Annotated in this window: 48 protein-coding genes and 1 pseudogene (1 of these 49 running past the window's edge); 11 read left to right on the top strand and 38 right to left on the bottom strand. The window is 68.5% G+C overall.

Translation table 11 applies throughout. The features are described from left to right. The 5 genes from trpA to ACIRRA_RS21665 all read right to left on the bottom strand — a co-directional run. On the bottom strand, positions 1-311 hold the 5' portion of the coding sequence (gene trpA, locus ACIRRA_RS21645; RefSeq protein WP_402770730.1) for a tryptophan synthase subunit alpha. Its footprint begins 490 nt before the window's first position; the window shows 311 of its 801 coding nt (coding positions 1-311); its start codon is at positions 309-311; the stop codon falls past the left edge of the window. After that, positions 308-1,588: a tryptophan synthase subunit beta gene (gene trpB / locus ACIRRA_RS21650; RefSeq protein WP_402770733.1), complete on the bottom strand. Its 1,281-nt coding sequence runs from the start codon at positions 1,586-1,588 to the stop codon at positions 308-310. Before trpB ends, trpA begins: the two co-directional genes overlap by 4 nt. A 38-nt stretch (positions 1,589-1,626) precedes the next feature. Further along, the gene (trpC, locus tag ACIRRA_RS21655) at positions 1,627-2,445 is read right to left on the bottom strand and encodes an indole-3-glycerol phosphate synthase TrpC (protein WP_357003005.1); all 819 of its coding nucleotides are present in this window, start codon (positions 2,443-2,445) and stop codon (positions 1,627-1,629) included. A gap of 149 nt (positions 2,446-2,594) precedes the next feature. Continuing rightward, a complete protein-coding gene (locus tag ACIRRA_RS21660; protein ID WP_402770736.1) occupies positions 2,595-3,575 on the bottom strand; it encodes a TIGR02234 family membrane protein in 981 nt (326 codons plus the stop codon). Further along, the gene (locus ACIRRA_RS21665) at positions 3,572-5,107 is read right to left on the bottom strand and encodes an anthranilate synthase component I (protein ID WP_402770739.1); all 1,536 of its coding nucleotides are present in this window, start codon (positions 5,105-5,107) and stop codon (positions 3,572-3,574) included. The genes ACIRRA_RS21660 and ACIRRA_RS21665 overlap by 4 nt, the downstream gene beginning before the upstream one ends. A gap of 231 nt (positions 5,108-5,338) precedes the next feature. Here ACIRRA_RS21665 and ACIRRA_RS21670 point away from each other — a divergent pair, with 231 nt between their 5' ends. From ACIRRA_RS21670 to ACIRRA_RS21680, 3 genes are all read left to right on the top strand, one after another. After that, positions 5,339-5,794 carry a peroxiredoxin gene (locus tag ACIRRA_RS21670; protein ID WP_364619585.1) on the top strand — a complete coding sequence of 152 codons (456 nt, stop codon included), beginning with the start codon at positions 5,339-5,341 and terminating at the stop codon, positions 5,792-5,794. A 77-nt stretch (positions 5,795-5,871) separates the two neighbouring features. Then, on the top strand, positions 5,872-6,465 hold the full coding sequence (locus tag ACIRRA_RS21675) for a permease (protein WP_402770742.1): 594 nt from the start codon (positions 5,872-5,874) through the stop codon (positions 6,463-6,465). 189 nt (positions 6,466-6,654) lie between these two features. Next, positions 6,655-7,152, top strand: a complete 498-nt coding sequence (locus ACIRRA_RS21680) for a MarR family winged helix-turn-helix transcriptional regulator (protein WP_402770892.1) — start codon at positions 6,655-6,657, stop codon at positions 7,150-7,152. Positions 7,153-7,191: 39 nt separating this feature from the next. On the opposite strand, the gene hisI is transcribed toward ACIRRA_RS21680, so the two are convergent. From hisI to ACIRRA_RS21705, 5 genes are read right to left on the bottom strand one after another with little or no spacing between them, the layout of a single operon-like run. Then, on the bottom strand, positions 7,192-7,563 hold the full coding sequence (gene hisI / locus ACIRRA_RS21685) for a phosphoribosyl-AMP cyclohydrolase (protein WP_402770745.1): 372 nt from the start codon (positions 7,561-7,563) through the stop codon (positions 7,192-7,194). Further along, a complete protein-coding gene (gene hisF, locus ACIRRA_RS21690; protein ID WP_402770748.1) occupies positions 7,560-8,333 on the bottom strand; it encodes an imidazole glycerol phosphate synthase subunit HisF in 774 nt (257 codons plus the stop codon). Before hisF ends, hisI begins: the two co-directional genes overlap by 4 nt. A gap of 25 nt (positions 8,334-8,358) precedes the next feature. Continuing rightward, positions 8,359-9,171: an inositol monophosphatase family protein gene (locus ACIRRA_RS21695; RefSeq protein WP_402770751.1), complete on the bottom strand. Its 813-nt coding sequence runs from the start codon at positions 9,169-9,171 to the stop codon at positions 8,359-8,361. Positions 9,172-9,175: 4 nt separating this feature from the next. Beyond that, positions 9,176-9,907 (bottom strand): bifunctional 1-(5-phosphoribosyl)-5-((5-phosphoribosylamino)methylideneamino)imidazole-4-carboxamide isomerase/phosphoribosylanthranilate isomerase PriA, encoded by a 732-nt coding sequence (gene priA / locus ACIRRA_RS21700; protein ID WP_354846023.1) that lies wholly within the window; start codon positions 9,905-9,907, stop codon positions 9,176-9,178. A gap of 9 nt (positions 9,908-9,916) precedes the next feature. After that, positions 9,917-10,474: a hypothetical protein gene (locus tag ACIRRA_RS21705; RefSeq protein WP_402770903.1), complete on the bottom strand. Its 558-nt coding sequence runs from the start codon at positions 10,472-10,474 to the stop codon at positions 9,917-9,919. Between ACIRRA_RS21705 and ACIRRA_RS21710 the strand changes: the two genes are divergently transcribed. Further along, complete coding sequence (locus ACIRRA_RS21710) at positions 10,386-10,733, top strand: LppP/LprE family lipoprotein (RefSeq protein ID WP_402770895.1); 348 nt, start codon at positions 10,386-10,388, stop codon at positions 10,731-10,733. The genes ACIRRA_RS21705 and ACIRRA_RS21710 overlap by 89 nt on opposite strands. A gap of 8 nt (positions 10,734-10,741) precedes the next feature. Here the strand turns inward: ACIRRA_RS21710 and ACIRRA_RS21715 are convergent, their stop codons facing one another. Then, the gene (locus tag ACIRRA_RS21715; RefSeq protein WP_402770755.1) at positions 10,742-11,197 is read right to left on the bottom strand and encodes a MarR family winged helix-turn-helix transcriptional regulator; all 456 of its coding nucleotides are present in this window, start codon (positions 11,195-11,197) and stop codon (positions 10,742-10,744) included. A 99-nt stretch (positions 11,198-11,296) separates the two neighbouring features. Between ACIRRA_RS21715 and ACIRRA_RS21720 the strand changes: the two genes are divergently transcribed. Then, complete coding sequence (locus tag ACIRRA_RS21720; RefSeq protein ID WP_402770757.1) at positions 11,297-11,770, top strand: nuclear transport factor 2 family protein; 474 nt, start codon at positions 11,297-11,299, stop codon at positions 11,768-11,770. A 51-nt stretch (positions 11,771-11,821) separates the two neighbouring features. On the opposite strand, the gene hisH is transcribed toward ACIRRA_RS21720, so the two are convergent. The 8 genes and pseudogenes from hisH to ACIRRA_RS21760 form a co-directional block, all read right to left on the bottom strand. After that, positions 11,822-12,460 (bottom strand): imidazole glycerol phosphate synthase subunit HisH, encoded by a 639-nt coding sequence (gene hisH, locus ACIRRA_RS21725; RefSeq protein ID WP_402770760.1) that lies wholly within the window; start codon positions 12,458-12,460, stop codon positions 11,822-11,824. After that, positions 12,457-13,086 (bottom strand): imidazoleglycerol-phosphate dehydratase HisB, encoded by a 630-nt coding sequence (hisB, locus tag ACIRRA_RS21730; RefSeq protein WP_402770763.1) that lies wholly within the window; start codon positions 13,084-13,086, stop codon positions 12,457-12,459. The genes hisH and hisB overlap by 4 nt, the downstream gene beginning before the upstream one ends. After that, positions 13,083-14,204: a histidinol-phosphate transaminase gene (locus tag ACIRRA_RS21735; protein WP_402770766.1), complete on the bottom strand. Its 1,122-nt coding sequence runs from the start codon at positions 14,202-14,204 to the stop codon at positions 13,083-13,085. Before ACIRRA_RS21735 ends, hisB begins: the two co-directional genes overlap by 4 nt. Before the next feature lie 29 nt (positions 14,205-14,233). Then, positions 14,234-15,571, bottom strand: a complete 1,338-nt coding sequence (gene hisD / locus ACIRRA_RS21740) for a histidinol dehydrogenase (protein WP_402770769.1) — start codon at positions 15,569-15,571, stop codon at positions 14,234-14,236. A gap of 308 nt (positions 15,572-15,879) precedes the next feature. After that, entirely contained in the window at positions 15,880-16,656 is a 777-nt protein-coding gene (gene yidC, locus ACIRRA_RS21745; RefSeq protein ID WP_402770772.1) for a membrane protein insertase YidC, read from the bottom strand. Between the two features lie 106 nt (positions 16,657-16,762). Then, positions 16,763-17,059, bottom strand: a complete 297-nt coding sequence (locus ACIRRA_RS21750) for a DUF6412 domain-containing protein (protein ID WP_379389838.1) — start codon at positions 17,057-17,059, stop codon at positions 16,763-16,765. Positions 17,060-17,221: 162 nt separating this feature from the next. Then, positions 17,222-17,509 (bottom strand): putative quinol monooxygenase, encoded by a 288-nt coding sequence (locus ACIRRA_RS21755; protein WP_402770775.1) that lies wholly within the window; start codon positions 17,507-17,509, stop codon positions 17,222-17,224. A 52-nt stretch (positions 17,510-17,561) separates the two neighbouring features. Next, positions 17,562-18,606: pseudogene (locus ACIRRA_RS21760) on the bottom strand (aldo/keto reductase). A 124-nt stretch (positions 18,607-18,730) separates the two neighbouring features. On the opposite strand from ACIRRA_RS21760, the gene ACIRRA_RS21765 reads away from it, so the two are divergent. Then, positions 18,731-19,615: a helix-turn-helix transcriptional regulator gene (locus ACIRRA_RS21765; protein ID WP_402770778.1), complete on the top strand. Its 885-nt coding sequence runs from the start codon at positions 18,731-18,733 to the stop codon at positions 19,613-19,615. A 109-nt stretch (positions 19,616-19,724) separates the two neighbouring features. On the opposite strand, the gene ACIRRA_RS21770 is transcribed toward ACIRRA_RS21765, so the two are convergent. The 4 genes from ACIRRA_RS21770 to ACIRRA_RS21785 form a co-directional block, all read right to left on the bottom strand. Beyond that, entirely contained in the window at positions 19,725-21,308 is a 1,584-nt protein-coding gene (locus ACIRRA_RS21770; protein WP_402770781.1) for a protein kinase, read from the bottom strand. A 267-nt stretch (positions 21,309-21,575) separates the two neighbouring features. Further along, complete coding sequence (locus ACIRRA_RS21775; RefSeq protein WP_402770783.1) at positions 21,576-22,472, bottom strand: arylamine N-acetyltransferase; 897 nt, start codon at positions 22,470-22,472, stop codon at positions 21,576-21,578. An 80-nt stretch (positions 22,473-22,552) separates the two neighbouring features. Beyond that, positions 22,553-23,497, bottom strand: a complete 945-nt coding sequence (locus ACIRRA_RS21780; protein ID WP_402770786.1) for an NAD-dependent epimerase/dehydratase family protein — start codon at positions 23,495-23,497, stop codon at positions 22,553-22,555. Between the two features lie 94 nt (positions 23,498-23,591). Beyond that, on the bottom strand, positions 23,592-24,566 hold the full coding sequence (locus tag ACIRRA_RS21785; RefSeq protein ID WP_402770789.1) for an alpha/beta hydrolase family protein: 975 nt from the start codon (positions 24,564-24,566) through the stop codon (positions 23,592-23,594). Between the two features lie 107 nt (positions 24,567-24,673). Here ACIRRA_RS21785 and ACIRRA_RS21790 point away from each other — a divergent pair, with 107 nt between their 5' ends. The 3 genes from ACIRRA_RS21790 (at position 24,674) to ACIRRA_RS21800 (ending at position 26,897) form a co-directional block, all read left to right on the top strand. Beyond that, on the top strand, positions 24,674-25,852 hold the full coding sequence (locus ACIRRA_RS21790) for a winged helix DNA-binding domain-containing protein (protein ID WP_402770792.1): 1,179 nt from the start codon (positions 24,674-24,676) through the stop codon (positions 25,850-25,852). A 280-nt stretch (positions 25,853-26,132) separates the two neighbouring features. Next, positions 26,133-26,630, top strand: a complete 498-nt coding sequence (locus ACIRRA_RS21795; RefSeq protein WP_402770795.1) for a tellurite resistance TerB family protein — start codon at positions 26,133-26,135, stop codon at positions 26,628-26,630. Between the two features lie 84 nt (positions 26,631-26,714). Beyond that, positions 26,715-26,897, top strand: a complete 183-nt coding sequence (locus ACIRRA_RS21800; protein ID WP_402770798.1) for a hypothetical protein — start codon at positions 26,715-26,717, stop codon at positions 26,895-26,897. A gap of 60 nt (positions 26,898-26,957) precedes the next feature. On the opposite strand, the gene nadC is transcribed toward ACIRRA_RS21800, so the two are convergent. From nadC to nadA, 3 genes are all read right to left on the bottom strand, one after another. Beyond that, a complete protein-coding gene (gene nadC, locus ACIRRA_RS21805) occupies positions 26,958-27,818 on the bottom strand; it encodes a carboxylating nicotinate-nucleotide diphosphorylase (protein ID WP_402770801.1) in 861 nt (286 codons plus the stop codon). Between the two features lie 103 nt (positions 27,819-27,921). After that, positions 27,922-29,772 carry an L-aspartate oxidase gene (locus ACIRRA_RS21810; RefSeq protein WP_402770804.1) on the bottom strand — a complete coding sequence of 617 codons (1,851 nt, stop codon included), beginning with the start codon at positions 29,770-29,772 and terminating at the stop codon, positions 27,922-27,924. A 33-nt stretch (positions 29,773-29,805) separates the two neighbouring features. Then, entirely contained in the window at positions 29,806-30,870 is a 1,065-nt protein-coding gene (gene nadA / locus ACIRRA_RS21815; RefSeq protein ID WP_402770807.1) for a quinolinate synthase NadA, read from the bottom strand. Between the two features lie 77 nt (positions 30,871-30,947). Here nadA and ACIRRA_RS21820 point away from each other — a divergent pair, with 77 nt between their 5' ends. Next, positions 30,948-31,706 carry an NUDIX hydrolase gene (locus ACIRRA_RS21820; RefSeq protein ID WP_402770810.1) on the top strand — a complete coding sequence of 253 codons (759 nt, stop codon included), beginning with the start codon at positions 30,948-30,950 and terminating at the stop codon, positions 31,704-31,706. Here the strand turns inward: ACIRRA_RS21820 and ACIRRA_RS21825 are convergent, their stop codons facing one another. Genes ACIRRA_RS21825 through ACIRRA_RS21875 form a run of 11 tightly spaced genes read right to left on the bottom strand, consistent with a single transcriptional unit; the run spans position 31,707 to position 44,733 of the window. Further along, the gene (locus tag ACIRRA_RS21825; protein WP_402770813.1) at positions 31,707-32,348 is read right to left on the bottom strand and encodes a hypothetical protein; all 642 of its coding nucleotides are present in this window, start codon (positions 32,346-32,348) and stop codon (positions 31,707-31,709) included. 20 nt (positions 32,349-32,368) lie between these two features. Next, entirely contained in the window at positions 32,369-33,832 is a 1,464-nt protein-coding gene (locus ACIRRA_RS21830) for an MFS transporter (protein WP_402770816.1), read from the bottom strand. 9 nt (positions 33,833-33,841) lie between these two features. Further along, positions 33,842-34,612, bottom strand: a complete 771-nt coding sequence (locus ACIRRA_RS21835) for an ABC transporter permease (protein WP_402770898.1) — start codon at positions 34,610-34,612, stop codon at positions 33,842-33,844. Positions 34,613-34,638: 26 nt separating this feature from the next. Continuing rightward, positions 34,639-35,805, bottom strand: a complete 1,167-nt coding sequence (locus ACIRRA_RS21840; RefSeq protein ID WP_402770819.1) for an ABC transporter substrate-binding protein — start codon at positions 35,803-35,805, stop codon at positions 34,639-34,641. Further along, positions 35,802-36,503, bottom strand: a complete 702-nt coding sequence (locus ACIRRA_RS21845) for an ABC transporter ATP-binding protein (RefSeq protein WP_402770901.1) — start codon at positions 36,501-36,503, stop codon at positions 35,802-35,804. Before ACIRRA_RS21845 ends, ACIRRA_RS21840 begins: the two co-directional genes overlap by 4 nt. Positions 36,504-36,519: 16 nt before the next feature. Further along, positions 36,520-37,143 (bottom strand): class I SAM-dependent methyltransferase, encoded by a 624-nt coding sequence (locus ACIRRA_RS21850; protein WP_402770822.1) that lies wholly within the window; start codon positions 37,141-37,143, stop codon positions 36,520-36,522. A 42-nt stretch (positions 37,144-37,185) separates the two neighbouring features. Beyond that, on the bottom strand, positions 37,186-38,610 hold the full coding sequence (locus tag ACIRRA_RS21855; RefSeq protein WP_402770825.1) for a cytochrome P450: 1,425 nt from the start codon (positions 38,608-38,610) through the stop codon (positions 37,186-37,188). 11 nt (positions 38,611-38,621) lie between these two features. Next, on the bottom strand, positions 38,622-39,293 hold the full coding sequence (locus ACIRRA_RS21860; RefSeq protein WP_402770828.1) for a class I SAM-dependent methyltransferase: 672 nt from the start codon (positions 39,291-39,293) through the stop codon (positions 38,622-38,624). A gap of 33 nt (positions 39,294-39,326) precedes the next feature. After that, positions 39,327-42,563, bottom strand: a complete 3,237-nt coding sequence (locus tag ACIRRA_RS21865; RefSeq protein WP_402770831.1) for a thiamine pyrophosphate-dependent enzyme — start codon at positions 42,561-42,563, stop codon at positions 39,327-39,329. Then, on the bottom strand, positions 42,551-43,651 hold the full coding sequence (locus ACIRRA_RS21870) for an aminotransferase class I/II-fold pyridoxal phosphate-dependent enzyme (protein ID WP_402770834.1): 1,101 nt from the start codon (positions 43,649-43,651) through the stop codon (positions 42,551-42,553). The genes ACIRRA_RS21865 and ACIRRA_RS21870 overlap by 13 nt, the downstream gene beginning before the upstream one ends. After that, complete coding sequence (locus tag ACIRRA_RS21875; protein ID WP_402770837.1) at positions 43,651-44,733, bottom strand: UbiA family prenyltransferase; 1,083 nt, start codon at positions 44,731-44,733, stop codon at positions 43,651-43,653. The genes ACIRRA_RS21870 and ACIRRA_RS21875 overlap by 1 nt, the downstream gene beginning before the upstream one ends. Before the next feature lie 265 nt (positions 44,734-44,998). Here ACIRRA_RS21875 and ACIRRA_RS21880 point away from each other — a divergent pair, with 265 nt between their 5' ends. Next, positions 44,999-45,859, top strand: coding sequence for a haloalkane dehalogenase (locus tag ACIRRA_RS21880; RefSeq protein WP_402770840.1), 861 nt, complete (start codon positions 44,999-45,001; stop codon positions 45,857-45,859). Positions 45,860-45,950: 91 nt separating this feature from the next. Here ACIRRA_RS21880 and ACIRRA_RS21885 read toward each other — a convergent pair. Next, the coding region (locus ACIRRA_RS21885; RefSeq protein WP_402770843.1) for a (Fe-S)-binding protein at positions 45,951-47,276 on the bottom strand (1,326 nt) is incomplete at its 5' end.

The following is a 47,276-nucleotide window of genomic DNA, read 5'->3' on the forward strand; positions in this document are numbered from 1 at the left end:
CAGTAGGTCATGACGACGGCCTTGCCGCCCGCCTGGGAGATGGCCTCCACGACCTTGAACACGTCGCGCACCCGGACACCGCCGGCGAGCGCCTGCTCGGCGGCATGCTGGATGGTCGGGCCGTCCATCACGGGATCGGAGTAGGCGACGCCGACTTCGATGATGTCGCAACCGGATTCGACCATGGCCTTGCACACGTCGATGGAACCCTGGAGGTCCGGGTACCCGGCGGGCAGGTAGCCGATGAGCGCGGCGCGGTTCTCCTCGCGGGCGGCTGCGAAGGTGTTCGCGAGGCGGGACTGCTGGCTCACTGCTTCTCCCCTGCGTTCTCTTCGGCCTGGTCGAACAGCCCGAACCATTCGGCGGCGGTGTCCATGTCCTTGTCACCGCGACCGGACAGGTTCACCACGATGATCGCGCCCTCGCCGAGCTCCTTGCCGAGTTTCACCGCGCCGGCGACCGCGTGCGCGGACTCGATGGCCGGAATGATGCCCTCGGCACGGCTCAGCAGCAGCAGCGCGTCCATGGCCTCGGTGTCGGTGATCGGGTAGTACTCCGCCCGGCCGATGTCCTTGAGGTAGGCGTGCTCCGGGCCGACGCCCGGGTAGTCCAGACCGGCCGAAATCGAATGGGATTCGATGGTCTGGCCGTCTTCGTCCTGGAGCAGGTAGGAGTACGCGCCCTGGAACGCACCCGGGGTGCCGCCGGTGAAAGTCGCTGCGTGGCGGCCGGTTTCGACACCGTCGCCCGCAGCCTCGTAGCCGATCAGGCGCACGCCCGGATCGTCGAGGAAGGCGTGGAAGATGCCGATGGCATTGGAACCGCCACCGACACAGGCGGTTACGGCGTCGGGCAGGCGGCCGGTCAGGGCCTGCACCTGCTGGCGCGCCTCCAGGCCGATGATGCGCTGGAAGTCGCGCACCATGAGCGGGAACGGGTGCGGGCCCGCAGCGGTGCCGAAGCAGTAGTAGGTCTGCTCGGCATTGGTGACCCAGTCGCGCAGCGCCTCGTTGATGGCGTCCTTGAGGGTCTGCGAACCCGTTGTCACACTGATGACTTCGGCGCCGAGCAGCCGCATGCGGGCCACGTTCAGCTGCTGGCGCACGGTGTCGACCGCGCCCATGTAGATGACGCACTCGATACCGAGCAGCGCGCACGCGGTGGCGGTGGCAACGCCGTGCTGGCCCGCGCCGGTCTCGGCGATGACGCGGGTCTTGTTCATGCGCTTGGCCAGCAGCACCTGGCCCAGCACATTGTTGATTTTGTGAGAACCGGTGTGGTTCAGGTCTTCCCGCTTCAGCAGGATGCGTGCGCCGCCGGCGTGCTGCGCCAGGTTCTTGCACTCGAACACCGGCGACGGACGCCCGGTGTAGTCGCGCTGCAGGCGATCCAGCTCGTCGAGGAAGTTGGGATCGACGCGGGCCTTGTCGTATTCGGCGGTGACCTCTTCGATCACGGCCATCAGCGCCTCGGGTACGTGCCGCCCGCCGTACACGCCGAAGTGCCCGCCCAGATCGGGTTCGTGGCTCTTGTGCGTGATGCCGTCACTGGCCTGCGGGAGGCCGAGAACATTCTTGCCGGAGGCCATTTCGGAATAAACTCCGTCGAGTTGAGTCATCGGCTCTTTCACCGTCCCCGGCGAACCGGCTTCGGGCACGAGGGGTGGGTTCCGGCGGTCACCAGCTCGGCCACCGCGGCGCGCGGGTCGCCGCTGGTCACCAGGCCCTCACCGACGAGCACGGCGTCCGCACCCGCACCGGCGTAGGCCAGCAGGTCGGCGGTGCCGCGAATGCCGGACTCGGCCACCCGGATCACTTCACTGGGCAGGCCGGGGGCGATGCGCGCGAACACATCCCGGTCCACCTCGAGGGTCTTGAGGTTGCGGGCATTCACGCCGATCACGCTGGCGCCGGCCTCGAGGGCGCGGTCGGCCTCCTCCTCGGTGTGCACCTCGACCAGCGCGGTCATGCCGAGCGATTCGGTGCGGTCGATGAGCGAGGACAGCACGTCCTGCTCCAGGGCGGCCACGATCAGCAGAATCACGTCCGCGCCGTGGGCGCGTGCCTCGTGGATCTGGTACGGGCCGACGATGAAGTCCTTGCGCAGGATCGGAATGTCCACCGCCGCGCGGACCGCGTCGAGATCCGCGAGGGAACCGCCGAAGCGGCGCTGCTCGGTCAGCACGCTGATGATGCGCGCGCCGCCGTCCTCGTAGGCCCGGGCCAGGTCTGCGGGGTTCGCGATGTCCGCGATCGCACCCTTCGAGGGGCTGGCTCGCTTCACCTCGGCGATCACTCCGATCCCCTCCGCGTGCAGGGCGGCCTTGGCGTCACGCGGGGACTTGGCCTGCGCGGCGGCTGCCTTCACCGCCTGGAAATCCAGAAGGGCTTCCCGAGCGGCCACATCCGCGCGGACCCCGTCGAGAATCGAGTCGAGTACCGTCATCTGGCTCGAATCCTTTCTGGGGAGACGGACTTGCTGCCTGAGAATCCCCCCAGGCGCTGTCTCACCGATGCTGATAAAGAGTAAATGGCTATGTTCCCGTGCTTGACAGCGGGGCGGGTACCGGCGGCGCTGCCGGTCCCCCACCCAGCTCAGGGGCGGTTGTCGCGCGCCGCCCCGTTTCCCGGATCATCGTGCGCGGCAGGGTGATTGGTTTCATCGTCGGTCGGGTCCACACCCTCGTCGAGGGCATCCCACAGCACGCGACCCGACAAAGGCTTGTCAGCGGCGGCCGGTGACCCGGATTCCTGGTCCTGGACCCGGGCCTGATGTGCGGCAACCTGCTCGGCCGCCGACAGCTTCCGAGCCGCCGGACTGTCGTATTTGCCGGACATCCGGGTGGTCCCGGACGACTGCCGCACCAGGAGCAAGCCCGCCACGAACGCGGCCACCGCACCGGCCAGGGACACCACGGCCGGCAGCGCCGATGTCGTCAACGCGCCCGCGTGGTCACCCCCGTGCAGTTCGGCCAGTCGCGTGGCGCGATCGGCGGTCCCCTTGTGCATGAGCAGGGCGTACGCGGGCACCGCGGACACCGCGGCCAGGACCGCGACCACCGCGCCGACCCCGCGCCGCCACCAGCCGTGGGTGGCGAACACCGCCGCGATGGTGGCCAGGAAGACCAGCGCCAGTGGCGTCAGGGCCCCGAACCAGACACCGCCGTTGAGATCTCGATGACGCGGCAGGCCGTAGTCGCTGGTGATCTCGAGCCGGGCCCACGTCATGCGCGACGACCCCCAGAGCAGCGCCGCCGCGACCGCCAGCAGCGCCACCGCGGCGATCGGTCGCGACCGCTTCCGCGCCCTCGCGGCGTCCGTGTCGGCTTCCGCCGCAGTGGCATTCGCCTCGGCCTCGGCCAGGTCCGCCGCCTGCGCGCGTTCGGCAGTGCGCATGGCGTCGGTCTCGGCGTGTGGATCGGCAGCGGCGACACCGGAGTTCCCGGCGTCCGCCCCGGCGGGCTTGGAATCGGATTGCGCCGCTTCGCTTTCCCGCTCCGCACTGCGTTCGGGTGTTGCGCTGCCTTCGGGCGTCGATTTCCGCGCCGCGCCTCTGTCCGGGTCCTGATCGCTCATTGATCCGCGCCGTTCGGGCGGTAGGCGCGCACGGTCTCGGCGGCGGCGATGGCCTTGAGGACGGCCATGGCCTTGTTGCGGGATTCGACGTCCTCGTAGTCCGCGTCGGAGTCGGCGACGATGCCGGCGCCGGCCTGGACATAGGCGGTGCCGCCCTTGAGCAGGGCGGTGCGGATGGCGATCGCGGTGTCGGCGTCACCGGCGAAGTCCAGGTAGCCGACCACGCCCGCGTAGACACCGCGGCGGGTGGGCTCGAGCTCCTCGATCAGCTCCATGGCGCGGACCTTGGGCGCGCCGGAGAGGGTACCCGCGGGGAAACAGGCCTGGACCGCGTCGAGGGCGACCTTGCCGGCGCGCAGGCGGCCGGAGACCGTGGAGACCAGGTGCATGACGTGCGAGTAGCGCTCGACGTGGCGGTACTCGGTGACGCGCACGGTACCGGGCTCGCAGACCCGGCCCAGATCGTTGCGGCCCAGATCGACGAGCATGAGGTGCTCGGCGTTCTCCTTCTCGTCGGCGAGCAGGCCCTTCTCGAGCAGGAGGTCGTCCTCCTCGGTGACACCGCGCCAGCGGGTGCCCGCGATCGGGTGGGTGGTGGCCACGCCATCGTTCACCGTCACCAGCGATTCGGGGCTGGAGCCGACGATGGAGAACGCGGTGCCGCCGGAGCCGTCCGGGATGTGCATGAGGTACATGTACGGGCTCGGGTTGGAGGCCCGCAGCATGCGGTAGAGGTCCAGCGGGGTGCCGTTGTAGTCCATCTCGAAGCGCTGCGAGAGCACCACCTGGAACGCCTCGCCGGCCTCGATCTCCTTGACCAGCCGGCGCACGCCCGCACCGAATTCGTCGGAGGTGCGCTGCCGGCGATAGTTCGGCTCGGGGCGGTCGAACACCGAGACGGTGGAGTCGGCGGGGGCGGCCAGGGCCTCGGTCATGCGGTCCAGGCGTGCCATCGCGTCGTCGTAGGCCGCGTCCACGCGCTCGTCGGTGCCGTTCCAGTTGACGGCATTGGCGATGAGGGTGATCGCGCCCTCGTGGTGGTCGAAGGCGGCCAGGTCGGTGGCCAGCATCAGGACCATCTCGGGGACCTGCAGGTCGTCGGTGGCGATGCTGGGCAGGCGTTCGAGCCGGCGCACGGTGTCGTAGCCGAGGTAGCCGACCAGGCCGCCGGTCAGCGGCGGCAGACCGGGCAGCCGCTCGGTGCGCAGTACCTGCAGCGACTCGCGCAGCGCGGCGAGCGGATCGCCGCCCACCGGCGCGTCGGCGGGAGTCTGGCCGAGCCAGGCCGCCGCGCCGTCGATCACGGTCAGCGCACTGGGACTGCCCGCGCCGATGAACGACCATCGCGACCAGGAGCGGCCGGTCTCCGCCGATTCCAGCAGGAAGGTGCCGGGCCGGTCCGCGGCCAGTTTGCGGTAGGTCGAGAGCGGAGTCTCGGAGTCCGCCAACACCTTTCGGACCACCGGGACCACCCGGTGATCGGCCGCGAGCGCCCGGAACTGCTCCCGGGAGGTGGTGGTATCGATAGCCACGTTCAGAGGCAAACCATGCGCGCCGTGCATTCACCCATCATTCCAGGCCCGCCCGGGGCGATCTCAATCGCGCTCCCCGCCCAGCCGAGCGGGGCTCCGGGGCCGTCCCCCGGACCCCGAGCAGACGACCGGTGGGGGCCGGTTCGCGAGGCGCCAAGCCCGAAGCCCAGCAAAGAATTTCATCCGGGCTCTAATAGCTCGTGCACGATGAATTGGCGGTAGGGTGCGGGTATGAAGGTTGGTCAGCTCGCACCCAATTTCGAACTTCCGGACCAGTCGGGGACCGTGCGGTCGCTCGAGTCGCTGCTCGCGGACGGACCGGTGGTGTTGTTCTTCTATCCCGCGGCGAACACGCCGGTGTGCACGGCCGAGGCGTGCCACTTCCGGGATCTGGCAACGGAATTCAAGGCCGCCGGGGCCACCTGTGTGGGGATCAGCGCGGATTCCGTCGAGGTGCAGTCCGGGTTCGCGGAGAAGCAGGGACTGAGCTATCCGGTGCTGTCCGATCCCGGAGCCAAGGTGGCCGCCGAGTTCGGCGTGAAGCGCGGCCTGCTGGGCGCGCTGGTGCCGGTGAAGCGGACGACCTTCGTCATCGATCCGGACCGGACCGTCGCCAAGGTCATCAACAGCGAGATGCGCGCGAACGTGCACGCCGACGAGGCGTTGAAGTTCCTGCGCGAGCGCTGAGCCGGTTCCCGCGCGAGCGCTGAGCCCCCATCGCGTCGTTCCTGCGCGCGCCGACAATTCGGACATACGCTGAGCACATGACTACGCCCAGCACCGGCCAGGAGCGAAAGTCTTCAACCTTCGTCACGTGGCGCAATCGCATCATTGGCGGACTGGTGGCCGCGCTGGTTCTGTGGCTGGTGTATCTGATGCTGGCCGCATTCATTCCACGGTGGTGGGCGCAGCGCATCGGCGAATGGGTGAGCGGGAGTTTCGCCAAGGGCATCTGGTACGGCCTGATAATGGGCGCGGTATGTACGACTGTGCCACTTTTCCTGTTCCTGGCCGCAGGACTCCGCTGGCGTAAACGGGGCGGCAAGTTTATCGCGGGCGGTGCGGCAGTTCTCGCGATCGTCGTCGCCATCCCGAATTTGATGACGCTGACCATCGTGTGGGGCAACTCGAATGCCGCACACGCCGGTGAGCGCATTCTCGATGTCGACGGGCCGGGATTCCGCGGCGCCACGCTGGCGGGTGCGATCGTGGCCGCGCTGCTGTTCCTGCTGGTGGCATTTCTCTTGCTGCGCAGGCGATTCCGCCGGCACCGTACCGAACGTCGGCAGGCCGAGCCGGAAGAGCCTCGCGTAGAGCCCGAAACTCCGACACCTCCTCCCGAACTCGGCGCGAACTGAATCCACCCGCGACACGCGTGATCGATGTCACGTCATTCGGCAACGCCGTGACTGACGAGCGAAATCGTGGCAAACTTTGACGTGCGAGTGACTCGTTCGATGCTGTTCGCAGGCCTTTCCACCGGCCGGCACAACACGTCACTTGGCTGCTACGAGAGGGCGCGCACGGTGACCAAGTGGTTGAATCCCATGGAACAGCGAGCTTGGCGTACCCTTGTCGCGCTCACCACCAGACTCCCCGCCGCATTGGATACCCAGCTGCAACGTGAGTCCGGGATTACCCATTTCGAATACTTCGTAATGACTCTGCTCTCCGAAGAACCAGGTCACCGGTTGCAACTGAGCGACCTTGCGCAAAAAGCAAACGCATCGCTATCGCGGCTCTCGCACGTGGTCTCCAAACTCGAACGGCTGGGCTGGGCCGAGCGCGTCACCATTACCGGTCGCCGCGGGGCGCTGGCGGTGCTGACCGATGCCGGATATCAGAAGATCACCGAGGCCGCGCCCGGGTATCTGGAGTGTGTTCGCGGCCTGGTGTTCGACGGGCTGGACGCCGAGCAGACCAAGCAGCTGTTGGAACTGGGCGAGACGCTGGTGGCACAGTTGGACAAGGGCAGGGCCCGCGGGCTCGGCCGCTCGGGGCGGCCGACCTCGCATCTGGACATGAACCCGAACGAATCGGGCTGACGCCCGAGCTTGCCCGACCAGGCCGGAAACCGTTGCCGCTCAGCCCTCGTCGGTGAGCAGCCGGTGTCCCTGGGACAGCAGCACGTCGGTGTCGAAGCAGGTGTGGGTGCCCGTGTGGCAGGCCGCGCCCTCCTGGTCGACGACCAGCAGGACGGTGTCGCCGTCGCAGTCCAGTCGTACCTCGTGCACGTACTGGGTGTGGCCGGAGGTCTCGCCTTTGACCCAGTACTGCTGGCGCGATCGCGAATAGTAGGTGCCCTTGCGGGTTTCCAGGGTGCGGGCCAGCGCCTCGTCGTCCATCCACGCCATCATGAGCACGTCGCCGGTGCTCTTCTCCTGCGCGATGGCGGCGAACAGCCCGTCGGAGTTGCGCTTGAGGCGGCGCGCGATCTCCGGATCCAGGGTGCTCATCGGACGGTGATTCCTTCCGCGCGCATGGCGTCCTTGACCTGGCCGATGGTGAGGTCGCCGAAGTGGAAGACGCTGGCGGCGAGCACCGCGTCCGCGCCGGATTGCACGGCGGGCGCGAAGTCGGCGACCTTGCCCGCGCCACCGGAGGCGATGACCGGCACCGAGACCGCGGCGCGAACGGCGCGGATCATGGGCAGGTCGAAGCCCGCCTTGGTGCCGTCGGCGTCCATGGAGTTGAGCAGGATCTCGCCGACGCCCAGTTCGGCTCCGCGCACGGCCCATTCGACGGCGTCGATACCGGTGCCGCGCTTGCCGCCGTGGGTGGTGACCTCCCAGCCGGACGGGGTCGCGGGTTGGCCCTCGGGAACGGTGCGGGCGTCGACCGACAGCACGATGCACTGGGAGCCGAACCGCTCCGACATTTCACGCAGCACCTCGGGGCGGGCGATGGCGGCGGTGTTCACCGACACCTTGTCCGCGCCCGCGCGCAGCAGCCGGTCCACATCCTCGACGGTGCGCACGCCGCCGCCGACGGTGAGCGGGATGAAGATCTGCTCGGCGGTGCGGGTGACCACGTCGATCATGGTGCCGCGGTCGCCGGTGGAGGCGGTGACATCGAGGAAGGTCAGCTCGTCGGCGCCCTGGGCGTCGTAGGTGGCCGCGAGTTCCACGGGATCGCCCGCGTCCCTGAGGTTTTCGAAGTTGACGCCCTTGACCACGCGCCCGGCGTCCACGTCCAGGCACGGAATCACGCGTACTGCCAACGTCATTTCATGACCTCTGTCTTCAGCATTGCTATGCCTCTCCTCGGACCCGATCGGCGGTATCCGCGATCAGGTCCAGTAGTTCCTCGTGCACGCCGGGGGCGGCGGCCAGCACCGAACCGGATTCGATGGTCCAGTCCCGGCCCAGCAGGTCGGTGACCATGCCGCCTGCGGCCCGGACCAGGGCCACGCCCGCGGCGTTGTCCCACGGATGATGTCCGAACACCACGGCCCCACCCAGAATTCCCGAGGCGGTGTAGGCCAGGTCGATGCCGGTGGAGCCGTACATGCGCTGGCGGCCGGACAGCCGGCTCAGCGCACCCAGCAGATTGAAGCGGAAGATGCCCGGAATCCGGCCAGCCCCATCGATATTGAAGCTGCCGAAGCCGATCATCGCGGTGGCGAGCTTGGCCGGGGCCAGGCGCGGCAGCGGGTTGCCGTTCAGCAGCAGCGGGCCGTCCGCGACCGCCGCGTAGCGCTGGCCCAGGATCGGCAGCCAGGTCAGACCGATGACCGGGACGCCGTCGCGCACCAGTGCCAGCAGCATGCCGCACATGGGACTGCCCGCCGAGTAGTTGAAGGTGCCGTCGATGGGGTCCAGCACCCAGGCGGTGCCGGAGGTCAGCTGCGGACCGCCGAATTCCTCACCGTGCACCGGGATTCCGGTGCGTTCGCCCAGCCGCTGCGAGATGGTGCGCTCGAGCTCCAGGTCGAGTGCGGTGGCGAAGTCGTTGCGCCCCTTCTCGACCGCGCTCGGCGCCCCGATGCCCTCGACGAAACGCGGTGCGGCGGAGTCGAGAACGTCACTGGCGATGCCGAGCAGTTCGGCGAGTTCGGCGGCCACGGCGCTAGCGAACCGCGGCCAAGGCTTCGGGCAGGGTGAACCGGCCCGCGTAGAGGGCCTTGCCGATGATCGCGCCCTCGACGCCCTCGTCCACCAGCGTCGCGATGGCACGCAGGTCGTCGAGCTGGGAGATGCCGCCCGAAGCGATGACCGGGGCCTCACACGCATTGGCGACCTGGCTCAGCAGGTCCAGGTTCGGCCCGGTCAGCGTGCCGTCCTTGGAGACGTCGGTGACCACGTACCGCGAGCAGCCGTCCCGCTCGAGGCGCTCGAGCACCTCCCACAGGTCGCCGCCGTCGGTCACCCAGCCGCGGCCGCGCAGCCGCCACTCGCCGTCGATGAGCTTCACATCCATGCCGACGGCGATCTTGTCGCCGTACTCGCCGATCGCCCGGGCACACCACTCCGGATTCTCGATCGCCGCGGTGCCCAGGTTGACGCGCGCGCAGCCGGTGGCCAGCGCGGCCTTCAACGACTCGTCGTCCCGAATCCCGCCCGACAGCTCGACCTTCACATCGAGTTCGCCGATCACCTCGGCCAGAAGTTCGCGGTTGGAGCCCTTGCCGAACGCGGCGTCCAGGTCGACCAGATGCACCCACTCCGCACCGGCGTGCTGCCAGGCCAGCGCGGCGTCGCGCGGCGAACCGTAGCTGGTTTCGCTGCCCGCCTCCCCCTGAACCAGGCGCACAGCCTCACCATTGGCGACATCGACGGCAGGTAGCAGCACAAGACTCACGGGGTAAGCCTAGTGGTTGCCCGCCGTCACACCGAGCGCAGGGTGAACCGTGTCAGCCGCCGACACACTGCGGGAACGATTTCCGGGCGGGGGGAAGCAGGCGGTGTCACGCTGTGGGGAGACAGGGGTCGATCGAAGGGAGCTCGTCGTGCGGAAGGTGGGGATGGTCGTGCGGAAGGTGGGGATCGGGCTGGCGGCGCTGGTGCTGGTCGGCGGGGCGGCCGGGTGCGGCGACAGCGGCGGGTCGGGGGCGCGGCCCGGCCCGACGGCGAGCACCGCGGCGCAGGCCGGGGCGCCGACGGCGGTGACCACCGCGGGGACCACGGCGCAGACTTCGGGCGGCGGGGCGCCGTCGACCGCGGCGGGGACGGGAGCGCAGCCGTGCAAGCCCGAGTCCGGGGTGATTCGAAGTGCCGCCGCCACATTGGCTCCGGTGGAAGTGGTGCCGGGGACGCCGTGGAAGTGGGCGTTGCCCGCGGTGGGGGCGCGGACGACGGTCAATGACATCTGCTCGACCTTGTCGGCGTACTTGATCACGATCGAGGGGGCGACGGCCAGCTCACCCATGCAGGTCTTGCTGTTCCATCGCGGGAGCTACATCGGCACGGCGGATCCCCGGTGGAATTCGTTCATCTCCCCGGATCCGAACCACACCACCGACGACAGCGTGGGCCTGCGGTACATGATCCCCCGCAGCTGTAATGCTTGCCCGGACGGAACCTTCTACTGCGTCCAATTCCATTGGGACGGAAGCAAGGTGCAGATGGCCGGGCGGCCGCCGGAGGTGTCCGGGGCGACCGTGACGCCCGGCTCGACCAAGTGCTGAGGCGGGGGTCAGCCGTCTCGGGTGTGGGATTCGAGGACGCGGTTCAGGGTCAGGACGAAGTTGGCGCGTTCGGCTGCGGTGAAGCCCGGGAGTAGTTCTCGCTGGGCCACTTCCAGACGTTCGTCGAGGTCGGCCAGGTGGGCCCGCCCGGCGGGGGTGAGGGTGAGGGTGTTGCGGCGACGGTCGGTGGGGTCCGGGGTGCGGCGCAGGAGGCCGCGGTCGGCCAGGTCGTTGACCGCGGCGACCACGTCGCTGCGGTCGATGCAGGTGCGTCGGCCCGCCTCCGCCTGGCTGAGGGGGCCGTGTTCGTCGAGGGTGGCCAGCAGGGCGTAGTGGTAGCGGCGGGAACCGGTGGGCTCCAGAGCTTTCTCGGTGCAGCGGTTGGCGATGATCGCGACCTGACCGATGAGGCGGGTGGGAAGAGCGCGCAGCCGGCCGGAGGCGCCTTCGGGCGCGGTGTCCATGGGAGGAATCTAGCAACCTTGTTGGAGACACCCACAATCGGCTAACATTGGCCTTACCAACGTTGGAGTAACCAACAATCTCATCGAAAGACCGTAGCCATGAACGCGATCGACACCGCCACCCGGCAATTCCGGGACCTGGCAGACAAATTCGAGATCACCGAGCTGGTCCACCGCCTCGGCCGCGCCCTCGATGAAGGCGACTGGGAGGAGCTCGCTGCCCTCTACACCGCCGATGCCACCGCGCGCACCCCCGGCGGCCTGGCCATCGGCCGCACCGCCCTGGTCACCCAGGCCGGCCGAAACCACTCCCCCGACCGGCAGATCCAGCACGTCATCAGCGGCATCCTGATCGATCTGGACGGCGACACCGCCAAGGTCCGCGCCAACCTCCTGGTCGTCTTCGCCTGGGGTCCCGCCCAGGACCCCACCCTCGGCTCCCAACCGCGCTTGACGCTCGGCGAGGTCTATCGCTTCGACGCCGTCCGCACCCTCGACGACTGGCGGTTCTCGAGCGTCGCCTCCACCCCCATCTGGTCGGTCGGCGCCCGACCCACGCCGTCAGCAGCCTAGAAACACCGAAACCCCCGCGAGAGCGGGGGTTTCGGCCGTTTGGGGGGCCGATCAGATCGAGTCGATCCAGTTGCGCAGGAGTTGGGCCCCCGCGTCGCCGGACTTCTCCGGGTGGAACTGGGTGGCGGACAGCGGGCCGTTCTCCACCGCGGCGAGGAACGGGACGCCGTGTTCGGCCCAGGTCAGCTTGGCCGGGGCGATCTGGGAGCCGCCGTCGTCGGTCCAGGCCCAGTGCTGGGCGGCGTAGGAGTGGACGAAGTAGAAGCGGGTGTCGGCGTCCATGCCCGCGAACAGGACGCTGTCCTCGGGGGCCTTCACGGTGTTCCAGCCCATGTGCGGGAGGACGGGAGCGTCCAGACGCTCGACGGTGCCGGGCCATTCGCCGCACCCCTCGGTTTCGACCCCGAATTCGACGCCGCGTTCGAACAGGATCTGCATGCCGACGCAGATGCCGAGGACGGGGCGGCCGCCGGCGAGGCGCCTGCCGATGATGCGGTCACCGCGCACGGACAGCAGGCCCGCCATACAGGCCGCGTACGCGCCGACGCCGGGGACCACGAGACCGTCTGCGTTCAAGGCGATTTCGGGGTCGGCGGTAATGGTGACATCCGCACCCGTGCGGGCCAGGGCGCGGCTCGCCGAGTGCAGGTTGCCGGAGCCGTAGTCGAGCAGGGCGATCTTCTTGGTCATAGCGAGCCCTTCGTGGAGGGGACGCCGGACACGCGCGGGTCGTATTCGACGGCGGCACGCAAAGCCCGTGCCACGGCCTTGTATTCGGCCTCGGTGATGTGGTGCTGGTCGCGGCCGTAGAGCACGCGTATGTGCAGGGCGATGCGGGCGTTGAGCGCGATCGACTCGAACACGTGGCGGTTGATCACGGTCGAGTAGGACGCGGTCGGGGCCACACTCGGAATGATGGTGTGCAGCATGTGATCCGGCTCGCCGGTGTGCACGCAGTACGGCCGCCCGGACACGTCGACGACGGCGTGCGCGAGGGTCTCGTCCATCGGGATGAAGCAGTCGCCGAAGCGGCGGATGCCCTTCTTGTCGCCGAGCGCCCGGCCCAGGGCCTGGCCGATGACGATGGCGGTGTCCTCGACGGTGTGGTGGGCCTCGATCTCGATGTCGCCCTTGGCCTGCACCGTCAGGTCGAAGCTGCCGTGCTGGCCGAAGGCGGTCAGCATGTGGTCGTAGAAGGGGACGCCGGTGGAGATGTCGGTCTTGCCGGAGCCGTCCAGATTGAGCTCCACCACGATGCTGGATTCGCGGGTGGTGCGCTCGACCCGGGCGATGCGGTCGGCACGGTCGGTGGTCATCGGGCGATCAGCTCCTCGGACGCCAGTTTCGCGCTGACGCGCAGGAATTCGTCGTTCTCGGCGGCCAGGCCGATGGTGGTGCGCAGGTAGCCGGGGATGCCGACATCGCGGATGAGCACGCCCTCGTCGAGGTAGCGCTGCCAGGCGCGCGGCGCGTCGGCGAAGCGGCCGAACAGCACGAAGTTGGCGTCGGAGGGAATGACCTCGTAACCCAGCTCGGCCAGCGCCGCCATGACCCGATCGCGCTGCGCCGCCAATTCGGCCACGCTGCCCAGGGTTTCGTCCGCGTGCCGCAGCGCCGCCCGCGCCGCGGCCTGGGTGACCACGGACAGGTGGTAGGGCAGGCGCACCAGCAGCATGGCGTCGATGACCGCGGGTGCGGCCACCAGGTAGCCCAGTCGCCCGCCCGCGAAGGCGAACGCCTTGGACATGGTGCGGCTGACCACCAGCTTGGTGGGGTACTTGTCGATCAGGCTGATCGCGCTGGGCGCCGAGGAGAACTCACCGTACGCCTCGTCCACCACCACGATGCCGGGCGCGGCCGCGAGGATGCGTTCCAGGTCCGCGAGCGGAATGCTGTGCCCGGTCGGGTTGTTGGGGCTGGTCACGAAGACCACGTCGGGGCTCTTCTCCCCCACCGTCAGCACCGCGTAGTCGATGTCGAGGGAGAAGTCGCCGTTGCGCTTGGCCTCGATCCACTCGGTGTCGATGCCCTCGGAGATGATCGGGTGCATCGAGTACGAGGGCACGAAACCCAGCGCGCTGCGGCCGGGTCCGCCGAACGCCTGCAGCAGCTGCTGCAGGATCTCGTTGGAGCCGTTGGCGGCCCACACGTTCGCCGTGTCCACCGCGACGCCGGTCTGCCGGGTCAGGTAGGCGGCCAGATCGGCGCGCAGCCCGACCGCGTCGCGATCCGGGTAGCGGTGCAGGTCGGCGGCCGCGCCGCGCACGGATTCGGCGACGTCGTCGACGAGGGCCTTACTGGGCGGGTGCGGGTTCTCGTTGGTGTTCAGCTGCACCGGGACGGTCAATTGCGGTGCGCCGTAAGGACTCTTGCCGCGCAGGTTCTCCCGCAGCGGCAGATCGTCGAGCGAGATATTCGATCCGGGGACTGTCACGGTGCCTTCTTCCGGTCCGGCCTGGGCGCTCACCGCAGCTCTCCGAATCGCGCCTGCACGGCCTGGCCGTGCGCGGGCAGGTCCTCGGCATTGGCCAGTGCGACCACGTGCCCGGAGACATCCTTCAGCGCCGCCTCGGAGTACTCGACGACGTGGATGCCGCGCAGGAAGGTCTGCACGCTCAAACCCGAAGAGTGCCGGGCACATCCGGCGGTGGGCAGCACGTGGTTGGATCCGGCGCAGTAGTCGCCGAGGGAGACCGGCGACCACGCGCCGACGAAAACCGCTCCGGCGGAACGGACCCGGGCCGCGACCGCGGACGCATCGGCGGTCTGGATCTCGAGGTGCTCGGCGGCATAGGCGTTGACCACGCGCAGGCCCTGGGCGATGTCGTCGACCAGCACGGTGCCGGACTGCTTGCCCGACAGCGCCTGCGCGACACGGTCGTGGTGCTTGACCACGGTCATCTGCGCGGTCAGCGCCGCGTCCACGGCGTCGGCGAGCTCGACGCTGTCGGTCACCAGCACGCTGGCGGCCAGCACGTCGTGCTCGGCCTGCGAGATGAGGTCGGCGGCCACGTGCACCGGATCGGCGGTGGCGTCGGCGAGGATGGCGATCTCGGTGGGCCCGGCCTCGGCGTCGATGCCGACCAGGCCGCGGCACAGCCGCTTGGCGGCCGTCACATAGATATTGCCCGGGCCGGTGATCAGGTCGACCGGTTCCAGCTGTGCGCCGTCGGTGTCGGTGCCGCCGTAGGACAGCAGCGCCACGGCCTGCGCACCGCCGACCGCCCACACCTCCTCGACGCCCAGCAGCTTGGCGGCAGCCAGGATGGTCGGGTGCGGCAGCCCGCCGAACTGCGCCTGCGGCGGCGAAGCGACCACCAGCGAGTCCACGCCCGCGGCCTGCGCGGGAACCACGTTCATGACAACCGAGGACGGGTAGACGGCATTGCCGCCCGGCACGTACAGGCCGACCCGCTCCACCGGCACCCACCGCTCGGTCACGGTGCCGCCGGGCACCACCTGGGTGGTCTTGTCGGTGCGGCGCTGATCGTCGTGGACCTTGCGGGTGCGCTCGATGGCGACCTCGAGGGCCGCGCGCACAGCCGGGTCCAGCTCGGCCAGGGCCTTGTCCAGTTCGGCGGCGGGCACGCGCACCGCGGTGGGCCGCACACCGTCGAACTTCTCGCTGAATTCCAGCGCGGCCTCGACGCCCCGATCCCGGATGGCCTCCACGACCGGTCGCACATGATGCAGCACCGAGTCCACGTCGACGCCCCCACGCGGCAGAGCCGCGCGCAGTTCGGCAGCAGTGGGAGTACGTCCGCGCAGATCCACGCGGGCGAGCTCGATGCGGCTAGTCATAGCGCTGTGCAGTCCTTGTCTGTGCTGATGTCGAGGGGTTCGCGAGCGGCCGAAACCGCTTGCGACCAGCTACCAGACTATCGGGTCACCGCCAGCGCTTTTCGTCGCGGCCGAGCTCGCGAGCCGGATCGCCACGTGTAAGCCGTCGGGACCGAGGCAGTCCAGGGCGGTGCCGAGGGCTTTCACGCGGGGAAGATGGGCCGGACCGGCGGTGATGGCGTGCCCGCCGGGCGGGCCTCGTACGGCGACCCGGGCAACCGTGCGGACCGAGTGACCTCCGACACGATGTTCGGCGCCGCCGGTGCGGCTCAGGCGGTGGTCTCGGCCGCCTGCTGCCCGAAGCGGGCCGACACCAGATGCTGCTGGCCGAAGGTCCACGCGTTCTGGGTGACGAAGTAGAGCAGGATGGCGATCGGCATGACCGGGCCGACCAGCAGGGCTCCGGCGGGGAAGACCCACTGCGACAACGTGTTCATGATCCGGACCTGCGAGCCCCCGGCGCCCTCGGCGGGCTCCGGCTGGCGGGCCACCGCGGCGCGGGCGGTGAAGTGGGTGGCGATCGCGGCGATGATCATGAGCGGAGTCGCCACGGCGGCAACCGTTCCGAAGGACGGGCCGGCCGTGGACAGGGTGGCGGCCAGGGGCGCGCCGAACAGCTTGGCATGCAGGAAGGACTGCACCTGGTCGGCATTGAACACATAGTTCTGGGTGTGACCGGGCTGGAAGGACCGCAGCACGTGGTAGAGCCCGACGAAGACCAGCGTCTGCCCGATGATCGGCAGGAAACCGGTCAACACGTTGACGCCGGACTCCCGCTGTAGCTCCTGCATGGCCAGCGCCTGCTTCTCCCGGTCGCCCGCGTGCTTGCGCTTGATCTCCTGGATCTGCGGCTGCATCTCGGCCAGCGCGCGCGAGAACTTCAACTGCGCGATGAACGGCCGGATCAGCAGGGCCCGCAGGGTCATGACGAGGAAGACGATGGCCAGCACCCAGGCCAGGCCACTGGTCGCGCCGAGCAGCGACGCGAAAGCGGTGTGCCACAACCACAGCACGGCGGACACGGGGTAGTAGATGAAATCGAGCACGGAGTACCTCGCTGCGCGGCGCCCGCACACGCGTGCGGGCGAAAGGAATTCGGGACGGCGGAGAACCCGACAGCGCGCACGACCGTGACAGGTCGTGCGGGCGCGGTCAGGCCGCGAGGACTCCGGGTGCGCGCGGGCGCGGCCGGCCCGGGGCGTCGGGATTGCTCTGCCGCAGGAACGCGCCCCGGCGCCGCCGTCCGGCCGATTCCGCCGGACCGATGTGCGCGGTGGCCGCGAGCAGCGGACCACGCGCCGACAGCACCGCCGCGGTCACCGCGACCAGCGCGGCCGCACCGAGGACGAGCAGCGAATCAGGGGTGGCGGCGGCCAGGTACAGCACCGCCCACGCGGAGACCACGAGCGCGCACAGCAGCAGCGCCGTCGATCGAATCCGCGTACCCATGCGCCCGACCCTACCTGCGTTCCCCATCCCCGGCACCCCATGTGCCGGATGCGACATGCCCCGCTCCCCCGGCCGCGCCGTATCCGGCTCGGGCGAACCCTGATCCGGGCCCAGCGCGTGACCGCGCCCCCACCGGGGGCGCGAGGATCGAAGGCTCGACCGCTATTCGGCGACGAGGCGGCGGATGACCATGGGCTCGGCGACGACGCCCTCCAGGACTCCGGCCACATGCTGGAAGTGCTCGGTGGCGAAGTGCTTCTCCAGGGCGTCGGCGTCCCGCCATTCCTCCACCACGACCATGTGGGCCGGATCGTTCGGGTTGGTGAAGGGCTGATAGGACAGGCAGCCGGGTTCGGCCAGGGAGGGTTCGATCATGGCTTCCAGGGCGGTGCGGAGGCGGTCCTCCTGGCCGGAGGCGGCGCGCAGTTCGGCGACGACGTGCAGGGTCATGGTGGTGTGCTCCTTCGGGAGTCGGTGCTGGGTATTCGGATCCGGGTGGCGCTCAGCGCTGGATCGGGCCCTCGCCCGCGCCGGTGGTGCGCAGCGCGATCGCGATCGCGTCCAGATCGGCGGGGGTCAATTCCAGTGCGGCGCCCCCGATCCAGCCGTCGACCTGCTCGGGCCGGCGGGCGCCGGCGATGGCGCCGGTGACGCCGGGCCAGGTCAGGGTCCAGGCGATGGCGACCGCGGCGACGGTGGTGTGGTGGGCCGCGGCGATCGGACGCAGCGCGTCCACCAGCGCGAGGTTGCGGTCGAGTTCGGTGGTGAACTCCGGGAAGCCCTTGCGCCAGTCGTCATCCGGCAGGCTCGCGACGCGCTCGGCCGAGAAGGCCCCGGTGAGCAGGCCGGAGTGCTGTGGCTGGTAGACGATGCCGCCGGTGTGATGCGCCGCCGCCCAGGCCAATTCGTCGGCCGCGCCCCGTTTGATCAGCGAGAACTGGGGCTGGATGGCGTCGATGTGGGCGACGGACTCGGCGATCTCCAGTTGCGGCACATCGTGATTGGACAGGCCGATGGCGCGTACCTTGCCTGCCCGCACCAGGTCGGCCATGGTCTGCCAGTACTCCTCGAGCGGGGTCGCGGCCGCGGGGTCGACGCCGTCGGGGTCCGAGAAGTCCAGGGAGGCACCGGTATCGGGCCAGTGCACCTGGTACAGGTCGATGCGCTCGACGTTCAGCCGGCGCAGCGAGTCCTCGACCTCGCGGCGCACGCTGGCGGCGGCCATGATCCGCATGGGCGGCGGCGCGGTCGTGCTCGTCCCAGACCAGTCCGGCCTTGGTGAAGACGAACGGCCGATCGGCCTCGGGCAGTCCGCTGATCGCCTTGCCGACCACTTCCTCGGAGTGGCCGAGTCCGTAGACGGCGGCGGTGTCGATCCAGTTGACACCGGCCTCCACGGCCCGGCGGATGGTGGCGATGGAATCGGCGTCGTCCTGTGCGCCCCAGGTGTAACGCCAGCCCGAACCGCCGACGGCCCACGCGCCGAATCCGATCCGGCTGATGTGCATGTCGGTGGTGCCGAGCTGACGGGTGGGGAGGGAGGTCATGATGTGTGCTCCTCGTGTGGCTTTCGCCGTCCGTTGCGGCGCTGAGCACTACTTTCGCCCGATGCGAGCGGGGCGAACAGTGCGGCGTCTGCCTGGGCACCGCGTGACCAGGATGCGGTGCCGGATGGAATCGGCCGCGCTCGTGGTTATCGATGGCATGACCTTGGACCGTCGCGCCGAACTCGGTGAATTCCTGCGCTCCCGCCGCGCCCGGCTCAGCCCCGCGGAGGTGGGTCTGGTGGATCACGGTGCGCGCCGCCGTGTTCCGGGCCTGCGCCGCGAGGAGCTGGCGCTGCTGGCCGGGGTCAGTGTGGATCACTATGTGCGCCTGGAACAGGGCCGCAGCCTGCAGTTCTCGGAGTCGGTGCTGGACGCGGTGGCGCGGGTGCTGCGGCTGAATCAGGTTGAGCGCGACCATCTTTACCGCCTGGCCCGCCCGTGGTCGGGTGAGGAGCCGCCTGCCGTGCAGGAGGTGCGCCCGGGCCTGCGCCGGCTGCTGGACACCGCCCACGACGTCCCGGCCTACATCGTCGGCCGCGGTGTCAGCGTCCTGGCGTGGAATCGCCTGGCCGCGGCCCTGATCACGGATTTCGGCGCGCTCCCGCCCGCGCAGCGCGACTTCCTGCACCTGGTCTTCCTGGACGAGGGCGGGAAGGATCTCTACGAGGACTGGGACGACAAGGCCGCCGACACCGTGGCCTACCTGCGCCTGGATGCCGCCCGCAATCCGGGCGACCCGCGCATCACCGCCCTCATCGACGAAATGAACGCCCGGAGCCCGGAATTCGCGGAGCTGTGGAAGCGGCACGAGCTCAAGGACAAGACCCACGGGCGGCATATCTACCGCCACCCGATCGTGGGCCGTCTGGAGCTCGGCTTCGAAACCCTCCGTCTCCCCGACGATCCCGATCAGGCGCTGGTCGCCCATCACGTCGAACCCGGCTCCTCCAGCGCCGACGGACTACGACTGCTGGCGTCTCTCGCCGCCGATCCGGCGAAACTCGGCTGAGTCTCCCACCCACCCGGCGCGGTACCCCCGCCCGCGTAACACATTGCGCCGCACCGGAAACCAGTGCGGCGCAATGTGATGCCGGGGTTGCGCGGTGTTGCTGCCGCGCTTACTTGGTATCGCTGTCGATCTCCAGGCTGCCGCCGCCGGCGTCGATCACCCGCATGTTCACCGACTTGGTCGGGCCGTTCTTGGTCTGCAGCGAGTCCAGCACGATGTCGACCGAACCATCGGGGTTGACCGTGCCGCCGCCATTGGCGCCCCGGATGCTCGAGTACTTCTGGACCGGGTTCCCGGTCCAATACGTCTGGAACGCCTGCTGATTGCCGTAGACCTGCTGAGCGGCGGGGGTCAGCAGCTTCCAGGCATCCGAGTACCGGGTGTAGGTCACGTCATCCCAGAACGACTGCACCGCATCGACGGCGGCGTCGAAGCTGACCGTCCCGGCGCTCTTGGTCTGGCCGAGGCCCGAGGGCACGCCCTTGGTGGCGCTGGCCGTGACCGACGCCTTCACCGAGCTGCTGTTCGTGCCCGCGCCCGAGGAGCTGTTCGAACCGGAGTTGCCGACCAGGCCGTACGTGATACCGCCGACCACCACGACCACCGCGGCCACCAGGATCAACACCAGCTTCTTCTTGGAGCCGGAACCCGAATCCGGTTCGGGCGCCGGATGATTGCGGGTCGGCGGGCCGGCGTTCATGGGCGGGCGCGGCGGCGGGGTCTCCAGCAGCTGTGCCTGGCTCATGGCGCCGGTCGGGATGTCGGCCGACTGGCGGCGCTCCATCTGCCGGGTGGTCTGCCGCGACGCGGAGCGCTGAGCAGCGCCGGCCGACGGGGTGACCGGGGCCGAGCGCCGGGCGGCCAGCACCCGGGTGGCCTCGGCATCCGGGCCGACCTCGGCGAATTCGGCCATGATGTCGCGCACGTCGAGCATGCTCGGCCGGTCCTCCGGCTCGAAGCTGAGCAGGCTGAGCAGCAGATCGCTGAGCGGCCCGGCATTGCGCGGTTCGCTGATCTGGCCGTTGGCGGCCGCGTACAGCAGCGCCAGCGGATTCGGGTTGGTGCCGTACGGCGGTTCGCCTTCCAGTGCGTGGAAGAGCGTGGCGCCCAAGGCGAATACATCCGCGGCCGGCGTCGGTTCCGCCCCGCGCGCGACCTCGGGGGCGAGGTAGGCGGCGGTGCCGGAGATGAGTCCGGTGGCGGTCAGCGTGACGTCACCCTTGGACTTGGCGATGCCGAAGTCGGTGATCTTCACGGCGCCGTTGTCGCCGAGCAGGATGTTGCCGGGCTTGACGTCGCGGTGGACGATCCCGGCGCGATGCGCGGCGATGAGCGCGGATGCCACCTGTTCGCCGATGCGGGCGACCTGCGGCAGCGGCAGCGTGCCCTGCGCGGACAGCACCACCGCCAGACTCTGCGACGGCAGATACTCCATGACCAGGCACGGGTCACCCTCGTGCTCGGTGATGTCGAATACGACGATGGCGTTCGGGTGCTGGAACCGGGCCGCGTTGCGAGCCTCGCGTGCGGCGCGCTGCCGCACGATGTCCTTGTCTGCATCCGACAGGCTCGGCTGGGTGAGGATCTGCTTGACCGCCACGGAACGTTCGAGCCGCTGATCCACGGCTCGCCAGACGACACCTGTGCCGCCGCTACCAATCCGTTCGACCAGGCGGTAATGCCCTGCGATCACTTGGCCGGTTTCGATGGCACTACTCCGAAGTTCTCCGAGACGACTGTGACAATGCGGTTGCCCGCGCGTTTCCCCGCACGAGTGTAGCGGGCGACGGGCGGATCTCCGACGTCAGCGTGAGATATGAGCGAGATCTCGGTGAGATCTACGCCGCAATCGGGTGACCGCCGCGTGACCGGCTACGCGAAATCGCTGGTCGGAGTGCATCTATGACGGGACATAGACCAGTTGGTTTGGTGTGTGTTCGCTCCCGCACACCGACGGCGTTCAGCTTCCTTTCACCCCTGGAGCCGGGGCGGAGACCGCCGCGGGCCACTCGGCGCGCATCAATTGCGCGGCGTCCGCCTCGTCGAGCTCGATGTCGAAGACCTCCGCGAGCACCTTCGGCAACTCGGCGACCTCCAGTTCGCGCACCGACTCCGAGCCGTCCGGGTAGCTGGTGGTCCAGGTGCTGCCGTCCAGCTGGTGATGCACCTCGGCGCGGAAGCGCTGCACGAACGGCCGCATGATGAACGGCGAGCGCGACGAGGTCGACACGTAGTGGTTCCCGACCGCGAAGTCGATGCGGTACTGCGGAGTGGTGACGAAGGTGTGGCGGTCCACCCAGCCGTCCCCGCCGAACTGGTACAGCGTCCACAGCTCGCCGCCGCCGGCGGCGGCGGTTCGCTCCAGCCGGAAACGCCATGCGCCCGCGCTGAATTCACCGCGACTGGGGGCCAGCTCGACCGGTTCGAGCGGACCCCACCCGAATCCGACATCGCACAGCCAGCGGCGCTCGTCGTCCGCGGCCTTCACCCGCAGCAGCGCGTGGGTAGCCGGGCGCAGATTGGTCGCGCCGCGCGTGACGCGGCCCGACATGGCGGTGAACTCGAAGCCGAGCCGCTCCAGCGCAGCGGCGAACAGGCCGACGTTCTCGTAGCAGTACCCGCCGCGTCGCCGCCGGATCAGCTTGCCCTGCAGCGCTTCCGGATCCAGCGGGATACCGCGGCCGAGAATTATCTCCAGGTTCTCGAACGGGATGGTGGTGGTGTGGGCGCGCACGAGTTCGCGCAGGGTGGCCAGGGTGGGTGCGCGCTCGCCGGTGAATCCGATCCGGGCCAGGTAGGCGTCCAGGTCGAGGTCCGCGCCCTGCCAGGTGTACGAGGGGTCCGCCGGTGTGGTCATCGCCGCCTTCCTGTTGCGCCGGATTCGCGGAGATCAACGGTATTCGGCGGGAAAGTGTTCCGGCGGCAGCGAGTGCCGGGTCAGCGCACGGGGCCGGCCAGGGTGGGCAGGCCCTCGCGGTAGGTGGGGTACATCGGCTTCCAGCCCAGGTCGGCGCGCGCCTTGGCGTTCGAGACGCGGATGGAGAGGTCCAGCATCTGGGCGGCCGCCAGCGGTGAGGCCATGCGCACCAGGCGCGCCGGGAGCCGGCGCGGCGGCCGCGCGCCGACGGTCTCGGCCATGGCGTCGAACATGGTGTCCCAGGTGATCGGCTCGTCGTCGACGATGTTGTACGCCTGCCCGGGGGCGCCGCGTTCGAGGGCGGCGACGGTCGCGGCGGCGGCATCGGCGAGGTGGATGAAGCCGACGTATCCGGCCCCCGTGCTCGGCAGTGGGAACATGCGCAGGCGCAGCGCCCGCACGAAGCTCTCCGACGCGCCGGGACCGTAGAACAGGCCGTAGCGCAGGGCGATTCCATCGATGCCGGGTGCGCGCCAGGCGCTCGATTCGGCCTCGTGCAGCGCGCCGATGATGCCGTCGGTGACGTCGCCTTGGATGCGACCGAACGGGTCCTGCTCGGTCACCAGCCGCGAGCCGTGGTCGCGCAGGCCGTACCCGAGGATGAGCGACTGGGTGAGATAGCGGCGCGCGCCGGTGCGCTGGGCCAGCTCCACCAGGTGCTTGCTGCCGATCTCGCGTAACGCGTTGGTGCGCAACAGGCCCGGCGCGTGATAGTGGGTCGGCGGCGAGTACCGGTAGGAGGTGAGCTGGTGGATGACCGCGTCGGCGGTGAGTCGCTCGGTGGCGCGCATCAGGTCCGAGCGGTCCATGACATTGGCGACCAGCGGGGTGGCCCCGAGCGAGCGAGCGACCTCGGCGCCGCGACCGCCGCGGGTGAGCGCGTACACCTGATGCCCGGCCCGGCGCAGCGCCGTGACCAGTGGCCGCCCGATCGCTCCCGTCGCCCCAGCCACCACGACTTTCATTGCGTCTCATCCCATCTCACCGCGCCGATATCGACTGCGAGCCTACTGACCGGGACCGGATCGGGCGGATCGTGGTCAACGCGAGCGGCCGCGGTCAGGCCGCGCATTTGGCGTTCGGGGGCGCGGGCGGGGCGGTGTTCACGCCGGCCGCGACATCGACGAGGTAGTCGTGGTCGCCGCCCAGCGGTTCGCTGCCGAGCAGCAATCGCTGGACCACACAACCGGATTCGAAGAACACCGGATTGATGCCGTGGTCGCCGGGCACCACGCGGCCCTCCAGATCACGGCCGCTGACCACGGTGTACATCGAGACCGGGTGGCCGGAGAGGGTCAGCGAGGCGCGCATTTCGAGCGACTGGGTGTAGGGCACCGCCGGGTCGGCGGTGCCGTGCAGCAGGACCGCGCGCTTGACGTCGATGCGGTTGGTCATGAGCACCGGTGACCGGTCGAGGTAGGACCGCAGGCAGGTGACCGGGGTGCAGCCGCCCGCGTCGCGTTCGATCTCGGCCCGCAATTGTGGTCCGGCCAGGCCGGATTCGAGCCAGGCGGTGACGTCGCCGGCGTGGCCGAAGGTGTCGACCCAGTAGTCGTAGGTGCCGGGCGGGGCATAGGCGGCGGCCAGCCCGCTGGTCACACCGCCCTGACTCCAGCCCCACAGCACCGTGGGACCGATGCCGGGGTGCTCGCCGCGGTACCACCGGGTGGCCGCGACGGTGTCGCGCCAGCCGGCCCAGACGTTCCACTCCCCGGTCCGCCAGGTGCCGGTGTCGGAGCGCTGATCCATGGTGACCAGGGCCGCGCCGGTCTGCCGGACGATCGAGGCGAGGTAGTCGGGGAAGTCGCTCGCACTGCCGGCGTGGCCGTGCACCGCCACGATGAGGCCGCGTGCGCCGCCGCCGGGTTCGTAGACCCGGCCGGTGGCGGTCTCACCGTCCACCGTCAGGGTCACCGGCCGCATCGACACGTCGCCGGGTGGCGCACTCGAAACCACCGGGGCCGCAACCACCGTCGCCGCGAGCACGCCCGCGACCGCGCCGACCACCCGCATCCCTCGCCACCGGACACCCACGTCCCGCATCGTCGCACGTCCGTACGGCCCGGCCGGGTATCCACGCCGGGCATTTCCCGGGCGGCGAGGTGCACGCGAATTCGGGTGACAGAGGCTAGGATTCGACCATGCGTTCGATGGATGCCGCGGAGCGGCGGGCTCGGCTGGGGGTGCGGCACCGGCTGGCCGCCGGGGTGCGCGACGACGCGGTCGAACAGATCGTGCGGTCGATGGTGGTGCTGCACGCCACCGATCCGGCCACCGTCTACCTGTCCGTCGCGGCGCGCGGGGTGGGCATCGAACCCGGGCACGTGGATAAGGCGCTCTACGACGATCGGACGCTGCTGCGCATGCTGGCCATGCGGCGCACCATGTTCGTCGCGCCGGTCGACCTGGTGCCGGTGCTGCAGGCGTCGGTGGCGGATGCCTTGGCGCACAAGCAGCGCAAGACCTATGGGCGGTACATCGAACAGTCCGGGGCGGTGACCGGGAATGTCACCGCGTGGCTGAACGAGGTCGAGGCCGAGACGCATGCGGCGCTGCTGGCGCGGGGCAGCGCGACCGGGGCGCAGTTGGGCAAGGAGGTGCCACGGCTGCGGACCCAGGTCGACACCGCGCCGGGCAAGCCCTATTCCAAGCCGACCAATATCACCACCTGGGTGCTGGTGACGCTGGGCTGCGAGGGCCGGATCGTGCGCGGACGGCCCAATGGGAGCTGGGCCAGCAGCCAGTACACCTGGGCGCCCGTCGAATCCTGGCTGCCGGAGGGGATTCCGGCGCTGCCGGTGGACGAGGCGCGGGCGGAGCTGGTCCGGAAGTGGTTGCGCGCCTTCGGTCCCGCACCGGTGAGCGATCTCAAGTGGTGGACCGGATGGACGCTGGGTGAGGTCCGCAAGGCGCTCGCGCTGGTGGATACCGCCGAGGTCGACCTGTGTGGCGAGACCGGGCTGGTCCTCGCCGACGATCTGGAATCGACTCCGGCCCCGGAACCCTGGGCCGCGCTGTTGCCCGCCCTCGACCCCACGCCGATGGGCTGGCAGTCCCGGGACTGGTACCTCGGCTCGCACCAGTCCGCGCTCTTCGACCGCAATGGCAATGTCGGCCCGACGGTCTGGTGGGACGGCCGCATCATCGGCGGCTGGGCACAGCGCCCGGACGGCGAGATCGTCTGGCGGCTGCTGGAAGACGCGGGCTCCGACGCCGAGCGCGCCATCGCCGCGGAAGCCGAACGCATGGGGGCGTGGTACGGCGATGTCCGCCCGATCCCCCGGTTCCGAACGCCGCTAGAACGCGAGCTCACCGCCTGACCTGCGCACCGACACTCTGTCGAATACCGCCGCGCCGATCCGCGATCCGTACCGCAGATCGGTTGCGAGTTTGCGATCGAATGTCGATCTCATTGCATGGCAGGGTCTTCGACGGTTGCGGCCCGGCCCGGACACTACTGTGAGGTTGCTGCCCACGAGTATTCGGAGAAATTCTGCGGGCCTACCGGGCGGCAGGCTGTTACTGTCGGCATTGTTATTCGCACGATCCGGGCCGGGACACGGGGAGGTCCAGGGGTTCGGCGAGTTTTCGGAGTGTGTCATGGCGTTGACGAATCGGCTGGTCTCCCCGGCTGCACCGCACATCGATTCGGCCGGCGCGCCGCACGGTAGCTCCGCCGATGGGCGGCCCGCACCCGCGTCGCCGCGAAACGACCTGTGGGGCGACGCCTTCCGGGATGCGGCGCTGGGTATGTGCGCGGTGCTGTCGGCGACCGACGGGCGCATCGATCCCGCGGCGCGCATGCGGGTGGCGCAGATGGTCGGCGCGCACGAGGTCCTGCGCCTGCGTTCGCCCGAGGACCTGCGAAATCTGTTCGAGGACAACTGCGCCCGGCTCATCATGGATCCGGCCTTCGGGCACGCCTATGTGATGGCGCAGATTTCCAAGGCCACCGACCATCCCGAGCAGGCGGCCGCGGTGGTGCGGATCGGGTTGATCGTCGGGCAATCCGACGGCGAACTCGGCGCACACGCGCTCACGGTGATTCGCGAGGCTTGTCAGGTTTTGCGTCTGGACCCGCACGAATTCGGTCTGTAAAGCCCTCTGGCTTTTGCTGGACATTGCCCGGAGCCGTCCCGCATTCTTGGGGCGTTTGCTGCCCAGCGACGGGATTCACTCTGCATGGCGATCCAAGGGTTCCTCAATATTCTGCTCGACACCGTCCACCCCGATCGGGGCTGGCGGTACTGCGCCTGGTGCGAAGGCAGCGGGGCCACAGGCTGTTCCGAGAGCGGGGCGGCCATCCTGTGCACCGGCTGCGGCGGCATCGGCTGGCTCGTCGATCCGCCCGTGTACCGGCGCTGACCAGACGATTCACCCCCGGCGCAGCGGCACACCGGGGGTGAATCGACAGGAAGGGCCGTCTCACATATCGAGTCCGAGGTCCAGCACCCGGACGGAGTGGGTGAGCGCGCCGACCGCCAGGTAGTCGACGCCGGTGCGGGCGTAGTCGGCCGCCATGTCCAGCGAGAGTCCGCCCGAGGACTCGAGTTTGGTGCGCGGCGACCGGGTGTTGCGGCGCTGCACGGCCGCCTGTGTGGCCCACAGCGGGAAGTTGTCCAGCAGCACCAGTTCCACGTCCTCCGCGAGCACGGCGTCGAGCTGATCGAGGCTGTCCACCTCGACCTCGCACTCGATGTCCGGGTTCAGCTCCCGCACGGCGCGCAGCGCGGCAACCACCGAGCCCGCGGCCACCACGTGGTTGTCCTTGATGAGCGCGGCATCGCCCAGGCCCATGCGGTGATTGACGCCACCGCCGACCCGCACCGCGTACTTCTGCAGGGCCCGCAGGCCGGGCAGGGTCTTACGGCTGTCACGAATACGGCAATCGGTGCCCGCCACCGCGTCCACCCACTGGGAGGTGGCGGTGGCGATTCCGGACAGGTGGCACACCAGGTTCAGCAGGGTGCGCTCGGCGGTGAGCAGGCCGCGGGTGGGCGCGGCCAGGCTGAGCACGACATCACCGGGCTGCACCCGGGTACCGTCAGCGACACGGCCGGTGACTTCGTAATTGCCCGCGCCCAGCACCTCGTCGAGCACCAGCAGGCCGACATCCAGCCCCGCCACCGTGCCCGGCTGGCGAGAAGCCATGTCCGCCTTGGCGACCGCGTCCGCGGGCACCGTGGCCAGCGTGGTGATATCGGGCCCGTACCGCAGATCCTCGTCGAGGGCGGTGCGGATGAGCGCGACCACCGCGTCGCGATCCAGTCCGGCGTCGAGAGTCATTGCTGCACTCCTTGTTCGATGACTTGTCCTGTACCCCGGGCGATGCCGTTCCGGACCGCGAAGCCGCGCGAGACGGCGAGCTCCGGCATGGCGGCCACGCCCGTCACGAGGTGGCGGGCACGGCGGCCCGACCCCACGTCTGCCCCGGCTCGACGCCGTCGGCAACCAGCTTCGGCCGCCCGTCGGACCCGAGCCGCACCGCGGTGCTGCGCCGCAATTCCTCCCGCGGCTCCGGGTAATCCGACCGCGTATGGCAGCCGCGGCTCTCGGTGCGCGCCGCCGCCGCGACCAGCAGCGCCCGCGCGGTCAGCGTGAGCGCGGAGTCCTCCAGCTCGCGAATGATCGCCGCCCCCGAATCGGAGTGCGCGACCGCGCCGTCGCTCGACGCGTCCACGGCACCGCTGGTCCGGCCGTCCGGCACACCGGCCTCGACCGCGCGAGCGGCTGTCCGATTCGCACCGCTGTTCGGATCGCCGTCCGGCACTTCACCGTTGGCGCGGCCGACGGCTGCGCCGTTCCCGTTCAGCGGCTCGTGTGTCGTGTATGCACCATTCGCGGGATGGTTCAGCGCCCATTCGACGGTGATGTCGGGCGCGGCATTGTCGGCGACCAGGCCGACCATGCGCAGGATGGCGGCGCGCAGGCCGTCTCCGTCGCGGACGACCGAGGCGTGCTCGGTCATCAGCTCCTGCAGCAACTTTCGATCCGCGCGGGGGAAGCGCAGCGGGCCGACCTCGGCGATCGGGCGGGCCGCGCCCCGGCGTTCGGCGGCCGCCGCGCCCGCACGCTCGCCGACCACCAGGCCCTCGAGCAGGCTGTTGGAGGCCAGGCGATTCGCGCCGTGCAGGCCGGTGCGGGCCACCTCACCGGCGGCGTAGAGGCCGGGCACCGTGGCGCGGCCGGAGGTGTCGGTGAGGATGCCGCCGCACTGGAAGTGCGCGGCAGGCGCGACCGGGATCAGATCCGTGGTGGGGTCGATGCCCGCGGCCAGGCAGGAGGCGGTGATGGTCGGGAATCGTTGCGGGAAGCCGTCGATCGACCGGCCGTCGAGATACACGTGGTCGGTGCCGAGTTCGTGCATACGGGCCTCGATGGCGCGGGAGACCACGTCGCGCGGGGCCAGATCGCCGCGGGGGTGCACGCCCGCGGTTACCGAATTGCCTTCGGAGTCCACCAGAATCGCGCCCTCGCCGCGCACCGCCTCGCTGATCAGCGGGCGGCGGCCCAGGCCGCCGGGCGTGAACAGCACGGTGGGGTGGAACTGCACGAATTCCAGGTCCGACACCAGCGCCCCGGCCCGCAGCGCCAGCGCGATGCCGTCGGCGGTGGCGCCGGCGGGATTGGTGCTGCACGCGTACAGCTGCCCCAGCCCGCCGGTGGCGAGCAGCACGGCGGGCGCGTGCACGATGCCGAAGCCCTTGCCCGACACCGCGATGACGCCGCGCACGCCCTCGGGTCCGGTCACGAGGTCGAGCACGACGGCCCCGAACAGCACCGGCAGTCCGGCGGTGTTCAGCGCCCGCTGCACCTCGGCACCGGTGGCGTCACCGCCCGCGTGAATGATGCGGCGGGTGCTGTGCCCGCCCTCCCGGGTCCGCGACACCTGACCGTCGCGCCCGAGATCGAACACCGCGCCCAGGTCGGTCAGCGCGGCCACCGCGTGCTGCCCGCCCTCGGCAATGGACCGCACCGCCTCGGCGTCACACAGCCCGGCCCCGGCGACCACGGTGTCGTGCACGTGCGATTCCACCGAATCCCCGTGCGGCGCAACGACCGCGATCCCGCCCTGCGCGTACTGCGTGGAGGTGTCTGTGGGCCCGCCCTTGCTGAGCGTCAGCACCCGCAGTCCGCGTAGGGACGCGGTCCGCGCGGCGGTCAGGCCGGCCACCCCGCCACCCACGACGACGAGATCCGCCTCGGCTTCCCAGGTGATGGAAATCGATGTATTCACCATTGCTCATCCCTCCCCTGACAGGGGACGACGTGGCTACTCGCCGCCGCCGGGGTTGCCGATCTCGATCATGCGCTGCACCGAGTTGCGGGCCAGGGCAGCGGTTTCGGCATCGACGTGGACCTCGTCGCGGTTCTCCACCAGGCAGCGGAGCAGGGCGGCGGGCGTGATCATCTTCATGTACTGGCAGGAGGCGCGGTCGTTGACGGCCTGGAAGTCGACGCCGGGGGCGGCCTTGCGCAGCTGGTGCAGCATGCCGACCTCGGTGGCGACCAGGACCTGGTTCGCTGAGCCATTTTTGGCGCTCCGCGCCGCCGCGGCCTTGGCGGCGTCGATCATGCCGCCGGTGGACAGGATGTGCACCCGGTCGGCCGGGAACTCGCCCGCGCCCGCCAGGTAGAGAGCCGAAGTGGCGCAACCGCATTCGGGGTGCACGAACAGCTCGGCGTCGGGGTGGGTGCGGGCCTGCTCGTTGAGCTCGTCGCCGTTGATGCCGGCGTGCACGTGGCACTCGCCCATCCAGATGTGCATGTTCTCGCGGCCGGTGACGCGCTTGACGTGCGCGCCCAGGAACTGGTCCGGCAGGAACAGCACCTCGCGGTCCGGGTCGATGGAGGCGACCACGTCGACGGCATTGGAGGAGGTGCAGCAGATGTCGGTCAGCGCCTTCACCGCGGCGGTGGTGTTCACGTACGAGACCACCAGCGCGCCCGGGTGGTCGGCCTTCCAGTCGCGCAGTTCCTCGGCGGCGATGGAGTCGGCCAGCGAGCAGCCCGCGCGCTGGTCCGGGATGAGGACGGTCTTCTCGGGGCTGAGGATCTTGGCGGTCTCGGCCATGAAGTGCACACCGCAGAAGACGATGGTGTCCTCGGGCGCCTCCGCGGCGATCCGGGACAGGGCCAGGGAGTCGCCCACGTGGTCGGCGATGTCCTGGATCTCGGGCAGCTGGTAGTTGTGCGCCAGGATGGTGGCATTGCGCTCACGCGCAAGCCGCTTGATCTCCGCCGCCCATTCGGGGGTGGCCTCCACGCCGGAGTATCCCGACGGGCCGTCCGTGATGCGCTCGGTCAGCGTCATCGTCGCGCCCACTGCTGCAGCCATGGCATGGCTCCTTCTCTCATGCGCCCGGCAACCTCGCCGATTCGCATCCAACCGGTTTTCGACTTACAATCGAAAACGTGGCCCATCGTAGCACCATCCACGAAACGCTTACCGCGGTGTTCCAGGTTCGTCGCTTTCCGGACACCATCCGTGCAGGTGAGAGCACTAGTGTGGGTGAGATCACCATCTCCGACCGCTGTCCGCCCGGCCACCACACCGAACTGGCGGTCCTGCTCTGGGAACGTGCCCTCGACCCGGCCAAGGGCACCTGGTCACTGCCCGGCGGCCGCCTGCGCGACGATGAGGACCTCGACACCTCCGCCGCCCGCCAGCTCGCCGAGAAGGTCGATGTGCGCGAGCTTACGCATCTGGAACAGGTCTGGGTCTTCAGCGATCCGTATCGCGTCCCCGGCGATCGCCGAATCGCCTCGGCCTATTTGGGTTTGGTGCCGATGACCGCCGAGCCGGTCCTCCCCCACGACACCCGCTGGCACCCGGTCTCGGCCCTGCCCGACATGTCCTTCGACCACGGCACGGTCGTCCGCCACGCCCGAAATCGCCTGGCCGCCAAGCTCTCCTACACCAATATCGCCTTCGGCCTGACCCCGGCAACCTTCACCATGTCGACCCTGCGCGAGATCTACTGCGCCGCACTGGGGTACGACGTGGACACCACCAACCTCCAACGAGTCCTGTCCCGCCGCAAGGTGATCACCCCCACCGGCGACACCGCCTCCCCCGGCCGCGCGGGCGGCCGCCCCGCCGCCGTCTACCGCTTCACCGACTCCGAGATCCGGGTCACCGACGAATTCGCCGCCCTGCGCCCACCCAGCTGATCACCCGCCTACCCTCGGGGGGCGTGAGCACAGCCGCCGATGCCAATGCCGTGACGAACCTGATCGCGAAATACGCGGAGTTGGTCGACGCCGGGGACTCGCCGGTGTCGGGGCGTTGTTCGCCGACGGCGTGTTCAACGGTGACGGCGGATCGGTCAGCGGCAGTTCCGGTATCGAATTCGGGTACAGCCAGGTGAGCACGTCATCGAGCAGCTTCTCACCGGTGGAGAGTTCCGCGAATTGCAGACCCAGCATCAGCCCGACGAACTGGCCGCTCGTCAGCGGGAGGTCTCGGCTCGCCGCCGTCGACTCGGCGAGGTCGATGAACCGCTCCCGCTGATCCCGCAGGGTCCGCGCGACATCGGGCGATCGGACGCCCTCGAGCCTAAATCCGAATCGCGCCAGGGTGCGTTGGACCGAAGCGTCCTCCCCGGAGGCGAATTCGAGCAGCTCGATGTCGACCAGTCGGCGGACCGCCCCCTCGATCAGCGCGCTGCGAGTGCGGAAACAGTTCGAGGGGCCCCCGAGGGCAGGCGCGCCTCCTCGTCGACCGCTCGATGAGTGAGGCCACGCGGTCCGACCCGTCCAATCACTCGGATCGCCGCGTCCGCCACCAGTGCCCGTCTGTCGTTCACACCGCATCCCTCCCGATGAGGCATCGCCTAGACCTGTATCGCCGCCGACCTGTCGGATTCGGTCACCTGCTCGAGCCTCCGGACCCGAATCGTCATCGCGACCACGATAGCCGCGATTACGAAAAATCCTGCACCCCAATAGAAACCGATGTCATAGCTGTGAACCGCCGCACGGGCCGGGAGGTCCGGCGCGGGCGGGTGATCGCGTGCGTATCGCGTCGAGACCTGCACCGCGATCGTGGTCAGCAGCGCGGTTCCGATCGACGCGCCGATCTGCTGTACCGCGTTCAACAGTCCACTGGCCACGCCCGCGTCGCGATCGTCGATCGCATACAGGGCGGTCGCCTGCATGGCCACGAAGATCTGCGCCATGCCGAGCGCGATCACGATCTCGGCGGGCAGCACGGCCGCCCAGTAGGACTGACCGACACGCAACTGCGCCAGATAGATCAGGCCGACGACCCCGAGCAGCGCGCCGACGAGCATCAGCACGCGCGGCCCGACCTGCGGCAACAACTTGCTGGCGATACCCGCGGAGACCACGATGCCGAACGGGAATGGCAGGAACGCGATTCCGGCCTTCAATGGTGAATAGCCGAGGGTCTGCTGGAAGTAGTAGCTGAGGAACAGGAACACCGCGTACATGGCGACCGGGACCAGCAGCGCGGCCAGGAACGAGCCGCCTCGATTGATCTCGCCCGGAATACGCAGGGGCAGCAGCGGATTGGCGACCCGCGCCTCGATGGCGACGAAGGCCAGCAGCAGGCAGACGCCGACCATCAACAGGGCGACGGTACTGGTCGCACCCCAGCCCGCCTGTGCCGCACGATTGAACCCGTAGACGATGCTCGCCAGCCCCGCGGTCACGAAGACCACGCCCGGCAGGTCGTAGCCGCCGTCGCGCCGAACGGGCACGTCCCGGACGACGACCAGCAGGGCCGCCGCCGTGGTGGCGAGCGCGATCGGAATATTGACCAGCAGGCACCAGCGCCACGACACGTACTGCGTCAGCGCTCCGCCGCCGATGAGCCCGACCGCGAAGCCCGCGCCGGATACGCCCCCGAAGACGGCGAAGGCGCGGGCGCGCTCCTGCGGCGCGGTGAAGGTCACCGACACCAGCGACAGCGCCGACGGCGCCAGCAGTGCCGCGAACAGGCCCTGCAGCGCCCGGCCCGCGAACAGCAGCCCGGGGCTCGTCGCCGCCCCGGCCAGCGCCGAGGCCAGCGCGAATCCAACCAGGCCGGTCAGGAAGATCCGCCGCCGTCCGACGTAGTCGGCCAGCCGGCCGCCCAGCAGCAGCAGACCACCGAACATCAGCGTGTAGGCCGTGAACACCCATTGCTTGTCGGCGTCTCGGATCCCGAGATCGGTCTGTGCGTAGGGCAGCGAGATCGTCACGATCGTCGCGTCGAGGACGACAAGCAATTGCGCGATCGACAACACCAGCAATGCCCACCAGCGACGATCGGACGCCGCACCTGTTTCGGACATGATCATCCTTTACTTGTCGAAGGTCCGCCCGGGAAGTCGGCTCGCCACGAAATCCACCGCGGATCCGAGCACGCCGATGACGAGGATGATGGCCACAACCTGGTTGTAGGCCAATTGATCTCGGGCATTGAGGATCTGATAGCCCAGACCCGACCGCACGCCGAGCATCTCGGCGGGCACCAGCACGATCCAGGCCGTGCCGAGGCCCAGCCGCAGGCCGGTCCGGACGTGATCGCGCACGGCCGGAATGATCACGACCCACAGTTGTTCCGCGCGGGTCGCGTGAAACGACCGCGCCACGTCCAGAAAGCCGCGGTCGATCGCGTGCACCCCGGAGACGGTGTTCAACAGGATGGGCCACACGGCCGCGGCGGCGACGAGGAAATAGACCGGCTGATTGCCGATCCCGAACAGCGCCACTGCGATCGGCGTCCACGACAGCGGCGAGATCATGCGCAGGAACTGCACCACGGGCGTCGATGCCCGCTCGATCCGGGTATTCAGACCGATCAGCAGACCCATGGGCACACCTATCACCATGGCGACGGCCAAGCCGATGATCAAGCGCCACAGGCTGATCGCCGCATCGGAGACGAGTACACCGCGCCGGTACAGGTCGACGATCGCCGGGAACACCTGTTGCGGGGCGGTCTGCCGCAGCAGCGAATGCTGCGGCGACAGCACTGTTGTCGCCAGCCACCAGAGAAATACGGTCAGGACGATGGCCGCCGCCGCGGGCCACAGTCTGGCGACGACCGACCGGGATACGCTGCGCGCCAAGGGATTCGATCGAACGAAGGTTGAGGTCACAGCAGTTGCACCTGTTCGGTTCTCACGAGATCGGCGGGCAGTCCGAAGGCCTGTGTTCCGCCTTGTGCGGCAATCGAATTCAGCACGAACGTGTCATCCACCAGCCCCTGGTGCGCCGTTGTCGGATCCAGGTCGTCCAGAAAGCCGCGGTCCCCGTCGACCACCGTGTCGTGCATGGCCTCGACAAGTTTGCGGGTGAAGCTGGAAAAGGGGTACGGCTGGAATCCCACCAGGTGCGGCGACCAGTCGGGATGCCGCAAACCATAGGGCGGCGTGGGGTAGGTGAGCGCGGTGCGCACCGCCGGAAGCGGCTGGGGCAGATAGCCGCCCGAGGTCAATGCACCCGCGGCGCGATCGCGGTCCCCGGTGATCCGCAGTTGCGCGGCGACCACCGCATCCGTGACCGCCTGCACCGCGTCCGGCCGCGCGGCGATCACGTCGTCCCTGGTGACCAGGACGCAGCAGGCATGTTCACGCCACACGTCACCGAGGAAGGTATGGATTCGACCGATCTTCTTGATCTGCGCGATGGCATTGAACGGGTCCGCCACCACGTAGCCCACGATCGACCGATTCGCCAGGGCGGGAACCATATCCGAGGGGCTCATGACGATCAGTTCGACCGTGCGCTGCGATCGCGAGGCCCCGCGCCGGACCACCGGGGTGAGGTCGTGGGCGCGCAGCAACTGCTGGAGGACGATATTGTGGATCGACCACCAGAACGGGATCGCGACCTGGCTGCCCGCCAGCTGTCCCAGATCCGTGATGTCCGGCGCGACGGTCAGTGCCGAGCCATTGGTGTGGTTCCAGCCCAGCACTCGCACCCCGGCGCCCAGCACCCGCTGCAGTTGCAGGGCCATCGGCATCAGCAGATGCGCGACGTCGATCTCACGGGATACGAACGCCTCCGCCAGCCCGGCCCAGCTTCGGAACAGTACGGGTTTACCGCCACTGACCGATCGTGACGAGTAGAGGCCCGCCGAATGCGCGATCAACAATGGCGCCGCGTCGGTGATCGGCAGGTAGCCGATGCGCAGCGCGCTCTCACGCCGCCGCCCCGCGGTCGCGGCGCTGTGCACCAGGTCCGCCGAGCCGAAAAGCCCGGCGGCGACGGTGAGTCCGGTCGCCCCGGTCAGCAGGTGACGTCTCGAAATGGCTGTCAAGGAACCGCGACCTCGTCCGGGTGGTACTGCTGGAGAATGTCGTCACGCAGCGACGAGGTATCGCGGCCGGTCCGCACGTCCCGCCATTCCCGGCGAATCCTGCCCCGGTCGAGCAGCACGATCCGATCCGACAGCGCGATCGCCTCCTCCACGTCATGGGTGATGAGCACGGCCGTGGCCGCGAGTTCGGTGACGAGTTCTCCCAGCCACCGCCGCAGGTCGATTCGCGTCGCCGGGTCCAAGGCGCTGAAGGGTTCATCGAGCAGCAGCAGGCGCGGCCGGGTCGCGGCCGCGCGCAGCACGGCCACCCGTTGCGCCTGACCGCCCGACAACTCGCTCGGATATCTGCCCGACAGGCCCTCCAGTCCGAAGCGCCGTAGGAGCGTCGCCGGGTACTCCCGGTCGAACTCGTGGCGATGAGCGGTGAATCGCCCTGCCAGCGAGACGTTCTCGAGGACGGTGAGCCACGGCAGCAGCAGGGATTGCTGGAACACCACCCCCGTGCGCGGACGAGCGCCGTCCGCGCTCCAGCTCACCGTGCCCGTGGTCAGCTCCTCCAAACCGGCCAGCACCCGCAGCAGCGTGGACTTGCCGCTGCCGCTCGGGCCGAGCACGGCGAGAAACTCGCCGCGCTCGATCGAGAGGTCCACCCGGTCCAGCACCGGATTGTCGGCGAACTTCTTGGTGCCGCAATCGATGCTCAGCTCATGGACACTAGGCACGTTTGACGCCGGTGAGCCGCGTATACATGCCGCCGTGCACGCTGTCGACGACCACATCGCTGAGCTGCTCACGGAAAACCCGCTCGAACGGCTCGAGCTTCTTGTAGTGGGATCCCACGATGAAGGACTTCAAGAAGTTGTACCCATTGATGGCGGGGTACCCGAATCCGGAGGTTCGCGGCAGGGCATCGATGATGCGCACGCCGGTGCCGGGCTTCAGGTTCGCGAGCAACTCGCCCAGCTTCTGCGACGGGTCCGGAACACAGCTCATCGCAATGCAACTGAACACCACGTCGACATCCTTGAGCAGCGGCGTCGTCGCGATATCGTCGACCACGAGCTTGACATTGCCCCAGCCGTTGGACACCACCCGCTTCTCCGCCTTGGCGAGAATGGCGGCATTGTTGTCCAACCCGATCACCCGGCCCGACGGACCGATCGCCTCGATCAAGGCCGGGAAGGCCAGTCCGGTACCGCATCCGAGGTCGGCCACCGTCTTGCCGGACAGGTCCAGTCCCTCGACCAGCGCCGGATGCAGTTTGTCGATGCCGCCCAGCGACAGGACCCAGGCGGTCCGGTCGTAGATCGGCGCCGCGATATCGTACCGTTCTGCCATTTTCATCTAGTCCTCTCTCAGATTCTTTTCGGCTGAATGCTTTTAACGTCGCGTCAATCGAACGCGGAATCCGCCCTTGATCGTCGGTGCCAGGCCGGTGTCCTCGTGCAGCGTGAAGTTCGGCGGAATCTCGACCCTGTACTGGCTCAAGATCAGGGCGACGAGGTAGGGCGCGATCAGGTATCCGAGTTGCGCGCCGGTGCATCGGTGCGGACCCGCGCCCCACGCGAGGAAATGCAGCAGGCGAGGTTGATCCACCCGTTTACTCTCGTCGTAGAACCGATTGGGATCGAAGGTGTCGGGATCGGTCCACCAACGTGAATCGCGGTGGATCGTCGAGATGGGAGCTCCCAGCATCGTATTCGGCGCGATATCGAACCCTTGGAAGTTCGCCCCGGCAGCGGTGAAGCGTAGCAGCAGCGGAAACCCTTGCATCCGGATCGATTCCTCGAAGCAGGCTTTCACCCAACGCAGGCTGCGCACCGACTCGATGGTCGGTTGCGACAGATCGACCGTGCCACACTCGTCCACCAGGCGATCCGTCGCCTCGGCGTCGAGGAGAGTGCGAACGACCGTTTGGGTGATGGCGCCGGCGGTAGTGCCATACGATGCGCTGGTCATGGTCGCCACATCGAAACAAAGGTCCCAAAAGGTCATGGGGGTCTTCAGTTTCTTGTACCCGAGCACCATGCCGTCCAAGACATCGCCATAGGTTCCCAAACCGGGTGAGTTCTGTCGCTCGACAACACGATTCTTGACAATCATCGCCGCGGAGTACACCGTCCACGGCCGAATTTTGTACGGACCCCACGGACGCACCAGATTCGGCGGATCAGCGATCTTCAGCGTCGATCCGAGGAACTTGGTGAAGGTCGCCATGCCCTCGTGCAACTCCTTCATCTCCTTGGGGGTGAAGGGCTCGGTGTACGTCTGCTTGAGCACGCCTCGCAAGAGCGTCTGAAATATCACTTCTTGCAGATCGGTCACGCCGTCGGCGCCGGTCGCCGCGGCAATATTCGCATCGAGGGTCTGTAGGTAGGCATCGACGTTGGCTTGAAATGTATTCTTCAGGCCGTCTCGCGTGACGAGCGGACTGACGATTCGGCGACGCTCCCTGAAAATCTCACCCTCGATGAACGACAGCCCGTTCTGCCGCTTCGCCAGCACAGGATGATAATTTCCGAACTTGCTGTAGTCGCCGGACGTGTCGCCCATCGCCTTGTGCACGTCTTCCGGATTGCCCAGTACGACAAGGTCGCGAAGCGGGAGCTTGATTCGGACGACGTCTCCGTATTGCCGGACCGCATCCCGCAAGAACTTGTTGCGATCCTTCGAATACTCGGGGTATGAACCCATAATGCGATGCCCCGGCGGTCCGGGCAGGTGCTCATTCGAGAAACGTCGGCTGGTCAGACTGGTAGCGGAGTGCACCTTCGGCGCCTCGACGTGCGGGCATTGTTTGGACATGGAGAATCCTTCTACTTGCGGAAGACGTAGGCACGAACCAGGCCACCGTGGTACCGCGCTTGCGCGTCCAACGTCAGACCGGCGCTCTCGCAACGGGATACCGTGTATTCCGCGCCCCGGTCCGACTCCACTTCCCTGGTCATGTGCGCGACCGGATCCGAACCGAACAACTCGGCGATTCTCCGAATCACCAGGAGGCGTAGCTTCATGACCTCGAGCAACAGCTTGTTGTCCGGTAGGGCGAGTTCGATGAGCAGAAAGCGTCCACCCGCGCGGAGCACCCGCGTGGTCTCCGCGAGCGCGACCGCCGGGTCATCCATGTCATCGAGCGCGAAGCACATGACGACGGCGTCGAAGGTCGACGACTCGAAGGCCAAATCCTCTGCGCTGCCGCGCATCTGATCCCACGCACTCCGGGGGTGCTCGCGCCGCAACCGCGCCAGCTTGGCTTCCGCGACCTCCAGCATCTGCTCATTGAGGTCGACGGCACTGTAGGAGATCGGGAAGCGGTATTCGGCGGCCAGCGCGGATGCGATCGCGGCCGTCCCCGCGGCCACATCGAGCACCTTGGCACCGGTGTCGAGCCGCAGCATGCGCACCGCGTCGCGGCGCAGCCTGGTGTCGCCACCCAGTGTCATGACCGAATTGACCAGGTCATAGCGCGGGGCTATTTTCGTGAACATCGCCTGGGGCGTGGCAGGACGTGTCCCGACCATTCAGATCCCTCCTCTCCGATTGATTACGTCGTTGATTACGTCGGCGCCGACCGCCTTCACCATCGACCAGGCGCCGGATCTCGCGGCCTTGCCGTCCCGGATCCAGCCCGACAGCAGTCCCACCACCTGACGGATGTGGATGCGCCCGGCCAGCGCGGGAGCCTCCACCGCGGGAATGCGCGCGTCGATGAGCGTCGGACCGTCGGTGTGCAGCGCTGCGCGGAAGGCGTTCCCGAACTCCTCGGAGCTCCGCGCCGTCACGGCGGTGAGCCCGCAGTGCCGCGCGAAGCTCGCGAAATCGACGGGTGCGAATTCCGAGGACGTATCGGGCCAGCCCATGATCCAGCTCTCGAACTTGATGGCCGCGAGCGCGCCATTGTTGAAGACGACGATCACCGTCGTCGACTCGGCCTTCGCGGCATTGCGCAACTCGGCCAGCGTGATGCCGATCCCGCCGTCGCCGACGATCGCCACCGAGATTTCCTTCGGATTCCGTACGGCGACATCGACTGCCGCGGGCACCGCGAATCCCATGGTGGCGAACGATGCGGTCCACAGGTATCTGGATGCCGACCGCACATAGCGGTAGGCCCACAGCGTGTTGATGCCGACGTCGACGCTCAAGGTCGATGGGCGCTCGGCTCGCGCGAGCTCGTAATCGATGATCTGCGCGGCCGTCACAGCCAGCAGTTGCCGCTTGCCCTCCCGCGGCGCGGTGCGCTCCGCCGTGCCGTGTTCGAACGTATTCGCCAGGGCGACCGGATCATTCGAGGATCCGATCAGCTCCTCCAGCACCTCGCGGGCATCGCCGAGCAAACCGATCGAATCCGGTGGGAGGCGCAGAAAGGTCAGCGGATCGGCGTTGACGGAGATCACCGGACCGTCCCCGGCGAGCTCGAATGCGGAGCCGCGCCAGGACACCCCCACCAGAATCACCAGCTGGCTCTGCCGAATGTTCTGCATCGCCTCGTCATGGCCGGAGGTCCCGACCAGACCGGCGCAGTGGTCGCCCACGACATTCGCGGCCAACGCGCCCATCGTGCAGTAGAGCGGAGCGCCCGTGCGTGACGCCAACTCGATGAGTTCACGCCGCGCGCCCGCCGCACCGCGACCGACGATGATCGAGACGTTCTCGGCCGCCGCGAGGAGTTCCGCCGCCCGGGCGATCTCCTGCGGTGCGGCCATCGTGCTACCGGGAAGGCCGATCAATGACGTCGGAATGTCCAGTCCGCCAGCGGCGTCCACGAGCGCCGCACTGTCGCCCGCCAGCAGTGCCGAGTGGGAGACATGGATGTGCGTCACCCCCTTGCCCCCGCCCGCGACGGTCAGCAGCGCGTCTTGCAGGCGCGTCGAATCCTTCGCGGTGCCGTCCAGCACTACCGATATCGCCGAGATCTCCCCCAATACCTCCGTCGGGTCCAGGAACCAGCGGTCGACCTCGAAGGAGATCAGCAGCACCGAGGCGCTGTCGAACGAGGCGTCGTACAGGCCGTTCAACTGCCCGAGAAGCTCTGCGGGAGAGGTCACTACGGCACACGACGCCATCCCCACGGACTTGAAGGCCGCGGTCGCACGCATCGCCGCGGCTTGGGTATCGGCGACGACATGCACGTCGAGACCCGGTCGTGGATCACCGGCCAGGCCGAGCCGCGCGCAGCTGGTTCTCGACAGATACACCGAGTCGATCCCACGGCCCGCGATCGCCTCGAGCAGATCGCCCGCGAACTCGACGACATCGGCGCGGGGCATCGGATCCCGCAGTGCCGCTGCCACTTCCAGTGCGGAGGTCAGGATCAGCGACGGCCCGTCCGCATTCGCCGCCGCTGCCAGCTTCGATTCGAGCTCGCCGGCGTCGGCAGCCCAGAACACCTGGATTCCGAAGGCCCGGGCCAGATCCCGGATCGTCGCACCGGATTCCGCACGGCAGATCACCGTGACGGGAACCGTGTAGCGCGCGGCCGTGGACAGCTCGGCGATGTACTGGTCGAGAGAGGCGAGTTCGGTCAGCGCGTAGCACCGATCGTCGGCCGCCAACGCGAGTCCGATCGACATCGGCAGCGCCGAACCCTCGGCCGCCAGATTCCACGCACTGTGGACCTCCGCGTGCGAACTCAGATATCTGCGCGCGAGCCGCTGTATCGGCCCGGGGTCGACGGCGACCGAGGTACCCGAAAGCCGTTGCGCGAGAACCGCCCATCCGCCGGACACCTGTTCGTCGCGCGGGGTTTCGGACGAGTGCTCCGGTGTGCCCCGGCGGCTCGACACCGCGGAGGTCAGGGAGTCCAGAATCGCGGGAATATCGCCCGCGATTCCGATCCGCTGACATCCGGTATCGAACCCGGATGTCGCGAGATCGGTGACTTCGATGAGGATCTCGGCCGCGGGGAAGTACCGCTGCACGCCGACGGTCGGCCTACCGATCAGCAATACCGTGTCGTCGGCCGCCGACAGGGGTTCGTCATCGACGGGAGCGACCAGTGCCTCCGGGATTCCGGACTCGGGCAGGGCCCGCAGCGGAGCGCCGAGCGCCTGTGCGAGAACGCGGGCACGATCGACGGATTCCCTACTGCCGGAACCCAGGACGATCGATGTCGGGTTCGCGCAGAGATAGTCGGCCAGATCGTCGACACGTTTCTTGTCGACCTTCGTGGCGCCGCGCCGGTCCAATCGGTACGGGCTCGGCTGTTCGCGCTCGCCGACCGGTGCGTTCAGCAGGTCCGAGGGAACGGCGACGTGCGCCGAGGTCTGCTCGAGGCGTACCGCCAGCACGATCTGATCGAACACGCCTATCTGGTCGGCCGACATGATGTCGGTCGACCGCCAGGTGCCGTCCCGGAACAGCCGCGCGGAATCGATCTCCTGAAACGACTGCGTCCCAACATCGCCCAGGTGGACCTGTCCGGAGATCGCGAGCACCGGCACGCGGTCGTAGAGCCCCTCGTATACGCCGGGCAGCAAATGCGTCGCGCCGGGACCGGCCGTGCCGAAGCACACCCCGACGGTGCCCGACCCGCGGGCGTAGCCGACGGCCATCCAGGAGGCCGCGCTCTCGTGGCGAACCGCGATCAATCCGATCTCGTCACGTCGCCCGACCGCGTCGACCAGGCAGTTCACCGACTCCGCGGGCATTCCGAACAGGTAGCGCACATCGTTTCGGACCAATCGATCCACCAGGGCGTCCGCGAAGCGCGGACGGCCCAGCAGATCGGCCCCCAGGTGTGGATTCATCTGTGGCATGCGCTTGCCTCCATTCGGCTGCCGTATCCGTCCGCGAAGACTTCGACGACGTGGTCCAGGTGTTCCGGTGCGGGCACGGTGATTCGGACGCCGAGGTCGCGATATTCCCGGACCGCGATCCCCGACCGGGCGAAGCGGTCGACGAGCGGCGCCGGATGCCGCATCGGCACCCAGAGGAAATTGCCGCGCGATTCGGGCACGGTGAGTCCGCGTTCGCGAATCGACGCGCTGAATGCCGCTCGGCAGTGGACGACCGAATCGACCTGCCCGGCGAGCTCATCGCTGACCTCCAGCGCCGCCACCGCCGCGGCGACCGCCAGCCGATTCACGCCGAAAGGCACCGCGGCAGTGCGACATGCGCCGATCAACTCGCTGTTGCCGACCGCGTATCCGACGCGCAGGCCCGCCAGCCCATAGGCTTTCGAGAAGGTCCGCAGGACAATGAGATTCCGGTGCGAGCGAGCCAGCCGGAACATCGCCGAAGGATCGGCGGTGCGGTCGAAGTCGATATACGCCTCGTCCACCACCACGACCGTGTGCCGCGGAACCACCGCGAGGACCATCTCGATCTCATCGGGACCCACCGGCTCACCCGTCGGGTTGTGGGGCGAGCAGATCAGGATCGCCGCCGCGTCGTCCCCGGCCGCCGCCACCATCGCATCCAGCGGCTGCCATCGAAACTCCGTGCCCGACACCGGTATCGCCGTACCGCCCGCGTCCACCACGACTCGCTCGTAGGCGTCGAAGGCCGGAACCGCGAAGACGACTCGGCCGTCGTCCCCGGCAACTCGGCGCAGGACGTAGCCGAGCACGCCGACGCTGCCCGGTCCGACGATCACCTGATCGGGGCCGCAGCCCACGAAATCGGCAATGGCCGTCCGCAGCGCTCCATACGACGCCGCCGGATAGTCCGCCGCGCGGTCCACCTCCGCCTCTATCGCCTTGCGGACGCTCGGCAATGGAGCGAAGGGCAGCGCATTGTTCGAGAGGTCCAGCGCGACAGCCGAATAATCATCCCCCTCCTCCGCGCGGTACTCGTTCCACACGGCGCCCGCGCGCGCCTTCATCAGCCTTTCCACCGCATCCATTACGCGACGTCCTTCTTTCTGCGGGTATCGAGCTTCAACGCATCCATCAGGAAAATGATGATCAGCGAACCGATTACGATGCTGACCGAAGAAACGGACGGATCCACCAGCAGGATCCAGGTCGACAGATATCCCGTCGACACCACCATGTCGGCACGAAGCATATTGTTCGCCGATTGGCTGTCATCGCGCAGAATCATCCGGGCGCACTGCACGCAAACAATCGGAAACCACAGCAGGGTCAGCAGATACTTCTCCGCGAATTGTCCACTGGCGACCAGGAACAGCGGGCCCGAGTAGACGACGATCGTCCCGGCCGCGGCGACGATCGCCGCACGCAGCCGGGTCCGGCTCAGGGTCGCCGAGGTGACCAGACCGGCATTTCGATCGCCGTAATAATCGGGCAGGTTCTTCACCAGACCCTTGGCCGCGAACCAGGCGAACAGATAGACGGCCATGAGGATGAACGGCCAGTTTCCGAGCACCGCCGGTCCGTGCTTCGAGACGGCGGGAGCCATCAGGAACGGAAAGGCGACGTCCAGGGCGAAGAGGGCGATCGACAAGATCGGCCTCGCCTTCACCCGGAAGGGCGGCAAGGAGTACTGGTGTGCGATGACGACGCAGATCGCAGTCATCCCAAGGAAAATGGGGCCCACCAGCGCCGCCAGCGCCAGCATGAGCAGGCACACGGCATAGGCGCTCCGCAACAGCCGCCGTCGGCCGTAGAGACCGAGCAGATACAGACGGGCCGGCAGGTTCTCATTGTCCTCCGCGACATCGGAGTAGCCGTTGAACAGGTTGGCCACCGCGCTGTACAGGAAGGTGATCGCGAAGCCGATCAGCACGTCGAGGTCGATCGACAGGCCGAGCATTTTGATGGACAGGCAGAAGGCCAGCATTCCCGGTAGGCAGGTACGCGGGCGTGCGAAGGAAAGGAACAGCTCGAGTCGTCCCCGGATCCCCGCCGTCAATCCCTCGGACGAATTCACCCAATCGATTCGCTCCGCCGCCGACTTGTCAAGAAATTCTTCCAGTGTCGGTATAGAAATAGTTACAGCCACGATAAACAGCTCACTCGTCATGCGCAGTTGAGAACATTGGCCGCTCCGGACCCCAACTCCTGAAACGGAAACCATTGCCACCCGGCATACACCCGACCGATGCCTATACGGTGTATTACGATTCCACTGACGTGAGCATACAGCGAAATCCGGTGTCACCCAAGGGTGTCCAACCGCTGCCTTCATCAGTTGGACGGGCCGTTGTACAACCAAAACTGCTGGCAATTCACATGATTGCGTGTAACCGGGTATATCAGAGGTTGTCTCGTAACGCAGAGAGGTTCCCATGCTGATCGACTTCGTTCCCGACAAGAACCTGTACCCCTTCGAGTCCCGCTGGTTCGACTCCTCAGCGGGTCGGGTTCACTACACAGACGAGGGGGCCGGGCCGACAATCCTGTTCTGCCACGGTGTTCCGACGTGGAGCTTCCTCTACCGCCACGTCGTGCGGGAACTGCGGAACCGGTACCGCTGTATCGTCGTCGACTACCTGGGCTTCGGATTGTCCGAGCGCCCAGACGGTTTCGGTTATACGGTGGCCGAGCACATATCGATCCTCGGCGAGCTCATCGATCACCTGCGGCTCGAGGACTTCGTGGTGATGGGTCACGATTGGGGCGGCCCCATCGGCCTGGGCGCGGTCATCACACGCGCGGATCGGCTGCGCGGAATAGTGTTGGGCAACACCACGTTCTGGCCGCCCGAGGCCGTGGCGAATCAGGCATTCAGCAGGCTCATCCGCACCCCCTTCATGCAGCGGCAGGTGCTCGAGAAGAACTTCCTCGTCGAGCGCGTGCTGCTCGGCGAGCTGGGGCGCAAGCTCAGTGCCGCCGAGATCGACCACTATCGTGCGGTACAGCCCACCCCCGCGGCCCGTCGCGGACTCGGCGTGATCGCCAAGCAGATTCGTGACGCGCGTCCGCTCCTCGAGCAGCTCTCCCGCGACGTCTCCGCCATACTCGCCGACAAGCCGACGCTGCTGGTGTGGGGAATGCGGGACATGGTGTACCGCCCCAAGGCCCACATCCCCCGAATGCGTGAGACATTCACCGATCTCGAAGTGGTCGAACTGCCCCGCGCACAGCAGTTCATCCAGGAGCACGCACCGGATGAGATCGCGACCGCCATCGCGAAGCGGTTCCCCTGAGCCGGGTCACGAAAACGACGTGGGCGGCGCTACCACTCGGTAGCGCCGCCCACGTCGATCCGGTTCCGCTGCTCGCCCTTTCGGCCCGAACCTAGCTCTTATTGCCCGGGGCCTTCATGCCCGACTTGAAGCCGAGGCCACCCGGCTTGGCGGCGGGCGGCGTGGCGGAGCCATTGGACTCCGACGTGCCGTTGCCCTCCGACGTGCCGTTGCTTTCCGAAGCGGCCGGGGCGGACTCGGCGGCCGGAGCCTCGGGAGCCGAATCGGCCGGGGCGGCAGGCGATTCCGGAGCCGGGGTGGCGGCAGGGGCCGCAGCGCCGGGAGCCTTCGGTCCGGGACGCTTGAGACCCGACTTCATGGCCAGCCCCTTGGGCGCGATGGATGGCTTGGCCTCGGCGGCGGGGGCCGACGCAGCGCCAGCCTCGGCGGTCGGGGCGGCGGCTTCCGCCGGAGCCTCGGCCGGCGCGGCCTCGGCGGGCTTGGCACCCGGAGCCTTGGCGGCACCCTTCATGGCCAGCCCACCCGGCTTGGCGGCCGGAGTCGCCGCAGCCTCGGTGGCTTCGGCCTCGGCGGGAACCGCAGCGGCGGAAGCGGTTTCGGCCTTCGCTCCCGGAGCCTTGGCGGCACCCTTCATGGCCAGGCCCTTGCCGCCGGGAGCCTTCGCGCCGCCCTTCATACCCAGACCACCACCGGTCGGAACGGCCTTCGGCGCGGCCTCGGCCACAGCCTCGGCAGCCGCGGCCTGGACCGGCTCGGGCTCGGGCTCTTCGACCTTCGGCTGCTGGACGACCTTCAGGTTCTCGGTCAGGGTCGCGGCCTCGACACGGTCGATGGACTGCAACATCAGCTGGGCGACGTCGACGACCTCGACGCCCTGGCCGACCTGGCCGCCATCCTTGCGGGCGGTGACACCGTCGGTGAGCATGACCCGGCAGAACGGGCACCCGGTCGCGATCATCGACGGCTCGTTGCCACCCTTGAGAGTGTCCAATGCTTCGTCGACGCGGTCGATGTTGATGCGCTTACCGAGCTGCTCTTCCATCCACATCCGCGCACCACCCGCACCACAGCACATCGAACGCTCACCGTGGCGTGGCATCTCGACCAGCGTCGAACCCGAAGCCTCCATCAGCTCACGCGGCGCGTTGTAGATCTTGTTGTGCCGACCCAGATAACACGGGTCGTGGTAGGTCACGTTCTGCGCCACCGGCGACACCGGCACCAACGCCTTGCCACGCACCAGACGGTTGAGCAACTGGGTGTGATGCACCACCTCATAGCTGCCACCCACCTGCGGGTACTCGTTGTTGAGCGCATTGAAGCAATGCGCACACGTCACAACGATCTTCTTCCTGGCCTGCTCCACACCCTCGAACACCGAATTCAGCAACTCGATGTTCTGCATCGCCAACTGCTG

The sequence above is a fragment of the Nocardia sp. NPDC101769 genome (assembly GCF_044766925.1).
Taxonomy (GTDB): domain Bacteria; phylum Actinomycetota; class Actinomycetes; order Mycobacteriales; family Mycobacteriaceae; genus Nocardia.

Bases quoted from the DNA above. Each gene is read 5' to 3' on its own strand.
- trpB (WP_402770733.1), bottom strand. From the start codon at position 1,588: ATGGCCTCCGGCAAGAATGTTCTCGGCCTCCCGCAGGCCAGTGACGGC.
- trpC (WP_357003005.1), bottom strand. From the start codon at position 2,445: ATGACGGTACTCGACTCGATTCTCGACGGGGTCCGCGCGGATGTGGCC.
- ACIRRA_RS21660 (WP_402770736.1), bottom strand. From the start codon at position 3,575: ATGAGCGATCAGGACCCGGACAGAGGCGCGGCGCGGAAATCGACGCCC.
- ACIRRA_RS21670 (WP_364619585.1), top strand. From the start codon at position 5,339: ATGAAGGTTGGTCAGCTCGCACCCAATTTCGAACTTCCGGACCAGTCG.
- ACIRRA_RS21675 (WP_402770742.1), top strand. From the start codon at position 5,872: ATGACTACGCCCAGCACCGGCCAGGAGCGAAAGTCTTCAACCTTCGTC.
- ACIRRA_RS21680 (WP_402770892.1), top strand. From the start codon at position 6,655: ATGGAACAGCGAGCTTGGCGTACCCTTGTCGCGCTCACCACCAGACTC.
- hisI (WP_402770745.1), bottom strand. From the start codon at position 7,563: ATGAGCACCCTGGATCCGGAGATCGCGCGCCGCCTCAAGCGCAACTCC.
- hisF (WP_402770748.1), bottom strand. From the start codon at position 8,333: ATGACGTTGGCAGTACGCGTGATTCCGTGCCTGGACGTGGACGCCGGG.
- ACIRRA_RS21705 (WP_402770903.1), bottom strand. From the start codon at position 10,474: ATGGGTGAGCTGGCCGTCGCCCCCTCGATCGTGATCAAGTACGCCGAC.
- ACIRRA_RS21715 (WP_402770755.1), bottom strand. From the start codon at position 11,197: ATGGACACCGCGCCCGAAGGCGCCTCCGGCCGGCTGCGCGCTCTTCCC.
- ACIRRA_RS21720 (WP_402770757.1), top strand. From the start codon at position 11,297: ATGAACGCGATCGACACCGCCACCCGGCAATTCCGGGACCTGGCAGAC.
- hisH (WP_402770760.1), bottom strand. From the start codon at position 12,460: ATGACCAAGAAGATCGCCCTGCTCGACTACGGCTCCGGCAACCTGCAC.
- hisB (WP_402770763.1), bottom strand. From the start codon at position 13,086: ATGACCACCGACCGTGCCGACCGCATCGCCCGGGTCGAGCGCACCACC.
- hisD (WP_402770769.1), bottom strand. From the start codon at position 15,571: ATGACTAGCCGCATCGAGCTCGCCCGCGTGGATCTGCGCGGACGTACT.
- ACIRRA_RS21750 (WP_379389838.1), bottom strand. From the start codon at position 17,059: ATGGGTACGCGGATTCGATCGACGGCGCTGCTGCTGTGCGCGCTCGTG.
- ACIRRA_RS21755 (WP_402770775.1), bottom strand. From the start codon at position 17,509: ATGACCCTGCACGTCGTCGCCGAACTGCGCGCCGCCTCCGGCCAGGAG.
- ACIRRA_RS21765 (WP_402770778.1), top strand. From the start codon at position 18,731: ATGGAATCGGCCGCGCTCGTGGTTATCGATGGCATGACCTTGGACCGT.
- ACIRRA_RS21775 (WP_402770783.1), bottom strand. From the start codon at position 22,472: ATGACCACACCGGCGGACCCCTCGTACACCTGGCAGGGCGCGGACCTC.
- ACIRRA_RS21780 (WP_402770786.1), bottom strand. From the start codon at position 23,497: ATGAAAGTCGTGGTGGCTGGGGCGACGGGAGCGATCGGGCGGCCACTG.
- ACIRRA_RS21790 (WP_402770792.1), top strand. From the start codon at position 24,674: ATGCGTTCGATGGATGCCGCGGAGCGGCGGGCTCGGCTGGGGGTGCGG.
- ACIRRA_RS21795 (WP_402770795.1), top strand. From the start codon at position 26,133: ATGGCGTTGACGAATCGGCTGGTCTCCCCGGCTGCACCGCACATCGAT.
- ACIRRA_RS21800 (WP_402770798.1), top strand. From the start codon at position 26,715: ATGGCGATCCAAGGGTTCCTCAATATTCTGCTCGACACCGTCCACCCC.
- nadC (WP_402770801.1), bottom strand. From the start codon at position 27,818: ATGACTCTCGACGCCGGACTGGATCGCGACGCGGTGGTCGCGCTCATC.
- ACIRRA_RS21810 (WP_402770804.1), bottom strand. From the start codon at position 29,772: ATGGTGAATACATCGATTTCCATCACCTGGGAAGCCGAGGCGGATCTC.
- nadA (WP_402770807.1), bottom strand. From the start codon at position 30,870: ATGGCTGCAGCAGTGGGCGCGACGATGACGCTGACCGAGCGCATCACG.
- ACIRRA_RS21825 (WP_402770813.1), bottom strand. From the start codon at position 32,348: ATGCGGTGTGAACGACAGACGGGCACTGGTGGCGGACGCGGCGATCCG.
- ACIRRA_RS21830 (WP_402770816.1), bottom strand. From the start codon at position 33,832: ATGTCCGAAACAGGTGCGGCGTCCGATCGTCGCTGGTGGGCATTGCTG.
- ACIRRA_RS21850 (WP_402770822.1), bottom strand. From the start codon at position 37,143: ATGGCAGAACGGTACGATATCGCGGCGCCGATCTACGACCGGACCGCC.
- ACIRRA_RS21855 (WP_402770825.1), bottom strand. From the start codon at position 38,610: ATGTCCAAACAATGCCCGCACGTCGAGGCGCCGAAGGTGCACTCCGCT.
- ACIRRA_RS21860 (WP_402770828.1), bottom strand. From the start codon at position 39,293: ATGTTCACGAAAATAGCCCCGCGCTATGACCTGGTCAATTCGGTCATG.
- ACIRRA_RS21865 (WP_402770831.1), bottom strand. From the start codon at position 42,563: ATGCCACAGATGAATCCACACCTGGGGGCCGATCTGCTGGGCCGTCCG.
- ACIRRA_RS21870 (WP_402770834.1), bottom strand. From the start codon at position 43,651: ATGGATGCGGTGGAAAGGCTGATGAAGGCGCGCGCGGGCGCCGTGTGG.
- ACIRRA_RS21875 (WP_402770837.1), bottom strand. From the start codon at position 44,733: ATGACGAGTGAGCTGTTTATCGTGGCTGTAACTATTTCTATACCGACA.
- ACIRRA_RS21880 (WP_402770840.1), top strand. From the start codon at position 44,999: ATGCTGATCGACTTCGTTCCCGACAAGAACCTGTACCCCTTCGAGTCC.